This window comes from Massilia norwichensis (assembly GCF_024753245.1).
Lineage (GTDB): Bacteria > Pseudomonadota > Gammaproteobacteria > Burkholderiales > Burkholderiaceae_D > Telluria > Telluria norwichensis.
In genome coordinates, this window is record NZ_JANUGX010000005.1 from 55,478 (window position 1) to 111,727 (window position 56,250).

The 56,250-nt window shown below is 64.9% G+C and carries 55 protein-coding genes (2 of these 55 only partly in view); 19 read left to right on the forward strand and 36 right to left on the reverse strand.

Translation table 11 applies throughout. From position 1 onward, the window contains the following. The 10 genes from NX782_RS06090 to rpsP all read right to left on the reverse strand — a co-directional run. Positions 1 to 710, reverse strand: partial view of an SDR family oxidoreductase gene (locus tag NX782_RS06090; protein ID WP_258844533.1) — the 5' portion only. Its footprint begins 82 nt before the window's first position; the window shows 710 of its 792 coding nt (coding positions 1-710); its start codon is at positions 708 to 710; its stop codon lies beyond the left edge, outside the window. 150 nt (positions 711 to 860) lie between these two features. Continuing rightward, the gene (locus NX782_RS06095) at positions 861 to 3,608 is read right to left on the reverse strand and encodes a M16 family metallopeptidase (RefSeq protein WP_258844534.1); all 2,748 of its coding nucleotides are present in this window, start codon (positions 3,606 to 3,608) and stop codon (positions 861 to 863) included. A gap of 161 nt (positions 3,609 to 3,769) precedes the next feature. Further along, the gene (locus NX782_RS06100) at positions 3,770 to 4,219 is read right to left on the reverse strand and encodes a CBS domain-containing protein (RefSeq protein ID WP_258844535.1); all 450 of its coding nucleotides are present in this window, start codon (positions 4,217 to 4,219) and stop codon (positions 3,770 to 3,772) included. A gap of 79 nt (positions 4,220 to 4,298) precedes the next feature. Beyond that, entirely contained in the window at positions 4,299 to 4,649 is a 351-nt protein-coding gene (locus NX782_RS06105; RefSeq protein WP_258844536.1) for a DUF3579 domain-containing protein, read from the reverse strand. A gap of 229 nt (positions 4,650 to 4,878) precedes the next feature. After that, positions 4,879 to 5,838 (reverse strand): CobD/CbiB family protein, encoded by a 960-nt coding sequence (locus tag NX782_RS06110; protein ID WP_258844537.1) that lies wholly within the window; start codon positions 5,836 to 5,838, stop codon positions 4,879 to 4,881. Positions 5,839 to 5,913: 75 nt separating this feature from the next. After that, entirely contained in the window at positions 5,914 to 6,579 is a 666-nt protein-coding gene (locus tag NX782_RS06115; RefSeq protein ID WP_258844538.1) for a CoA pyrophosphatase, read from the reverse strand. A gap of 62 nt (positions 6,580 to 6,641) precedes the next feature. Next, positions 6,642 to 7,022, reverse strand: coding sequence for a 50S ribosomal protein L19 (gene rplS / locus NX782_RS06120; protein WP_258844539.1), 381 nt, complete (start codon positions 7,020 to 7,022; stop codon positions 6,642 to 6,644). A gap of 111 nt (positions 7,023 to 7,133) precedes the next feature. After that, complete coding sequence (gene trmD / locus NX782_RS06125; protein WP_258844540.1) at positions 7,134 to 7,895, reverse strand: tRNA (guanosine(37)-N1)-methyltransferase TrmD; 762 nt, start codon at positions 7,893 to 7,895, stop codon at positions 7,134 to 7,136. A gap of 4 nt (positions 7,896 to 7,899) precedes the next feature. Then, positions 7,900 to 8,445 carry a ribosome maturation factor RimM gene (gene rimM / locus NX782_RS06130; protein WP_258844541.1) on the reverse strand — a complete coding sequence of 182 codons (546 nt, stop codon included), beginning with the start codon at positions 8,443 to 8,445 and terminating at the stop codon, positions 7,900 to 7,902. A gap of 27 nt (positions 8,446 to 8,472) precedes the next feature. After that, positions 8,473 to 8,721, reverse strand: coding sequence for a 30S ribosomal protein S16 (gene rpsP / locus NX782_RS06135; protein ID WP_258844542.1), 249 nt, complete (start codon positions 8,719 to 8,721; stop codon positions 8,473 to 8,475). A gap of 273 nt (positions 8,722 to 8,994) precedes the next feature. Between rpsP and NX782_RS06140 the strand changes: the two genes are divergently transcribed. Then, entirely contained in the window at positions 8,995 to 9,408 is a 414-nt protein-coding gene (locus NX782_RS06140) for a TM2 domain-containing protein (protein ID WP_258844543.1), read from the forward strand. A 17-nt stretch (positions 9,409 to 9,425) separates the two neighbouring features. Here the strand turns inward: NX782_RS06140 and NX782_RS06145 are convergent, their stop codons facing one another. From NX782_RS06145 to NX782_RS06205, 13 genes are all read right to left on the reverse strand, one after another. Beyond that, positions 9,426 to 10,094 (reverse strand): hypothetical protein, encoded by a 669-nt coding sequence (locus NX782_RS06145; protein WP_258844544.1) that lies wholly within the window; start codon positions 10,092 to 10,094, stop codon positions 9,426 to 9,428. Positions 10,095 to 10,344: 250 nt separating this feature from the next. After that, positions 10,345 to 10,725 carry a DUF4337 domain-containing protein gene (locus NX782_RS06150; RefSeq protein ID WP_258844545.1) on the reverse strand — a complete coding sequence of 127 codons (381 nt, stop codon included), beginning with the start codon at positions 10,723 to 10,725 and terminating at the stop codon, positions 10,345 to 10,347. Positions 10,726 to 10,912: 187 nt separating this feature from the next. Further along, the gene (locus NX782_RS06155; protein WP_258844546.1) at positions 10,913 to 12,715 is read right to left on the reverse strand and encodes an acyl-CoA dehydrogenase; all 1,803 of its coding nucleotides are present in this window, start codon (positions 12,713 to 12,715) and stop codon (positions 10,913 to 10,915) included. Between the two features lie 142 nt (positions 12,716 to 12,857). After that, positions 12,858 to 13,790 carry an electron transfer flavoprotein subunit alpha/FixB family protein gene (locus tag NX782_RS06160; protein WP_258844547.1) on the reverse strand — a complete coding sequence of 311 codons (933 nt, stop codon included), beginning with the start codon at positions 13,788 to 13,790 and terminating at the stop codon, positions 12,858 to 12,860. Positions 13,791 to 13,822: 32 nt separating this feature from the next. After that, positions 13,823 to 14,572 (reverse strand): electron transfer flavoprotein subunit beta/FixA family protein, encoded by a 750-nt coding sequence (locus NX782_RS06165; RefSeq protein ID WP_258844548.1) that lies wholly within the window; start codon positions 14,570 to 14,572, stop codon positions 13,823 to 13,825. A 198-nt stretch (positions 14,573 to 14,770) separates the two neighbouring features. Then, complete coding sequence (locus NX782_RS06170) at positions 14,771 to 14,998, reverse strand: sulfurtransferase TusA family protein (protein ID WP_036238555.1); 228 nt, start codon at positions 14,996 to 14,998, stop codon at positions 14,771 to 14,773. A gap of 189 nt (positions 14,999 to 15,187) precedes the next feature. Further along, positions 15,188 to 16,612 carry an MFS transporter gene (locus tag NX782_RS06175; RefSeq protein ID WP_258844549.1) on the reverse strand — a complete coding sequence of 475 codons (1,425 nt, stop codon included), beginning with the start codon at positions 16,610 to 16,612 and terminating at the stop codon, positions 15,188 to 15,190. Positions 16,613 to 16,752: 140 nt separating this feature from the next. Then, on the reverse strand, positions 16,753 to 19,362 hold the full coding sequence (gene alaS, locus NX782_RS06180) for an alanine--tRNA ligase (protein WP_258844550.1): 2,610 nt from the start codon (positions 19,360 to 19,362) through the stop codon (positions 16,753 to 16,755). A gap of 192 nt (positions 19,363 to 19,554) precedes the next feature. Then, positions 19,555 to 21,231 (reverse strand): flagellinolysin, encoded by a 1,677-nt coding sequence (locus tag NX782_RS06185; RefSeq protein ID WP_258844551.1) that lies wholly within the window; start codon positions 21,229 to 21,231, stop codon positions 19,555 to 19,557. Between the two features lie 74 nt (positions 21,232 to 21,305). Beyond that, a complete protein-coding gene (gene ugpQ / locus NX782_RS06190) occupies positions 21,306 to 22,070 on the reverse strand; it encodes a glycerophosphodiester phosphodiesterase (RefSeq protein WP_258844552.1) in 765 nt (254 codons plus the stop codon). A gap of 16 nt (positions 22,071 to 22,086) precedes the next feature. After that, on the reverse strand, positions 22,087 to 22,422 hold the full coding sequence (locus tag NX782_RS06195; RefSeq protein ID WP_258844553.1) for a DUF1294 domain-containing protein: 336 nt from the start codon (positions 22,420 to 22,422) through the stop codon (positions 22,087 to 22,089). 55 nt (positions 22,423 to 22,477) lie between these two features. After that, positions 22,478 to 23,113, reverse strand: coding sequence for a class I SAM-dependent rRNA methyltransferase (locus tag NX782_RS06200; protein WP_258844554.1), 636 nt, complete (start codon positions 23,111 to 23,113; stop codon positions 22,478 to 22,480). A gap of 37 nt (positions 23,114 to 23,150) precedes the next feature. After that, a complete protein-coding gene (locus tag NX782_RS06205) occupies positions 23,151 to 24,116 on the reverse strand; it encodes an alpha/beta fold hydrolase (protein WP_258844555.1) in 966 nt (321 codons plus the stop codon). 168 nt (positions 24,117 to 24,284) lie between these two features. On the opposite strand from NX782_RS06205, the gene NX782_RS06210 reads away from it, so the two are divergent. Genes NX782_RS06210 through NX782_RS06220 form a run of 3 tightly spaced genes read left to right on the forward strand, consistent with a single transcriptional unit; the run spans position 24,285 to position 26,482 of the window. After that, entirely contained in the window at positions 24,285 to 24,800 is a 516-nt protein-coding gene (locus NX782_RS06210; RefSeq protein WP_258844556.1) for a hypothetical protein, read from the forward strand. Between the two features lie 36 nt (positions 24,801 to 24,836). After that, positions 24,837 to 25,298: a DUF3597 domain-containing protein gene (locus NX782_RS06215; RefSeq protein ID WP_258844557.1), complete on the forward strand. Its 462-nt coding sequence runs from the start codon at positions 24,837 to 24,839 to the stop codon at positions 25,296 to 25,298. A gap of 47 nt (positions 25,299 to 25,345) precedes the next feature. Then, positions 25,346 to 26,482 carry a sensor histidine kinase gene (locus NX782_RS06220; RefSeq protein WP_258844558.1) on the forward strand — a complete coding sequence of 379 codons (1,137 nt, stop codon included), beginning with the start codon at positions 25,346 to 25,348 and terminating at the stop codon, positions 26,480 to 26,482. Here NX782_RS06220 and NX782_RS06225 read toward each other — a convergent pair. Next, complete coding sequence (locus tag NX782_RS06225) at positions 26,466 to 27,515, reverse strand: serine endopeptidase (protein ID WP_258844559.1); 1,050 nt, start codon at positions 27,513 to 27,515, stop codon at positions 26,466 to 26,468. The two genes, NX782_RS06220 and NX782_RS06225, sit on opposite strands and share 17 nt — an antisense overlap. Positions 27,516 to 27,635: 120 nt before the next feature. Further along, positions 27,636 to 28,664, reverse strand: coding sequence for a tryptophan--tRNA ligase (trpS, locus tag NX782_RS06230; RefSeq protein WP_258844560.1), 1,029 nt, complete (start codon positions 28,662 to 28,664; stop codon positions 27,636 to 27,638). Positions 28,665 to 28,950: 286 nt separating this feature from the next. Between trpS and NX782_RS06235 the strand changes: the two genes are divergently transcribed. The 3 genes from NX782_RS06235 (at position 28,951) to NX782_RS06245 (ending at position 34,424) form a co-directional block, all read left to right on the forward strand. Beyond that, complete coding sequence (locus tag NX782_RS06235; RefSeq protein ID WP_258844561.1) at positions 28,951 to 31,275, forward strand: family 1 glycosylhydrolase; 2,325 nt, start codon at positions 28,951 to 28,953, stop codon at positions 31,273 to 31,275. Between the two features lie 88 nt (positions 31,276 to 31,363). Then, positions 31,364 to 33,133: a cation:proton antiporter domain-containing protein gene (locus tag NX782_RS06240; RefSeq protein WP_258844562.1), complete on the forward strand. Its 1,770-nt coding sequence runs from the start codon at positions 31,364 to 31,366 to the stop codon at positions 33,131 to 33,133. 34 nt (positions 33,134 to 33,167) lie between these two features. Then, positions 33,168 to 34,424 carry a CaiB/BaiF CoA transferase family protein gene (locus NX782_RS06245; protein WP_258844563.1) on the forward strand — a complete coding sequence of 419 codons (1,257 nt, stop codon included), beginning with the start codon at positions 33,168 to 33,170 and terminating at the stop codon, positions 34,422 to 34,424. Here NX782_RS06245 and NX782_RS06250 read toward each other — a convergent pair. Both NX782_RS06250 and NX782_RS06255 read right to left on the reverse strand, forming a co-directional pair. Next, on the reverse strand, positions 34,421 to 34,744 hold the full coding sequence (locus NX782_RS06250; protein WP_258844564.1) for a hypothetical protein: 324 nt from the start codon (positions 34,742 to 34,744) through the stop codon (positions 34,421 to 34,423). The genes NX782_RS06245 and NX782_RS06250 overlap by 4 nt on opposite strands. Positions 34,745 to 34,899: 155 nt before the next feature. Continuing rightward, the gene (locus NX782_RS06255) at positions 34,900 to 35,127 is read right to left on the reverse strand and encodes a hypothetical protein (RefSeq protein ID WP_258844565.1); all 228 of its coding nucleotides are present in this window, start codon (positions 35,125 to 35,127) and stop codon (positions 34,900 to 34,902) included. A 247-nt stretch (positions 35,128 to 35,374) separates the two neighbouring features. Between NX782_RS06255 and NX782_RS06260 the strand changes: the two genes are divergently transcribed. Beyond that, a complete protein-coding gene (locus tag NX782_RS06260; RefSeq protein ID WP_258844566.1) occupies positions 35,375 to 36,907 on the forward strand; it encodes a right-handed parallel beta-helix repeat-containing protein in 1,533 nt (510 codons plus the stop codon). On the opposite strand, the gene NX782_RS06265 is transcribed toward NX782_RS06260, so the two are convergent. The 5 genes from NX782_RS06265 to NX782_RS06285 form a co-directional block, all read right to left on the reverse strand. Further along, positions 36,904 to 38,118 (reverse strand): MFS transporter, encoded by a 1,215-nt coding sequence (locus tag NX782_RS06265; RefSeq protein ID WP_258844567.1) that lies wholly within the window; start codon positions 38,116 to 38,118, stop codon positions 36,904 to 36,906. The two genes, NX782_RS06260 and NX782_RS06265, sit on opposite strands and share 4 nt — an antisense overlap. Before the next feature lie 116 nt (positions 38,119 to 38,234). Beyond that, positions 38,235 to 39,119 carry a hypothetical protein gene (locus tag NX782_RS06270; protein WP_258844568.1) on the reverse strand — a complete coding sequence of 295 codons (885 nt, stop codon included), beginning with the start codon at positions 39,117 to 39,119 and terminating at the stop codon, positions 38,235 to 38,237. Between the two features lie 17 nt (positions 39,120 to 39,136). Further along, positions 39,137 to 39,922, reverse strand: a complete 786-nt coding sequence (locus tag NX782_RS06275; RefSeq protein ID WP_258844569.1) for a hypothetical protein — start codon at positions 39,920 to 39,922, stop codon at positions 39,137 to 39,139. Then, positions 39,919 to 40,443 carry a hypothetical protein gene (locus NX782_RS06280; protein WP_258844570.1) on the reverse strand — a complete coding sequence of 175 codons (525 nt, stop codon included), beginning with the start codon at positions 40,441 to 40,443 and terminating at the stop codon, positions 39,919 to 39,921. Before NX782_RS06280 ends, NX782_RS06275 begins: the two co-directional genes overlap by 4 nt. A 27-nt stretch (positions 40,444 to 40,470) precedes the next feature. Next, positions 40,471 to 40,761 carry a DnaJ domain-containing protein gene (locus NX782_RS06285; protein ID WP_258844571.1) on the reverse strand — a complete coding sequence of 97 codons (291 nt, stop codon included), beginning with the start codon at positions 40,759 to 40,761 and terminating at the stop codon, positions 40,471 to 40,473. A gap of 200 nt (positions 40,762 to 40,961) precedes the next feature. Here NX782_RS06285 and NX782_RS06290 point away from each other — a divergent pair, with 200 nt between their 5' ends. The 3 genes from NX782_RS06290 (at position 40,962) to NX782_RS06300 (ending at position 45,714) form a co-directional block, all read left to right on the forward strand. Beyond that, a complete protein-coding gene (locus NX782_RS06290) occupies positions 40,962 to 42,722 on the forward strand; it encodes a glutamine--tRNA ligase/YqeY domain fusion protein (protein WP_258844572.1) in 1,761 nt (586 codons plus the stop codon). Between the two features lie 197 nt (positions 42,723 to 42,919). Beyond that, a complete protein-coding gene (locus tag NX782_RS06295; RefSeq protein WP_258844573.1) occupies positions 42,920 to 44,782 on the forward strand; it encodes a sensor histidine kinase in 1,863 nt (620 codons plus the stop codon). Between the two features lie 251 nt (positions 44,783 to 45,033). After that, complete coding sequence (locus tag NX782_RS06300; protein WP_258844574.1) at positions 45,034 to 45,714, forward strand: glycine-rich domain-containing protein; 681 nt, start codon at positions 45,034 to 45,036, stop codon at positions 45,712 to 45,714. A gap of 52 nt (positions 45,715 to 45,766) precedes the next feature. Here the strand turns inward: NX782_RS06300 and NX782_RS06305 are convergent, their stop codons facing one another. Together NX782_RS06305 and NX782_RS06310 are read right to left on the reverse strand one after the other, a co-directional pair. Further along, positions 45,767 to 46,024: a hypothetical protein gene (locus tag NX782_RS06305; protein WP_258844575.1), complete on the reverse strand. Its 258-nt coding sequence runs from the start codon at positions 46,022 to 46,024 to the stop codon at positions 45,767 to 45,769. Between the two features lie 120 nt (positions 46,025 to 46,144). After that, a complete protein-coding gene (locus tag NX782_RS06310; protein WP_258844576.1) occupies positions 46,145 to 47,041 on the reverse strand; it encodes an NAD-dependent epimerase/dehydratase family protein in 897 nt (298 codons plus the stop codon). 11 nt (positions 47,042 to 47,052) lie between these two features. Here NX782_RS06310 and NX782_RS06315 point away from each other — a divergent pair, with 11 nt between their 5' ends. The 5 genes from NX782_RS06315 (at position 47,053) to NX782_RS06335 (ending at position 51,408) form a co-directional block, all read left to right on the forward strand. Then, positions 47,053 to 48,081, forward strand: coding sequence for a CDP-6-deoxy-delta-3,4-glucoseen reductase (locus NX782_RS06315; RefSeq protein ID WP_258844577.1), 1,029 nt, complete (start codon positions 47,053 to 47,055; stop codon positions 48,079 to 48,081). A 42-nt stretch (positions 48,082 to 48,123) separates the two neighbouring features. After that, positions 48,124 to 48,861 carry a class I SAM-dependent methyltransferase gene (locus tag NX782_RS06320; RefSeq protein WP_258844578.1) on the forward strand — a complete coding sequence of 246 codons (738 nt, stop codon included), beginning with the start codon at positions 48,124 to 48,126 and terminating at the stop codon, positions 48,859 to 48,861. A 114-nt stretch (positions 48,862 to 48,975) separates the two neighbouring features. After that, a complete protein-coding gene (locus tag NX782_RS06325; protein ID WP_258844579.1) occupies positions 48,976 to 50,238 on the forward strand; it encodes an MFS transporter in 1,263 nt (420 codons plus the stop codon). After that, positions 50,238 to 50,948, forward strand: a complete 711-nt coding sequence (locus tag NX782_RS06330; RefSeq protein WP_258844580.1) for a DUF1345 domain-containing protein — start codon at positions 50,238 to 50,240, stop codon at positions 50,946 to 50,948. Before NX782_RS06325 ends, NX782_RS06330 begins: the two co-directional genes overlap by 1 nt. Before the next feature lie 76 nt (positions 50,949 to 51,024). Continuing rightward, positions 51,025 to 51,408: an HPF/RaiA family ribosome-associated protein gene (locus NX782_RS06335; protein WP_258844581.1), complete on the forward strand. Its 384-nt coding sequence runs from the start codon at positions 51,025 to 51,027 to the stop codon at positions 51,406 to 51,408. Between the two features lie 13 nt (positions 51,409 to 51,421). On the opposite strand, the gene NX782_RS06340 is transcribed toward NX782_RS06335, so the two are convergent. Beyond that, on the reverse strand, positions 51,422 to 52,225 hold the full coding sequence (locus NX782_RS06340) for a helical backbone metal receptor (RefSeq protein WP_258844582.1): 804 nt from the start codon (positions 52,223 to 52,225) through the stop codon (positions 51,422 to 51,424). A gap of 105 nt (positions 52,226 to 52,330) precedes the next feature. On the opposite strand from NX782_RS06340, the gene NX782_RS06345 reads away from it, so the two are divergent. Then, positions 52,331 to 53,290 (forward strand): GGDEF domain-containing protein, encoded by a 960-nt coding sequence (locus NX782_RS06345; protein ID WP_258844583.1) that lies wholly within the window; start codon positions 52,331 to 52,333, stop codon positions 53,288 to 53,290. Positions 53,291 to 53,389: 99 nt separating this feature from the next. After that, complete coding sequence (sbcB, locus tag NX782_RS06350) at positions 53,390 to 54,838, forward strand: exodeoxyribonuclease I (protein ID WP_258844584.1); 1,449 nt, start codon at positions 53,390 to 53,392, stop codon at positions 54,836 to 54,838. A gap of 37 nt (positions 54,839 to 54,875) precedes the next feature. Here sbcB and pyrF read toward each other — a convergent pair whose 3' ends face one another. Beyond that, positions 54,876 to 55,697 (reverse strand): orotidine-5'-phosphate decarboxylase, encoded by an 822-nt coding sequence (gene pyrF / locus NX782_RS06355; RefSeq protein WP_258844585.1) that lies wholly within the window; start codon positions 55,695 to 55,697, stop codon positions 54,876 to 54,878. 120 nt (positions 55,698 to 55,817) lie between these two features. Between pyrF and NX782_RS06360 the strand changes: the two genes are divergently transcribed. After that, on the forward strand, positions 55,818 to 56,250 hold the 5' portion of the coding sequence (locus NX782_RS06360; RefSeq protein WP_258844586.1) for a LemA family protein. 194 nt of this gene lie beyond the right edge of the window; the window shows 433 of its 627 coding nt (coding positions 1-433); it begins with the start codon at positions 55,818 to 55,820; its stop codon lies beyond the right edge, outside the window.

Sequence of the window (56,250 nt, forward strand, 5' to 3'; positions counted from 1 at the left end):
GCGCTGGCAACTTCCGCCGGCTCGGCGATGCGCCCCATCGGGTGCGCAGCCTTCAGTTTCTTGTCGCGGCCCGGCTCGCGCTCGAGCATGCGCGCCAGCATCGGCGTCTTCACCGCGCCCGGGCACAGGCTGTTCACCCGGATGCCGGACTTGGCATACTCCACCGCCGCGGTCTTGGTCAGGCCGATCACCGCATGCTTGGAAGCCGCGTAGATGGCGCGGTTCGGCACCGCCACCAGGCCGCCTGCGTCGGCCACGTTGCAGATCGTGCCGCCGCCTTCCTGCTTCAGCATCTGGCGCAGCTGGCTCTTCATGCACAGCCAGACGCCCTTGACGTTGACGTTGACGATGCGGTCGAACTGCTCGTCGTCGCCCTCGGCCAGCGGCTGCGACTCCTCCTCGGTGCCGGCGCCGTTGACGGCGACGTCGATGCGGCCGTAATGGGCCACCGCCTTATCGATCAGCGCCTCGACCTCGCTGGCCACCGTTACATTTGTTTTAACGAACAGCGCCTTGCCGCCGGCTTCCACGATCAGTGCCGCGGTCATGTGGCCGCCGTCGACGGACATATCGGCGACGACGACGCAGGCGCCTGCGCGCCCGAATGCCAATGCCATCGCGCGGCCGATGCCGCTGGCGGCGCCCGTTACCAGCACAACCTTGCCGGCATAAGAAATCCCGCTCGGCGGCTGTTTGGTCATGCCCTTCATGATGCTTCCTTTACAATATCCCGACGCAACGTTTGCTGCCTGTTAGAAATACTTCTCACAGGCAAGATCATAGCGCCCAAGCGGGTATTGACCAAGTATCTCAGCCATTTTCGAGATATTGAACAGCTGAGTGTTGCATTCATGCGCCTTTCAATGGGCGGGCTTGGCCTTGGACTGGTCGCCCGCCATCACCACCGACAATTTGGCCGGGTCGATCGCCTTGCGGAAGGCCGCGTTCAATTGCGGCAGCGTGACCGCCATCATGCGTTTCTCGAAATCGGCCGACCATTCGTAGGTCTGGTCGCGGTACAGGTAGGAAGTCCAGCCGGCGGCCAGGGTACCGTCGTCGGCGCGGTTCTGGATCCTCTGTTGCATGAGACCGGATTTGGCGCCCGCCAGTTCCGCCGCCGTGAAGCCGTCCTTGAGCGCGCGCGCCAATTCCTCGCGCACGGCGACGTCGACCTTGGCCAAATTCTGCGGCGCGGCGATGGCGCTGACCGCGAACATGCCGGCACGGTCGCGCTCGCCTGCCGCCAGCTGGGTGCCGCCGCCGTAGGACAGGCCCTCCTTCTGGCGGATGCGGTCGAGCAGGCGCGATTTCAGCCCGCCTCCGCCGCCGAAGATATAGTCGGCCAGCATCAGGGCCGGGTAGTCGGGATCGTCGACGTTCAGGTCGAGATTCATACGCGCGGCGTAGAACCCGTTCTCTTTGTCGGGCGTGTTCAACATTTGATGTATGGGCGCGATCTCCGCATGCTTGCGCAGCACCGGCGCCACATGCATCGGCGCCTTCCACTGCCCGAACAATTGGTCGACCAGAGGCACGATCTCCTTCGCATCGAAATCGCCGACGATGGCCAGCTCGGCCGGATTGGTGCCGTAGAAATCGCGGTGGAAGGCTTTCACCTGGTCCAGGGTCGCCGATTTCAGGTCGGCGATGTCTTCGTCGAGCGTGGTTTCGTGGCGGATGTCGCCTTTCGGGTAGATATCGAAATGCTCGTTCAGCGCGCGCGAAGCGACGTTCGGCGGTTCGCCGCGGCTGGCTTCCAGCGCCACCAGCGACTGCTGGCGCAGCTGCTCGAATTCGGACGCCGGGAAGCTTGGCTCCTTCAGTACGTGGGCGGCCAGCTTCAGGGCGGCCGCCAGGTTCTCGCGCGTGGTCTGGAAGTGGGTAATGCCGCCGGCCACCTTCAGCTTTTCGAAGGCGTCGGCCAGCTGCACGCGGTCGTACTGCGTGGTGCCGCGCGTTAGCATGGCGGCGGTCAGGCCCGGCACCGCGCCCTTGCCGAACAGGTTCTGCTCGTCGCCGAAGTGCTGGCGCAGATCGACCGTGACGGTCTGGCCGCGGTTCTTCTTCGGCAGCAGGGCCAGCTTGACGCCGCCCGCCGTGGTGAGCGTGGTGCGCTTCATGATGTTGGCCTGGGACGGCTCGAAATCTTCGGCGCTCAGGTTCGAGGCTTGCGGCTTGAAGTCCTTCAGCAGGCTTTCCACGCTCGGCGCCGGCGGGATCACGGCACGCTGCGGCGCGTCGTCCGGCAGGAAGGTGCCGGTGACGCGGTTGTCGCGCTTGAAGTAGCGCCCTGATGCCTCTGCCACTTGCGCGGCGCTGATGCTTTCGATCTTATTGCGGCCGACGAAGAACAGGCGCCAGTCGCCCAGCGCAATCGTCTCGGACAGCGCCACGCCGACTTGCGCGGGATCGTTCAGGCTGCGCTCGATGCTGTTCAGGTAGGCGCGCTTGGTGCGCTCCATTTCCTCGGCGGTGGGCGGATGTTTGCTGAAATCCTCGACCGCTTCGGTCAGGGCCGCGCGGACCGGCTCGATCGGCTCGCCCTTCTTGACCACCGCGCCGAAGAATTGCAGGCCGGGCGCGTAACCGGTCTGGCCGAAAGCGAACACCTGACTCGCCTTGCCGCTGTCCACCAGCAGCTTGTGCAGGCGGCCGGTCGGCACGTCGCCGAGGATGCTGGAGGAGAAGCTCAGGATGTCGCTGTCGTCGTGCAGGCCGGACGGCACCTTGTAGCCGACCGCGACGATCTGCACGTCGCCCTGGCGCCGTACGGTAAAGCTGCGCTCGCCGTCCTGGGTCGGCTCGACGGTCCAGAACTCGGGCAGCGTACGCTTCGGCTTCGGGATCGCGCCGAACAGCCGGCTGATCGAGCGCAGCGTCTGGTTCGGGTCGAACTTGCCGGCCACCAGCAGCACGGCGTTATCCGGCTGGTAATAGGTGTGGTAGAAGTCCTGCAGATTCTTGATCTTGACGTTCTCGATGTCGCTCTTGTTGCCGATGGTCGAGCGGCCATACGCGTGCCAGTCGTAGGCCACGCTCTGCATGCGCTTCATCAGCACGGAACCCGGCGAATTCTCGCCGTTCTCGTATTCGTTGCGCACGACCGTCATCTCGGAATCGAGGTCCTTCTGGGCGATGAAGGAATGGGTCATGCGGTCGGCTTCCATCTCCAGCGCCCACTGCAGGTTTTCGGGCGAGGCCTGGAACACCTCGTAGTAATTGGTGCGGTCCAGCGAGGTGGTGCCGTTGAACTGCATGCCGCGGTCGGAGAACTGGGTGGTGATGTCGCGGTGCTTGGGCGAGCCCTTGAACATCAGGTGCTCGAGCAGGTGCGCCATGCCGGTTTCGCCGTAGTTCTCGTGGCGCGAGCCGACCAGGTAAGTGACGTTGACGGTCACCGTCGGGCGCGAAGAATCCGGGAACAGCAGCACTTTCAGGCCGTTCGGCAGGCGGTATTCGGTGATGCCCTCGACCGATGGGCCCTGCACTACGCCCTTCGGCAGCGCATCCGGCGCCTTCTGGGCCCAGGCCGGGCCGATGCAACCGAGGCCCAGGCCGGTGACGATCATGGTTGCGGCCGCGCCGCGCTGCAGGAAGCTCGTGCTCATGTCACCCCGTGTGTGTTGTCAGGCCGCGCAGGTATTGCGCAGCGGCACAGCATGGTAACAGAGCGGGGCTTAGGCCTGGCTTACCGGGGTTCAAGGTTCAGCTGGGCTGCCTGTCGGTTAGTTGCAGTTTGCACGAGGTCGACGCGGCCGGCTCCCGGCGCCTACTGCCGCGCCCGCCTTTCATGCTGCTGCTGGTAGGGACTGATGCGCGACAGCTCTTCCATCTCTTCGGCCAGGAAGGTCAGCAGATCGTCGGCGCTGACGATGCCGGCCAGCGCCCCGCTGTCGGAGACGACCGGCACGCGCCGGATGCCGCGCAGGCGCATGCGTTCGATGGTGGCGTAGACGTCGTCGTTCTCCCCTGCCGTGAGCAGGTCGTCGGTCATGATGTCGCCGACCTGCAGGCCGAGCGGATCGAGGCCGAGCGCGATCACTGAGACCACGATGTCGCGGTCGGTGACGATGCCGACGGGGATGCGCTCGCCGTCCGGCTCCTCGACCACGACGAGGTCGCCGACATGGTGCTTGCGCATGAGGAAGGCCGCGCCCTGCACGGTTTCATCGCGCGAGCAGCAGACGGTTTCAAGGGTGCTGAGTTTGCCGACTTCCATGGCTGCCTCCATCGTCAGAGTTCACGCTAACTCTGAAAGATAGGACAGCTTTGAGAAAAGTCAAAGCTGCGATAGAGGATTAGACAGCAGGCTTTTGCTCGCCCGGCGGGGGAACGTAACAGGCCTCGACCATTTGCAGATCATTGTCCTTGGCGAAATTAACGACGAAGTGGTAAGCCAGCGGCTCGACGCTCTTGAGGGCATTGTTCACGACCACGGCCTTGACGCCGTTCACGACGGTCGGGTGAACATAGGGGGAAAACTGCAGGTGGGCGTTGCGGCCGCCGCTGCCTGGCGGCCGGAAGCATGACATGACGCCGCACAGACGCTCGGCCCAGTCACTCGGACGGAATTGCCTGCCCTTACTTGTCACGCCGAGAATGATGAACTCGTCGGCGCGTTCTTTCCCGTTTTGCGGTAACTCGGCCATAGTGCGATGCGCTTACTGAAACGTGAAGCGTAGATGAGAACAACCCCGGTATTATATCTTATAGAAGACCTGCGGACGAGCCTTTAGCGCGCGTTCGACAAACGTCCATGGCGGCGTTGGATGGTCTCGCCGTACTAGCGTACTGTCTTCGTGGTCCGCCACTGCGGCCATCCGCCTTGCCCTGAACGTTTGTCGAACGCGCTTAGGAACCGTCTTTATCCGGGGAATATCACCCAAGCAATACCGCACCGGAAAGCAGGAGCAGGAGCAGCATCCATAATAACAGTGCGCGCCAGACCAGGCCGACGGTGCTCTGGAGTGCGCGCACATTCGGCTCCTCGCCCGGCAGCACGTCGGCTTCGCTGTCCGAGAGGTCGACGGTGGCGGCGTCTGCCGTCACGATGCGCGGCGCGGTCTCGATCGGCGAGCCGAGGCGCACGCCCATGGCGCCGCCGCCGGCGGCCAGGATGATGCCGCGGGCTTCGTCGGACCAGCGGTTGGCGAAGTTGCGCCAGGCGTAGATGGCATCCTCGAAATTGCCGACCACGGCAAAGGCGATCGCGGTCAGGCGCACCGGAATCCAGTCGATCCAGTAAAAGGCGCGCGCGGCGAACTGGCCGAAGGCTTCGTTGCGCATGTGGTCCGGTTCGTTCCAGGCGCGCGCCAGGTACTCCGACACGCGGTACATCACGGCGCAGGCCGGGCCCAGCGGCATCAGGAACCAGAAGAACACGCCAAACACGTTGCGGTGCGTGGTGATCAGCGATTTTTCGACGGCCAGGCGCGCGATCTCGGTGCTGTCCATGCCGACCGTGTCGGTTTTCGTCCACTCGGCCAGCAGCGCGCGTGCGCCGGCTTCGTCGCCGGCGTGCAGAGCGAACTGGATCGAGGTGAAGTAATGGCTGTAGTGGCGGAAGCCCAGGGTCAGGTAGACGATCAGGACATTCCAGGCGAAGGCCGCGAACACCCAGCCGTAGTACATCAGCACCCAGTAGATGACGGCGGTCGGCAGCATCAGGCTGCCCATCATCAGGAACCAGCCCAGCCGGCCATGCTTCACCTGGCCCGCATTGAACCAGGCTTCGATGCGCATGGCGAAGCGCTTGATCTCGGCATAGATCTGGTTATCCGCGCGCAGGGGCTTCAACTGCTCGATGAGCAGTGCGCACAGGATGGAAAAAAATGTCATGTTTTGCGGAGCCTCATGTTGTTGCTTTACTTCATTTGCCCGCTACGATAGCGCAGAGGGCCGTTTGAGGCAACGTCAGGCTCTCAACAGGTGGAACAGGTTGCGCAGCATGCCGGCGGTGGCGCCCCAGATGAAGAAGCGCTCGTAAGGCATGGCGTAGAAGTTGCGCCGCCCTGCCCCTTCCGGCAGCTCGAAGGACAGACGCTGGTGGTTGGCGCCATCCATCAGGAAGGCCAGCGGGACTTCGAAGATCTCGGCGACCTCGTTCGATTCGGCGATGAGTTCGAAGGGCGGCGTGACCAGGCCGACCACCGGCGTGACCAGGTAGCTCGATGCGGTGATGTGATCGGGCAGCACGCCGACGATCTCGACGTGGCGGCGACGCAAGCCGATCTCTTCTTCGGTTTCGCGCAGCGCGGTCTCGATGGCCGAGGAATCCAGCTCTTCTGCGCTGCCGCCGGGGAAGCTGATCTGGCCGGCGTGATTGTTCAGGTGGGCGGTGCGCTGGGTCAGCAGGACGGTCAAGCCTTCCGGGCGCTGGACGATGGGGATCAGCACGGCGGCGCGGCGCAGCTTGGGGAAGCGCTCACGCAGGTCTTCCGGCAGCTCGGGCTCCCAGGCGGCCGGGCGTGCCAGGCGTGTGCGCAGCCAGTCGGCGCGCAGGCGTTCCGGTGCCAGCGCGGCTTCGCCGGCGATCGCATCGATGGGAAGACGCTGAGGATCGAGATGCTGTTTTGCCAAAATAGGCTCCGGAAAAAGAAAAAGGCATCCGTTCGGATGCCTTTTCCATGCTACTGACGCAATTACTGAGCGGCAGCGGCGGTCTTGCGGGTCGGCAGTTTCTCTTTGATACGTGCCGATTTGCCCGAACGCTCACGCAGGTAGTACAGCTTCGCACGGCGCACGTCACCACGACGCTTCACTTCGATCGAAGCGATCAGCGGCGAGTACAGCTGGAAGGTACGCTCGACGCCTTCGCCCGACGAGATCTTACGAACGATGAAGTTCGAGTTCAGGCCGCGGTTACGACGCGAGATGACCACGCCTTCGTATGCCTGGGCGCGCTTGCGGTTGCCTTCGACGACGTTGACGCTGACGACAACGGTGTCGCCCGGTGCGAAATCAGGGATGTTGCGGCCGAGGCGCGCAATCTCTTCTTGCTCGAGTTGCTGGATCAGATCCATTGTATGACTCCTGTAACCATCTTGCCGGCGCTGTACTTGTTTGCCCGGTAGAGGATGGGATTGAAACATGCGGGTTGTTACGCCCGCCTTTGCGCCGACATGGCGCAAATACTATTCGGCAGGGCTGTTCCGCCCCGCCAGGAACTTTTCGTCGGCCTTGCTCAGCTGACCGGCGCTGCGCGCCTTGTCCAGCAGATCGGGCCGTTTCTTCGCAGTCGCTTCGAGCTGCTGCTGTCGGCGCCACTTCATGATCTCTGCATGGTTGCCGCCCATCAGAACGGGCGGCACGGCCACGCCTTCGTACACTTCCGGCCGCGTGTAGTGCGGCGAATCCAGCAGGCCGTTGACGAAACTGTCTTCGACCGCCGAGGCGCCGTCGCCCAGCGCACCCGGGATATGCCGAACCACGGCATCCATCAGCGCCATCGCCGGCAGTTCGCCGCCGGACAGCACGAAGTCGCCGAGGGAAATCTCCTCGTCGACGCAGCGGTCCAGCAAGCGCTGGTCGACCGCTTCGTAGCGGCCGCACAGAATCACCAAACCGGGCTCGTCCTTCAGCGCCATCACGCGCTCGTGCGTCAACTGCTTGCCCTGCGGCGACATGAACACCACACGCGGGGCCGGCAGGCCAAGGTCGATCTGGCGCTGCTTTGCTGCATTGATCGTTGCTTCGAGCGGCCTGGCCAGCATCACCATGCCGGGGCCGCCGCCGTAGGGGCGATCGTCCACGGTGCGGTGGCGATCCTGCGTGAAATCGCGTGGATTCCAGAGCGACAGGTTCCACAGGCCCTGCTCGTGCGCGCGCCGGGTAACACCCGACTGCGTCAGCGCAGCGAACATCTCGGGGAACAGGCTCACGACGTCGAACTGCATCGTGTTAATAATCCAGGCCCCAATCCAGGGTAATCAGCTTTGCCTTCAGGTCGACAGTCTTGACGAACTGGTCCACGAAAGGCACCAGGCGTTCCTCGAGTTTGACCTCGGGCGCGTTTGCGTCGGGAACGGGCACGATGCGCAGAATCGACTGCGGACCGTTGCTCATCATGTCGGCGACCTTGCCGAGGGCTTCGCCCTGCAGGTTCACGGCATCCAGTCCGATCAGGTCGGACCAGTAGTATTCATCTTCCGGCAGCGCCGGAAATTCCGCCCGCGACACCTGCACCGTTGCACCCTTGAGTGCTTCGGCCTCGTTGCGGTCGGTGACATCAACCAGAGTGGCGGTAACATCGCCGCTATGGTACTTCGCGCTGCGCACCTGGACGGGACGCAGCGCCGGCTTGTCGAGCCACCAGGTTTTCACGTTCAGCAGCGCATCGGCGTCCGTCGAGTACGGCGAGACGCGGATACCGCCCCGGATCCCGTAGGCGCCGGCGATATGCCCGACCTGAACCAGGTCGTCAGGAATTGCTGTTGAATCGGTCAAACCAGTAAACCTTGATGCTGAAGCAGCTTAAGCAGCGACTTTCTGACCAGCGACCAGGCGAGCAACGGTCGGCGACAGTTGTGCGCCCACGCCTTGCCAGTAAGCCAGACGGTCAGCGGTGATGTTCAGGCCAACTTCCTTGCCCGATGCCATCGGGTTGTAGAAGCCGATACGCTCGATGAAACGGCCATCGCGACGGTTGCGCGAGTCGGTTGCAACGATGTTGTAGAACGGGCGCTTCTTGGCACCACCACGAGCTAAACGAATAACGACCATAATATTTCCAAAAAATTGTGCTGGACGGAGAAAGCCGACGATTATAGCGCGCCGCGCCGTGCCTCAGCAAGCATTTGTCAAAAAACCAAAAACCCGGCGCGCAGACCGGCCGAATCCAGCATTATCGCTTATTTTTTCCAACAGCGCCACAGCCAAGGGCTTTCCCGACCTTGGGAAGACGGCTGAAAACCACGAAAAATGCTGCTGCGGCCGGCGTTTTGGACGATACTTCAACTTTTCCTTTTCGCAACAGCCAGCCGAGCTCAGTCGTCGATGTCGAACCACAAGAACAAAACCCTCGCCACCGCCCTCGCCTTCCTCCTTGGCGGCTTCGGTGTCCATCGTTTCTACCTGCGCGGCGGCGTCGACCGGCTCGGCCTGCTGCACCTCTGCAGCTTGCCGCTGGCCGGCATGGTCTACGGCCTGGGGCAGGCGCCGAATCCTTTCTGGACCCTGCTGCCCGTCTTCCTCTCCTACATCGTCGGCTTCATCGAGGCGCTGGTCATCGGCGTGACCCCCGACGAGAAATGGGACGCGAAGTTCAATGCATCGTCCGGCCGCCAGTCGCACTCGAACTGGGTGCTCGCGGTACTGCTGGTGCTGACCATGCTGGTCGGCGCGACGGCGGCGATCGCCCTGCTGTCGCGCCTGTTCGACCTGTTATATACGGGCGGTGCCTACGGCTGAGCGCCGCCGCGTCCGGCTCACAGGCCCGGCGTCCACTTGTAATTCGGCAACACGGTCGGCGGGTTCGGTCCGGTCAGGATCACGATCTCGCGGTAGGCCGTGAGTTCCAGCGCCATCGGGTCGCCGGTGTAGCGCGTCAGCTTGCCGTTCTCGACCAGGTAGTAGCGGAAAGGCCCGCTCAAGCCAGCGACATTGGTACTGGTGAAGGGCTGGCGCCATAGCGAGAAGTACTGGCTCAGCATGAATTTCTTGCGCACATCGGTCTCGATGTGCACGACGCCCGAGCCGTCATGGGTGTGCAGCTCGTAGGTGCAGCCGCTGCGGCCTATGTTGTCCGGCATCGCCAGGCGGGTGCCGTTGCGGTAGATCGAGACCAGCGTGTGGATGTGGTAGTGCACGGTTTGCGCGCAGCCGACGCCGTCGATCGCTTGCCCGGTGCCGGTCCAGGTCGGCCAGTTCTGGGTGCTGGCGGCAGCCGCGGCATTCAGGTCGGTCGGCGTCTCCGCCAGGGTGACGGTGATGTCGGTGGGCGGCGCCGGATCGGTTGGCGTGGTCGGCGGGGTTGTCGGCGGGGTTGTCGGTGGCGTTGTCGGCGCCGTCGGGTCGGTGCTCGGCCCGGACGAGGCATCGTCGCCGCCACCACCACAGGCACCCAGGGCGGACAGTGCCGCCAGGGTGATCGTCATCTGCAAAATCCTTCGGGGCTGCATGGAAAACATGGGTCGCTCCTCCTCGGTTGAATGCGGATGAGCTGATTCTATGCAGCCTGGGTCAAGCCAAAGTTTAAGGAAATTCAAGTGTTACGGAATGCGTGCATAGCGGTCTGCACGGCGCAACAATTCGCGGACTAATGGGCGCGATACGGCGCAAAGCAGGCGGGCGCCGGAACAGCGTCGGCGCCCGTAACGCGGCCAGCGACAGGCCGCCGCGGCAGGATCAGCCGTGGCCCCTGTCGTGGCCCTTATCGTCATCCTTGCCGATCTTCTTGCTGGCATCGACGATGTCGTCGAGCAGGTGGTCCAGCTTGCGCACCGCGACACCCAGGCGCTCCAGCGCATCCTTCAGGAAGCCCTTGTATTCGTCGCGTTCCTTGCGGTACTTGCCCGCGGCCGCCTTCCACTCGTCGCGTTCCTTCTTGTACTCGTCGCGTTCCTGGCGGTACTCGTCACGCTCCTTCTTGTACTCGTCACGCTCCTTTTTGACCTTCCAGCACTTGTCGTGCTCGTGGCACTTGTCGCCATCGTGGTCGTGGTCGTGACCATGGTCGTGGTCGCGGTCGTCTTCATATGCCTCGGTACCTATGATGCTTCTCCTCATCGAGCCGACTCAGATTGGTTGGGGGCCGTGTGGCTCATGCGCGGCTTGTGTCCAAGTTAGTTCCGCATGGATGAGTCTGCTTTGCGCCAGACCAGATCTTTATGCACATGGCATAGAGGAAACGATTCGAGAAGGTAATAAAAAAGCGGCCCGCAGGCCGCTTTCACAAGGCGATGAAGACTGCCGCTCAGAACTGCTCGACGTCCAGGGCCAGCACGCCGGCACTGCCTTCGACGATCGCATGGCGCAGGCCGGAGGCAGCAGACAGCACGTGGTCCGCGAAGAAGCGGGCGGTACCGATCTTGGCGCGGTAGAAGGCTGCGTCGCCCTCACCCGCATCCAGTTTCTGCTGCGCGACCAGGGCTGCGCGCGCCATCTGCCAGCCACCCAGCACGATGCCGGCCAGCTTCAGGTAGAGCACGCTGCCGGCGAACACCGCACGCGGATCCGATTTGGTGTTGGCGACCACGAACTCGACCACCTGCTCCAGCGCGGCGCTGCCGGCTGCCAGCTGCGAACGCAGCGCGGCAAAGTCGGCGCCCTGCGCGGCGCCCTGCTTCTCGGCCAGCGCAGCTTCCGTCGCGCGGACCTGGGCGATGATGGATTTGGCCACCGCGCCGCCGTCACGGACGGTCTTGCGGCCGACCAGGTCGTTGGCCTGGATCGCGGTCGTGCCTTCGTAGATGGTCAGGATCTTGGCGTCGCGGTAGTGCTGGGCCGCGCCGGTCTCTTCGATGAAGCCCATGCCGCCGTGCACCTGCACGCCGTCGCGTGCGACGTTCTCGGACATCTCGGTCGACCAGCCCTTGATGACCGGCACCAGGTATTCGTAGACCGCCAGGTTGGCCTTGCGGGTCGCCTCGTCCGGGTGGTTGTGGGCCAGGTCGCTGTAGGCCGCGCCGACGTAGGCCAGCGCACGCGCGGCCTCGGTCTGCGAACGCATCGACATCAGCATGCGGCGCACGTCCGGGTGGTTGATGATGGCGACCGGGCCGCTCGATCCTTCGACGGCGCGCGACTGGATGCGGTCCTTGGCGAAGGCCACGGCTTGCTGGTAAGCGTGTTCGGCCAGGCCGACGCCCTGCATGCCGACGCCGAAGCGGGCCGCGTTCATCATGATGAACATGTATTCCAGGCCGCGGTTTTCCTCGCCGACCAGGGTGCCGATGGCGCCGCCGTTGTCGCCGAACTGCAGCACCGCGGTCGGGCTGGCCTTGATGCCCAGCTTGTGTTCGATCGAGACGCAGTGCACGTCGTTGCGCTCGCCCAGCGAACCGTCTTCATTCACCATGAACTTCGGCACGATGAACAGCGAGATCCCCTTCACGCCCGGCGGCGCGTCCGGCGTGCGCGCCAGGACCAGGTGGATGATGTTCTCGGCCATGTCGTGCTCGCCGTAGGTGATGAAGATCTTGGTGCCGTAGATCTTGAAGGTACCGTCGCCCTGCGGCACGGCGCGGGTGCGCACGGCAGCCAGGTCCGAACCGGCCTGCGGCTCGGTCAGGTTCATGGTGCCGGTCCACTTGCCGTTGATGAGCGGCTCGATGAAGCGTGCCTTCTGCTCGTCGGTGCCGGCGGTCAGCAGCGCCTCGATGGCGCCGTCGGTCAGCAGCGCGACCAGTGCGAACGCCAGGTTGGCGCCGTGCAGCATCTCCATGCACGGGGTGGCGACCAGCTTCGGCAGACCCTGGCCGCCAAACTCCGCCGGGTGCTGCACGCCCTGCCAGCCTGCCTCGGCAAAGGCGCTGAAGGCTTCGCGGAAGCCCTTGGAGGTGGTGACGCTGCCGTCCTTCCAGAAGCTCGGCTCCTTGTCGCCCGCGTGGTTCAGGGGTGCGACGACTTCGCCGCAGAATTTCGCGTTCTCTTCCAGCACCGCTTCGACGGTATCCGGGGTCGCGTCCTCGCAGCCCGGCAGCTGGTTGATCTCGGCCAGGTTGGCCAGTTCGTTCACGACGAACAGCATGTCTTTCAGAGGGGCTTGGTAGCTCACCTTGGTCTCCTTGTAAAAAAACCGTCATTCCCGCGCAGGCGGGAATCCATACTGAGTAACCGGAGTCGCAAACGCTGGCGTTCCTCTACCTGTGCATGGATTCCCGCTTTCGCGGGAATGACGGTCTATTTGATTTGCTTGTTTAGCCCAGTTCCTTGACCAGCGCCGGCACGACCTCGAACAGGTCGCCGACGATGCCGTAGTCGGCCACCGAGAAGATCGGCGCTTCCGGATCCTTGTTGATGGCGACGATGGTCTTCGAGTCCTTCATACCAGCCAGGTGCTGGATCGCGCCCGAGATGCCGACCGCGATGTACAGGGTCGGCGCGACGATCTTGCCGGTCTGGCCAACCTGCCAGTCGTTCGGCACGTAGCCGGCGTCGACCGCCGCGCGCGAGGCGCCCATGGCGGCGCCCAGCTTGTCGGCCAGCGGTTCCAGCAGCTTGAAGTTCTCGCCCGAGCCCATGCCGCGGCCGCCGGAGACGACGATCTTGGCGCCGGTCAGTTCCGGACGATCCGACTTGGCCAGTTCGCGGCCGACGAAGGAGGACTTGCCCGAATCGGCAACTGCCGAGACGGTTTCGACCGCAGCCGAACCGCCTTCGCTGGCAGCAGCGTCGAAGCCGGTGCCGCGCACGGTGATGACCTTCACGCTGTCGCTCGACTGCACGGTGGCGATGGCGTTACCGGCGTAGATCGGACGCTCGAAGGTGTCCGGCGAATCGACCTTGGTGATTTCCGAGATCTGGGCCACGTCCAGCTTGGCGGCCACGCGCGGCAGCACGTTCTTGCCGAAGGCCGAAGCCGGGGCCAGGATGTGCGAGTACGAACCGGCGACAGCCAGGATCTGCTCGGCGACGTTTTCGGCCAGGCCATCGGCGAAATGCGGCGCATCGGCGACCAGCACTTTCGAGACGCCGGCGATCTTCGCGGCGGCTTCCGCGACGGCGCCGCAACCGGAACCGGCGACCAGCACGTGGACATCGCCGCCGCATTGGGCAGCGGCGGTGACGGTGTTCAGGGTGACGCCTTTCAGCGAGGCGTTGTCGTGTTCTGCAATGACGAGTGCGACCATGATGTTCCTTAGTTAAGCTGTACTGAGCTTGATTAGATGACTTTGGCTTCGGTGCGCAGTTTCTGCACCAGGGTCGCCACGTCCGGGACCTTGATACCGGCCGAACGCTTCGGCGGCTCGGACACTTTCAGCGTCTTCAGGCGCGGGGTCACGTCGACACCCAGGTCTTCCGGCTTGACGGTCTCGAGCGGCTTCTTCTTGGCCTTCATGATGTTCGGCAGCGTCACGTAGCGCGGCTCGTTCAGGCGCAGGTCGGTGGCGACGATGGCCGGCAGGCTCAGCGCCACGGTTTCCAGGCCGCCGTCGACTTCGCGGGTCACGGTGACCTTGCCGTCTTCCAGCACGACCTTCGAGGCGAAGGTCGCCTGCGGCCAGCCCAGCAGCGAAGCCAGCATCTGGCCAGTCTGGTTCGAATCGTCGTCGATCGCCTGCTTGCCCAGGATGATCAGTTGCGGCTGCTCCTTGTCGGCCAGCGACTTCAGCACCTTGGCCACGCCCAGCGGCTCGATCTCGGCACCGGTCTCGACCAGGATGCCGCGGTCGGCGCCGATCGCCATCGCGGTACGCAGGGTTTCCTGGGCCTGGGTCACGCCGCAGGTGACAGCCACGATTTCGGTAACCTTGCCGCCTTCTTTCAGGCGGGTCGCCTCTTCGACAGCGATCTCATCGAACGGGTTCATCGACATTTTGACGTTGGCGATATCGACGCCGCTGCCGTCGGACTTGACGCGAACCTTGACGTTGTAGTCGACCACGCGTTTGACGGGTACCAGGACTTTCATAGTGGGCCTTTGAAAAATGGAATGAGTGACAGACTAAAAATGATCCGAATTATAAGAGCAAAACTGCTTCAACACAGAATTAAAGCACGATCGTGCGTTTTTTGCTTAGAAGGAAACCACTAATTCTGCGTCGCGCTTGATTTGTCGTATGGAGAAATGCGGGGCTGCTGCTTCCTGCCCCACCGGATCGATGCTTCGTTACTTGCGACGAAGCCAGAAGGTGAATTCGCCGTTGATGTGGGTATGCGCCAGCAGTGCGTTGCCGGTCTGCTTGGCGAACGCCTGGAAGTCGCGCACCGAACCGGTATCGGTGGCGACGATGCGCAGCACTTCGCCGCTCGCCAGTTCGGCCAGGGCCTTCTTGGCCTTGAGGATCGGCAGCGGGCAGTTCAAGCCACGCGCGTCGAGGTCCTTCTGGACTTCGATGGTGCCGGTATCGAGTATGGTTTCGCTCATCATTTGCCTGCGGTCTGGTAGGGGCAGATGCCCCGATAGTACTCCAATTACGGGATTATGACGCGCCGCACCAAAATATGATATGCGTGTTGCGTTGCGACAACGTTAAGACAGTTGACAAAATAGACAAACGGCCGGGATTTCCAGCCATTCGCGATGTCATCCCTGCCCTTCCCCATTGCCGCGCCTGACCCAGATGAAGGCGCACACGGCGGCCGCCGCGGCGGTCGCAGCGCAGACGACCATCGCCACGTGGAAGGGCGCCAGCAAAGCGCGACCCTGTACGGTCAGCAACACGCCCAGCAAGGCCGTGGCGATCAGGCCACCGCCGCGCGCCACCGCGCTGTTGAAACCGGACGCGATGCCGGTGTGGCCGCCATCCACCGAGGACAGCACGGCCGTCGTCAGCGGCGCCGCCACGCAGGCCATGCCGAGCGAGATCACCACCATGCAGGGCAGCACCGTCGTCATATAGGACCCGGCACCGATGCGGGTTCCGAGCAGGAATCCGCAAGCGACGATCAGCGCGCCGATCGACAGCGGCAGGCGCGAGCCGTGACGGCCGGCGAACTTCCCCATCAGCGGCGAACCGATTGCCAGGACGATCGGAAACGGCAGCAGTGCGGCGCCGGCCTCCTTGGCCGAATAATGCAGTGCCTGGATCATCACGTAAGGCACCAGCAGCATCAAGGCGCCGAGCGCGCCGTACAGCAGGAAGGTCATCAGGTTCAGGCCCGAGAAACTGCTCGATCCGAACAGTTTCAAGGGCAGCATGGCGCGTTCGCCCGCGCGATACTCGATCCACAGGAATACCAGCAGGATCAGCACGCCCGCCGCGAGGGCAATGCCGCTCGCCGTCGTCAGCTGCTTTTCCGCGGACGCATTGGCCAGGCCCCAGGTCAGGCAGCCGAGGCCGAGGCTGGCCAGCACGGCGCCGAGCGGGTCCAGCTCGACCGGCTTGCCGCTCGTCTTCACGTGGACGAAACGCCAGCCCATGAGGACCGCCAGCGCTGCCACCGGCAGATTGATATAGAAGATCGCGCGCCAACCGACCGTGTCGATCAGCCAGCCGCCCAGCAGCGGCCCGAGCGCACCCGCCGCCGCGCCGGCCGCGGCCCAGATGCCGATCGCCCGTCCGCGCGCCTGGCCTTCGAAGGTGGCGCCGAGGATCGCGAGGCTGTTCGGCAGCAGCAGGGCCGCGCCGACGCCCTGCAGGACCCGGCCGCCGACCAGCATCCACAGGTTGAGGGCAAACGCGCACAGCAGCGAAGCCAGGCCGAAGATCGCGATGCCGGCCAGCAGGATGCGCTTGCGGCCATAGCGGTCGCCGGTGGCGCCACCCAGCAGCAGCAGGGAACTGAGCGGCAGCAGGTAGCCGTTGACGACCCAGGACAGGTCGGCGCCGGTGCCGGCGAGATTCCTGCCGATCGCCGACAGGCCGACATTGACCACCGAGCCGTCGATGAAGGCCAGGCTGCTCGAGAGGATGGAGGTGGCCAGCACCAGGTTCGGATGGGCCGTGCGCGCCGTGGCGGGCTTGCCTTCGGCGAGGGTGCGGTCGCAATGGGGTGGCAGGCTGCTCATGCGCCTCCTCTATATGGACGTCGTCCCCGCGCAGGCGGGGACCCAAGTTTGTGAGCATTTTGTTTGCTCACGCAGTACTTGGGTCCCCGCCAAGGCGGCCGGCGAGGTCGGGGACGACGGTGATACAGCTGACTTAGTGCTTAAACGCGCTCGCCAACCCAGGCAGCCACGCCGGCCAGCGCCTGCGGCAGCGCGGCAGCATCGGTGCCGCCGGCCTGGGCCATGTCCGGACGGCCGCCGCCCTTGCCGCCCACCTGCTGGGCGACGAAGTTGACCAGCTCGCCGGCCTTGACCTTGCCGGTGGCGTCCTTGGTGACGCCGGCGATCAGGCTGACCTTGCCGTCGGCCACCGACGCCAGCACGATCGCGGCGGTCTTCAGCTTGTCCTTCAGCTTGTCCATGGTTTCGCGCAGGGCGGCAACGTCGGCACCTTCCATGGTCGCGGCCAGCACCTTGACCCCGCCCACTTCGACCGCCTGGCCGGCCAGCTCGTCGCCCTGGCCCGCGGCCAGCTTCGACTTCAGCGCGTTGACTTCCTTCTCCAGCGCCTTGACCTGGTCCTGCACCTGGGCGATGCGCGACGGCAGCTCGTCCGGGCCGGTCTTCAGTGCCGAAGCGGCTTCCTGCAGCTTGCGGTTGGTCGCCTGCACCCAGGCCAGCGCGCCCTCGCCCGTCACCGCCTCGACGCGGCGGATGCCGGCTGCAACGCCGCCTTCCGAGACGATCTTGAACAGGCCGATGTCGCCGGTGCGGGTGACGTGCACGCCGCCGCACAGTTCCTTCGAGGAGCCGATGTCCAGCACGCGCACGGTGTCGCCGTACTTTTCGCCGAACAGGGCCATCGCGCCATGCTTGATGGCGTCGTCCATCGACATGTGCTGCGCTTTGGTCGGGTGGTTCTGCAGGATCTCGGCGTTGACGATCTGCTCGACGCGCGCGATTTCTTCGGCGGTCAGCGGGGCGTTGTGGGCGAAGTCGAAACGGGTCTTGTCCGGATCGACCAGCGAGCCTTTCTGCTGCACGTGGCCGCCCAGCACCTCGCGCAGGGCCTTGTGCATCAGGTGGGTGGCCGAGTGGTTGCGGATGGTGCGTGCGCGCTTGGCTTCGTCGACCTGCGCATCGACCGTGTCGCCCACCTTCAGGGAACCCGACTGCAGGGTGCCGTGGTGGCCGAACACGTCGGCCTGGATCTTCAGCGTGTCTTCGACTTCGAACAGGCCGCCCGCGGTCTTGATGACGCCCTTGTCGCCGACCTGGCCGCCGGATTCGGCGTAGAACGGGGTGGTGTCCAGCACCACGATGCCGTCCTGGCCGGCCTTCAGCTCGTCGACCTTCACGCCGTCGGCGTACAGCGCCAGCACGTGGGTGTTGTGCACCAGCGATTCATAGCCGACGAACTTGTTCTTCTCGCCTGCGTACTCGACGTTGGCAGCCATCTTGAACTTGCCGGCGGCACGCGCGGTTTTCTTCTGCTGCTCCATGGCGGCGGCGAAGCCTTCCTCGTCCAGCGACAGACCGCGCTCGCGGCAGATGTCCGCGGTCAGGTCCAGCGGGAAACCGTAGGTGTCGTACAGGGTGAAGGCGGTGGCGCCGTCCAGCGTGTCCTTGGTCTTGGCCAGCTGGGCTTCCAGGATCTTCATGCCGTTTTCCAGGGTCTCGCCGAAACGCTCTTCCTCGGCCTTCAGCACCTGCATCACGCGCGCCTTGGCTTCGCGCAGTTCCGGATAGGCGCCGCCCATCTCGATGTCGAGGTCTTCGACCAGCTTGTAGAAGAACGGCTTGGTCTGGCCCAGCTTGTGGCCGTGGCGCAGCGCGCGGCGGATGATGCGGCGCAGGACGTAGCCGTGGCCTTCGCTGCTCGGGATGATGCCGTCGACGATCAGGAAGCTGGCAGCGCGGATGTGGTCCGCGATCACGCGCAGCGACTTCGACTCGAGGTCGGTGGTGCCGGTTTCGCGCGCGGCGGCCTTGATCAGCGCCTGGAACAGGTCGATCTCGTAGTTCGAGTGCACGTGCTGCAGCACCGCAGCCAGGCGCTCCAGGCCCATGCCGGTGTCGATCGACGGCTTCGGCAGCGGGGTCAGCACGCCGGCTTCGTCCCGGTTGAACTGCATGAACACCAGGTTCCAGATCTCGATGAAGCGGTCGCCGTCTTCTTCCGGCGAGCCCGGCGGACCGCCCCAGATGTCGGCGCCGTGATCGTAGAAGATCTCGGTGCACGGGCCGCAAGGACCGGTGTCGGCCATCTGCCAGAAGTTGTCCGATGCGTAGCGCGCGCCCTTGTTGTCGCCGATGCGGATGATGCGCTCTTTCGGCACGCCGATTTCGTTGGCCCAGATGTCGTAGGCTTCGTCGTCTTCGAAGTAGACGGTGATGGTCAGCTTCTCGGCCGGCAGGTTGTAAACCTTGGTCAGCAGTTCCCAGGCGAAGTTGATGGCGTCGCGCTTGAAGTAGTCGCCGAAGCTGAAGTTACCCAGCATCTCGAAGAAGGTGTGGTGGCGCGCGGTGTAGCCGACGTTTTCCAGGTCGTTGTGCTTGCCGCCGGCGCGCACGCAGCGCTGCACGGTGGTGGCGCGCTTGTACGGGCGCGTATCCAGGCCCAGGAACACGTCCTTGAACTGCACCATGCCGCTGTTGGTCAACAACATCGTCGGGTCGTTGCCCGGCACGAGCGGGCTCGAGCGGACAATGGTGTGACCTTTGGACTCGAAGAATTTGAGGAACTTTTCGCGTATTTCGGTGGATTTCATGTCGTAGGGGCGTGTGAGGGCAGCATGCTATATAAAAAAATGATTATAGCGTGCTGTTGGAAGGAATTGCGGGCGGTGATTGGAGTTGTTGCACCAATTGCAACGGCGGCGAATCCGTCATTCCCGCGCAGGCGGGAATCCAGGTCCGTTGCAATTCGCGAAACTTGGGTCCCCGCCTGCGCGGGGACGACGCTATCTGAGCAGCGCCAGCACCGCGTTCGGCTGCCCATTCGCCTGCGTCAGCATGGCCGATGCCGCCTGCTGCAGGATCTGCGCGCGCGTCAGCCTGGCCGTGGTGCTGGCGTAGTCGACGTCCTGGATCCGGCTTTGCGAAGCCGCCAGGTTGACCGAAGAGGTCTGGGTGTTGGCCGCCGCCATGTCCAGGCGGTTGCTGGCCGCGCCCACCACGACGCGCTGCTTGTCGACGAATTCGAGCGCCTGGTCGATGTGCAGCAGCGCCACCGCCGAGCGGCTCATGTCCAGGTCCGCCAGCCCCAGGGCGTGCGCGTTCATGGCCGAGAATTCCAGGTCGATCAGGTCGTCGCGGCTGGTGCCCGCCCCGACCTGGATCTGCATCCGGTTGACGCCGGTATTGCCGCCTATTTCGGGCACGATCAGGTTGAAATGCGACAGCGGCTTGTCGGCCGGATTCGGGCCGACATCGGGCACCACATCCTTGGCATTGCGCGACGGGCCGGCGTCGGCGTCCAGGCCGCCGATCGCCCCGGTATCGGCGTTCGTGAGATTCATCCTGGTGTTGATGAAGACCTCGCCATTGTCCTGGAAATCGTCCATGAAGGCGGCCGCATTGGCGATGGCGTAGTTCGTGACCGCGTCCAGGGCCGTGTCCAGGGTCGCACTCTGGTGCTGGTTCAGGTAGCTCATCAGGCCCTTGACGCCGCCGTCGACGCCGAGCCCCTTGAGCTTGTCGTGCAGGTAGCGCGAGGCGGCGTAGGCGCCTTCATAACTGGGATCGGCAGCCGCCGCGCCGGTGACGACGGCCGCCACGCCGCTGCCGGCGATCGCATTTGCCAGGCGCTCGTCGGAACCCTGGATCAGCTCGGCCATGCCTTCCTTGAACCACTTCGGCAGCGAAGCCATGTTCATCGAACGGTCCATGACGGCGTGCACCATCTCGTGTGCGATGGTGCGGTCGTTGTACAGGAAGGCCGCGCCGCCGTCGGCGCTGTCGCCGGTGCCGAAATCCGCCATGTCGAGGTTCAGGCTCAGGTCCGTCACCTTGCCGTTGCCCTCGACGGTCCCCGATACCGAGGCCAGCACGTTCCACTGGCCGTCGTCGACGCCGCCCAGATTGAGCTTCAGGTCGGCGCCGTCGCCTTCGATGCCGTAATACTTCTTGACCATGGCTTCCGCGGACGCCAGCCAGCCGGTCTTGAGGCCGTCGATCACCTTGCGCTTCTTGTCGTCGCCGCCGATGCTGGCGGTGTCCTGCGAGAACAGGGTCTGGCCGTTGAACGCGGTGTCCTTACCGACCTGGGTGATCTGTACCAGCAACTGGTTCGCTTCCGTCTGCAGGGCGCCGCGATCGCTCGCCGACAGCGCGTCGTTGCCGGCCTGGACCGCCAGTTCGCGCAGGCGCTGCAGGCTGTCGCCGATATTCGCCATGGCGCTGTCCGCCACCTGCAGCATCGAGGTGCCGTCATTGATATTGCGCATGGCCTGGCTCATGCCGCGCAGCTGGGACGACATGCGCGCCGACACCGCCTGCCCGGCCGGATCGTCGGCGGCATCGCCGATGCGCGCGCCCGAACTCAGCTTCGAGATCAGGCGGGTGGCGTCGGCCGAGTGCTCGGCAAGCTGGCGCTGCGCATGCAGCGACAAGGTATCGTTTTTGATCGACAGGGTCATGGTCGTCGTGGGCCGATTGGGCAGTAATCTGTCCTTAACGACCCGCGGTCACGATTCTGAAGGGCACTTGCCAATTATTTAATGCGGGTGAGGAAATCCGGCGGGATCAAATCGATGCGGTCCGTGCAGAAGGCATCCACGCCCCAGTCCAGCAGTTCGCGGGCGCGCGCCGGCTCATCGACGGTGTAGCAGAACAGGCCGAAGCCGGCCGCCTTCACGCCGCGCGCCTGCTGCGGCGTCAGGTGGCGGTGGTTGGTGTGGATGGCGACCGCCCCGACTTCGCGCGCGCGGCGCTCCCAATCCGGCGGCAGTTCGCTCATCAGGCAGGCGCGCGGCAGCTGCGGCGCCACCTCGCGCGCCGCCATCAGGGCGTCAATGCTGAACGAGGACAGCAGCGGCACGCGCTCCATTTGCCCGGCTGCCAATTCGTCGGCGAACATGGCGGCGGCGATGCGCGCGACCACCCCGCCGGTCTCGATCTCATAGCCCGGCGCCGGCTTGAGCTCGATGTTCATCCACACGCCGTGAGCCTTGCAGAATTGAGCGAACTCGACGAACAGCGGCACCGGCTCGCCCTCGTGTGCGCGGCCGAACCAGCCGCCGGCGTCCATCGCAGCCAGCTCCAGCGCATCGTAGTCGTACACATGGCCGGAACCGGGCACGGTGCGGCCCAGGAAGGGATCGTGCATCACGACCGGCACACCGTCGCGCGCCAGCATGACGTCGAATTCGATGGCGCGAAAGCCGGCCTGCATGCCGCACCGCAGACCGGCCATGGTGTTTTCGGGCGCCAGGGTGCCGCCGCCGCGGTGGGCCAGGATCTTCGGGTAGCGCCACATGCGGGATCTCCTTGTTTTACGCGAAGCGCGCCAGCCACAGGAAGGCGCCGACGTTCACCGCGATCGTGCACCAGAACATCTGGCGGAAGGGCTGCTTGACGGTCTTGTGGCGCAGCCACTGCTGGGCCAGCACGGCGCCCGGCCAGCCGCCGATCAGGCCCAGCATCAGCAGCGTGCTTTCCGGCGTGCGCCGCTCGCCTTTGCGCGCCGCCGATTTGTCGAGGGCGTAGGCGATGAAGCAGGCCACGCTCATTGCCAGGTAGGCGGCGCCGACGAGAGGCGTCAGGTGCCACGCGAACGTGGCGGCGGCATACAGAAGGGCGAACAGGAAGATCGGCAGGTAGCGAAGCATGGCGAAAGCTTACGCCCTGCCGCCTGCCGTGTCCATTCGGCAACGGTGCCCCGGCTCAGCGCGGATAGACGAAGCCGGTACGGATATCGGTCGGCAGCAGCCGGTTCCCGTCGCGCACCATCAGGCGCTGCGGCGGCTCCTCACCCGCCAGCCCACGCCAGATCACGGGCAGCCCCTCCCCTTTGCGCATCAACTCGTCGCTGCGTTCGAAGACGTTGGGGCAGCCGGTCGCCGCCAGCAGCGCCTGCACGATGGTCACCCGCCACAAGTCGACGCCGGCGGCATTGAACTGGCACACCAGGTAACCGGCGGTGCCGCCATAACTGTGCACCAGCAGACCCGGCAGGCCGTCCTTTTCGCCATCGATCACCAGCGCCAGGGCTTGCGGATCGGCCTTGCGCACATCGATGGCGCGGCGCGCGACCGCGGCTTGCACGCGGCGCTTGATCATCGCATGGTCGACCGGCTCGTCCTCGCGCAGGGTCCAGACCCGGGCCGCGATCTGCGATTTGGCGTTATACGCGGCGCGGGCCAGGAACTGGCGCGCGGAGGACTGCACCAGCGCCGTGGTACCGGGCTTGTTGCGCTCCTGGGGCCGGCCCTCGACCTTGTCGATGGCGGAGAGGTAGATCCAGGGGTCGCCGGACAGGATGCTTTTTTCCTTGCCCTGTTTGATGGTGATGATGAGCATATGCAGGCTTCGTTTTCAGGAGCCGCATGATACATCCTTAATCGCGCAAAAACGCCACCACATCCTGCGTAAACCGCTGCGGCGCATCCAGATAAGGGAAGTGCCCTGCACCCGCGTACTCGACCAGCCTCGCCTTCGGCAGCGCCCTGGCCAGCGCGCGCTGGGCCGGGAGGCCGATCGCATAATCTTCTTCGCCGGCCAGCACCAGCACCGGCATCGTCACGCGCTCGAAGCGGGTAAAGCGGTAGGACAGGAAGCCGCCGTTCCATAGTGCGCCGCCCAGTTCGCCGGTATTGCGCAGGCCGCTCTTCGCATCGACGGCGCGCTGCTCCTCGACCTTCTTCATGTCCGGGAACATGGTCTCGTCGTTGACGCGCTCGCGGATCTCGTCGGGCACCGAGTTGAAGGCGAAGAAGCAGTCGTCCGGGGTCTCCTTGCGCTCCACGGCGGCGGCGCGGGCCTTTGCCAGCTCGGCCGGATAGCGCCGGGTCAGGAAGTCGACGCGCGCTGCGCAAGCGTCCGGAATGCTCGAGGCCGCGCTGACCAGCACCACTTTCGACACGTGCTGCGGATAGGCCGCGGCGTACTCCAGCGCCAGGGCGCCGCCGAAGGAGTGGCCCATCAGCGCCAGCTTCGGTACGCCCAGCTGCTTGCGCAGCGCTTCGATGTCCTCGACCATGGCCGGCATGGTGTAGACGCCGGTCCAGGGACGTTCGGAACGCCCGCTGCCGCGCTGGTCCAGGTAGATCATCCGCAGCTTGCCCTCCAGCGCCTTGCCGCCCTGGGCCTCGAAGCTGTAGCTGTTGTAGCCGGGACCGCCATGCAGGAACAGCAGCGGCGTGCCTGACGCTTGCCCGGCGACCTTGTACCAGAGGCGCACGTCGTTGACCACCGTCTGGTGCTCGCCAGACTGCATCGCACTGTTCAAGGAAGCCGCCGCCCGGGCGGATGGGAGGCAGGCCAGCGCTGCCAGGATGGCAAGCAAAGTCGTCGCGAAACGCATCGTCGTCAGTTCTCGTTGTTGTAATTACGCAATTATGAAACAGGAAGGGCGGCGGCGAAAGTGGCCTGCCTGTCCGACCTGTCCGCACTGTCCGTTAATGAACGTACGGAGTAATTTCGCCGGAGCGCCTACTCTCGTCCTTCGACTGTCCCAACACAGGAGTAGATCATGGGCTTTGATTTAGGCAACATGCTGCAGCAATACCTCGGCGGCGCTGCCAATGCCAACCCCGCACAGGCCGAAAACGATTTCGACCACGTGTCACAGAACGTGCCGCGCGAAGACGTGGCGCGCGGCGTCACCCAGGCCTTGCGCTCGGACCAGACGCCGCCCTTCCCGCAAATGGTCGGCAATATGTTCGGCAACAGCAATCCGGACCAGCGCGCCGGCATGCTCAACCAGCTGCTGGCCAGCGTCGGACCCGCGCTGCTGTCCGGCGGCGCCGGCGGCATCCTCGGCAACCTGCTGGGCGGCGGCCAGAACCGCGTGACGCCGGAACAGGCCAGCCAGATTTCGCCCGATCAGGTGACGCAGATCGCGGCCCAGGCCGAGCAGCACAATCCGGGCATCGTTGACCAGATGGGCGACTTCTATGCCCAGCATCCGACCCTGGTCAAGACCCTGGGCGGCGCCGCGCTGGCGATCGCGCTCGGCCACCTGGCGCAGGGCATGCAACGCCGCTAAACGGCGGCAACCATCCACCAACACAAGGAGAACGATATGGGTATTCTCGGCGACATCTTCCACAAGATCTTCCCTGGCCGTCATCCGGCCAACAACCAGGCGCCGGCAGGCGGCGCTCCCGCCGCCCCGCAAGCAGCGCCGCAGGCTGCACCTGCACCGGCGCAGCAGGCCCCGGCGCCTACCGCAGGCACGACCGGCACTGCTGGCGCCGCCGCCGCTCCCGCCGCTACCCTCAACCAGCAGGTGGACGTCGAAGAAGTCCTGACCAACATGCAAAAGCAGTCCGGCCAGCAGCTGAACTGGCGCACCTCGATCGTCGACCTGCTGAAGCTGCTGAACCTGGACAGCAGCCTGCAGGCGCGCAAGGAACTGGCGGCCGAGCTGCATTACACCGGCGACACCAACGATTCGGCCAGCATGAACATCTGGCTGCACAAGCAGGTGATGACCAAGCTGGCGCAGAATGGCGGCAAGGTGCCGGCCGACCTGCAGGGCTGATCCACACGACCATGGCCGCTTCGCCCGCGGAGCGGCCCGCTTCCACGATGATGCTTTCGACCAACCAACAGTCCAGCACGATGAAGCTGTCCGAGCAATCCAGGAAGCTGCTGGCCATCCGCGACGACGTTTTTGCCGAATGGGAAAAACGTGTCCGCAGCCTGATTCCGGGCGCGGACGAGGTCAGCCATCCGGTGCTGCTGGACACCCTGCCTCTGTTCTACGGAAACATCGCGGAAGCGCTCAGCCCCGGCTACGACCGGGAAAACGCCGCCACCGATTCGAGCGCCGCCGCCGGCCATGGCGGCGAACGCGCCCGCACCACCGACTACCAGGCGGTCGAAATCGTCCACGAATACCAGTTGCTGCGCGATACCCTGCTGGACGTCGCGCAAGACCACGGCATCCGCTTCGAGCGCGAGGAATTGCAGATCATCGATTCTTCCTTCGACCAGGCGATCCGCGATGCCATCGAAGAATTCACGGCCCTGCAGCGCTCCTTCCGCCAGCGCGTCGCCGCCTCGCTCACGCACGACATGCGCAGCCCGCTGTCGGTGATCATCTCGGGTGCGGAACTGCTGCTGGCGACGAATCCCGGCAAGGGCGAGAAGATCGCCCGCAAGATCCTGGACAACGGCCTGCGCCTGGAGCGCATGTTCCAGGAACAGCTCGACGCCCTCAGCCAGACCACGGCCCAGGCCGCACCGCTGGCGATGGACCAGGTCGACGCGCTGACGCTGGCGCGCAAGGTCGCCGAGCACGTCAACGACACCACCCCGGCGCACTGCGAGGTCAGCGGCGAGTCCGTGAGCGGCTGGTGGAACGAGAGCGCCCTGCGGCGCGCCCTCGAGAACCTGGCTCTGAACGCGGCCAAGTACAGCGACGGCAAGCTGATCAGCCTGAACGTGGCCCAGACCCACGGCCGCCTGATCCTGTCGGTCCACAACTGCGGCAACCCGATTCCCGACGAGCGCCGCAAGGACATCTTCGAATACCTGAACCGCGGCGAACAGTCCGACAAGACCGGCTGGGGCATCGGCCTGCCCTTCGTGCAGGACGTGGCCAAGCGCCACGGCGGCACGATCGTGCTCGACAGTTCGGAACAGGCCGGCACGACCTTTACGCTCGACATTCCTGTCGATGGGCGGGCATTCAACGGCCCCGACCTCAGTCAGCCAGGCTGAGCTTGGCCGGAGTGCCGCATGAGAAGCAGAAGCGCGTAAAGGCGTTCTTGCGGGTGCGGCAGGCGGTGCAACGGTCGAACAGGCCGATCCCGCAGTGCGGACAGTGCGCCAGGGTCTTGTCCTTGAAATTGGTGGGCCGCTCGCAGGACGGGCACAAGCCCTTGCCTATCCTGTCCATCGCGAGGTCGTAGCGCATGGTCGTGCGGCGCTCCTGTTCGGGCAGGGCTTCGGCAGCCTTCTGGCGCTCCAGCCAGGCCTGCAGCCAGCGAATCGCATAGCGCCCGACGACGATCGTCAGGAAGATGCCGACGCCATAGCGTACATAACCGCCATAGCTCGGCAGGTAAGGCACCAGTTCGACGAAAAAGGCAAACAGCGCAAAGAAGATGAAGCCCCATGTGAAGGGCCAATAGGTGCCGTTGCGCTTGTTTCTGAACAGCCAGGCGGCCAGGCCCAGCAGCGGCACCGTTACCCCGATGCGCAGCAGGAAGACCGTGCGCGCCTGGCGTTCGGCTTGCTCCCTGGCCAGCGTGCGGGCAGGTTCGAGCAGGTTTTCATAAGCGGAATCGGCCCGTTTCTCCGCCTGTGCGGCGTCGAGCAGCACCTGTTGCTGTGCCTGCACCGCCTCCAGGGCTTCGTGCTCGGCCGCGACCAGTTTGTCCAGCTCGCGGGTACGTCCGATCAGTTCGGCATCCTGGTCCGGCCTGGCGGTGGTATGACGGGTCGCGAGCCAATTGTCGAATGCCTGGCGCGCGCTGCGCGTCTTTGCCGCGGCAACCTCATGCTGGTGCTGCGCCTGTTCCAGCGCCTGGCCGGCGGACTCGCGCGTCCGGCCGGCCTGGGCAATGGCCGCCTGCAGCGGCGCTGCCTTGGCCGGATCGACGAGGCTCTCGGCCGATGGCGCCGGCTCGAAATAAGCCAGGTTGTCGATCACCTGGCTGCCCAGTCCAATGAGGAATGCGGCAAACACGAAAGCGACCAGCCATAAAGCCCGCCGCATCCAGGTTTCGGTCAAGCGCAAGCCTTTGTTCATCGAAGCCCCCGTCATGTGGAAAGCCGCAGCTTGCCATCGACGGAATCACGGAGCCATCGGAAAGCGCAAACTACCTAGTTTGCGCTACCGCAGGTTTCGTGTCGCGCTACCCTACGAACATTAGAAGTAGGACAGACCCAGCGCCTTGCGCACCTCATCCATGGTCTGCGCCGCGACTTCGCGCGCCTTGAAGGTGCCTTCCTTCAGGATCTGCAGGACCTGGCCCTTGTCCTTGGCCAGCTCTTCGCGGCGCGCGCGGATCGGCGCCAGCATGTCCTGCAGGATGCCTTCCAGGCGCTTCTTGACCACGGAGTCGCCGAGGCCGCCGCGGGTGTAGTGGGCCTTCATCTCGGCCAGGCCTTCCTTGTCGGTGTCGAAGGCGTCCAGGTAGATGAAGGCGACGTTGCCTTCCAGGTGGCCCGGGTCCGACACCTTCAGGTGCAGCGGGTCGGTGTAGACCTGCTTGACGGCGGCGCGGATCTCGTCGGCGCTGGCGCCCAGGTTGATGGTGTTGCCCAGCGACTTGCTCATCTTGGCGCGGCCGTCGATGCCCGGCAGGCGGCCGACTTCCGGCACGATCGCCTTGCACTCGACCAGGATGTCCTTCTCGCCGCCGTAGGTGCGGTTGAACTTGCGCACGATCTCGTTGCACTGCTCGATCATCGGGATCTGGTCTTCGCCGACCGGCACGATGCCGGCCTTGAAGGCGGTGATGTCGGCGGCCTGGCTGGCCGGGTAGGTCAGGAAGCCGGCCGGGATGTCGCGCTCGAAGCCGCGCATGACGATCTCCGCCTTCACGGTCGGATTGCGCTCGAGACGCGCAACGGTCACCAGGTTCAGGTAATAAAAGGTCAACTCCGCCAGTTCCGGGATCTGCGACTGGATCAGGATGGTCGACTTGGTCGGGTCGATCCCTACGGCAAGGTAATCGAGCGCCACCTCGACCACGTTCCGGTGTACCTTACCTATGTCATCCATGTTGTCCGTGAGCGCCTGGGCGTCCGCGAGCATGATGAATTGGCGATATTGATCCTGGTAAGTGACGCGATTGCGCAGGCTGCCGACGAAGTGGCCGAGGTGCAGCGGCCCGGTAGGACGGTCGCCGGTCAGGATGACAGGTGCGGTAGTGTTAGGGGTTTGCAGGCTCATCGGGCTTCCTTTTTATCCTTGCCCCGATCCTGCCGCGCCAATGAAAACGCCACCTTGAATCGGGGCGGCGTTTAGTGATTCACATTCAACTCTCCGGCCGCGCGCTGCTAGCAGCGCCACCAGGAAACGAGGATGGAATGTGTATGCGAAAAATTCATGGATGGCATGGTTGCAGGTTGCCGCATCGCTGTCAACCGCGAACGCGTGCCGGCGATCCCAGACATATGGACTGGCGGGGACCGCCATGACTTTTTTGTTGCTATAAGATTAACTACATTGGTGAATTATGGATTCCACGAAGAGCACGAACAGCCACGACAACCACCCGCTCGAACTCTGGGGCGGCCTCGAATGCACCGTCAATCGCGTCCGCGATGACTATTTCCACCAGCTCGACCGCAACGGCCACGCCACCCGTCCGGCCGACATCGAACGCTTCGCCTCGCTCGGTATCCGGGCGATCCGCTATCCGGTCATCTGGGAGCGCACCGCCCCGGACGGCATCGACAAGGCCGACTGGTCCTGGCCCGACGAGCGCCTGGGCGCGCTGCGCGAAGCCGGCGTCACCCCGATCGCCGGCCTATGCCACCACGGCAGCGGCCCGCGCCACACCAGCCTGGTCGACCCGGCCTTCGCCGAACAGCTGGCAGAATACGCCGGCGCGGTGGCCGCGCGCTATCCCTGGATCGAGTACTACACCCCGGTCAACGAACCCTGCACCACGGCCCGCTTCGCCGGCCTGTACGGCGTCTGGTACCCGCACGGCCGCGACGACCGCACCTTCATCGAAGCCCTGCTGATCCAATGCCGCGCGGTGGTGCTGGCCATGCGCGCGATCCGCGCCGTCAACCCGAACGCCAAGCTGGTGCAGACCGACGACCTCGGTAAAACCTACAGCACGCCGGAACTGGCCAAGGTGGCCGAGTTCTACAACGAGCGGCGCTGGCTGGCCTGGGACCTGCTGTGCGGCATGGTCGGCCCCGAGCACGCGCTGTGGGGCTACCTGACCAACACCGGCATCCCGGAAGCGGACTTCCTGTGGTTCCGCGAGAACCCCTGCCCGCCCGATCTGATCGGTGTCAATTATTACGTCACCAGCGAGCGCTGGCTCGATCACCGCCCGGAACGCTATCCGCAGCACCACCGCGGCGTGGCCGACGGCATCCCCTGCGCCGACATCGAAGCCTCGCGCGCACTGGCGACGCCAACCGCCGGCATCGCGCCGCTGCTGTCCGAAGTCTGGGACCGCTACCGCATCCCGCTGGCCATCACCGAAGCCCACATCGACGCCAACCGCGAAGATCAATTGCGCTGGCTGCTGGAGATCTGGGAAGCGGCCAAGGAATCGCGTGACAACGGCGTCGACCTGCGCGCCGTGACCGTGTGGTCGCTGCTCGGTTCCTTCGACTGGAACAGCCTGGTGACCCAGAACCGCGGCTATTACGAACCCGGTCCCTTCGACGTGCGCTCGCCCGAGCCGCGCCCGACCGCGCTGGCGCGCATGATGCGCGAACTGTCGTCGGGTAGCCCGCTCTCGCACCCGGTGCTGCGCGGCCAGGGCTGGTGGCGCCGTCCGGGCCGCTTCCTGTGCCCGCCGGTGGCGACCCCAGCCGCCCTGACCTCGATCACCGCCGACGGCCATACCCTGGTCGGCACCGCCAGCCGTCCGATCCTGATCACTGGCGCCAGCGGCACCCTGGGCCGCGCTTTTGCCCACCTCTGCCGCAAGCGCAACCTGGCCTTCCGCCTGCTGTCGCGCCACGACATGGACATCACCGATGTCGACTCGGTCGAGCGCGCACTGGCCGAGCACCAGCCCTGGGCGGTCATCAACACCGCCGGCTATGTGCGCGTGGACGATGCGGAAAACGATGTCGAACGCTGCATGCGCGAGAACGCAATCGGCCCGGCGGTCCTGGCCGCCGCCTGCGCGCGCCACGGCATCCAGCTGACCACCTTCTCCAGCGACCTGGTGTTCGACGGCGCACGCGATACGCCCTATGTCGAGAGCAGCGCAGTCGCGCCGCTGAACGTCTACGGCCGCAGCAAGGCGGAAGCCGAGCAGCGCGTGCTGGACAAGCATCCGGGCGCACTGGTGGTGCGCACCTCGGCCTTCTTCGGCCCCTGGGACAAGCACAATTTCGTGACCCTGGCCCTGGGCGCGCTGGAGCGCGGCGAAGCCTTCACGGCGGCCAGCGACATGCGGGTCTCGCCGACCTATGTGCCGGACCTGGTGCACGTCTGCCTCGACCTCACCATCGACGGCGAATCGGGCATCTGGCACCTGGCCAACGCCGGCAGCGTGACCTGGGCCGAGCTGGCCTTGAAGGCGGCGCAGGCAGCGGGCGTCGATGCCAGCCGCCTGGAAGCCAAGCCCGCGGCCGAGTGCGGCTTCAGCGCGGCCCGTCCGGCCTACACGGCGATGAGCAGCGAGCGCGGCATCCTGCTGCCGTCCCTGGACAATGCCCTGGCCCGCTATCTCGAACTGCGCAACCAGGCCGATCCGGAGATGGAAGAGCTGATCAAGGCCATGGAGACGCGCCAGCCGCTGGCCGGCGAGCAGCGGCAGATGGAGGAAACGCCGCCGGAAGCCTTCCAGGCACGGCTCTGAGCGACGAATGCGCAGGCGGCGCCCTCCGCCTGCGCAGGGCCAGCGGGATACAATAAGCCGGATTGTCATCCATGAAAGGCCTTGACCCGTGCAAGAGCAACACGCCTTCCCCTTCCTGCGCGAAATCCTGCTGTTCCTCAGCCTCGCCGGCATCCTGATCCCCCTGCTGCAGCGCCTGCGTATCAACCAGGTGCTGGGCTTCCTCGCGGCCGGCACCCTGTTCGGTCCCTTCGGCCTGGGCCGCCTGGCGCAGGATGTGCCGGTGCTGGCATGGCTCACCTTCCCGAACAATGAAGACGTCGCCATGCTGGCCGAACTCGGAGTGCTGTTCCTGATGTTCATGATCGGCCTCGAGCTGTCGGCGGCGCGCCTGTGGGCCATGCGGCGCTGGGTGTTCGGCGCCGGTTCGGCGCAGGTGGTCCTGTGCGCGCTGCTGATCGGCGGCGCGGTCTGGCTGCTGCTGGGGCAAACGATGGAGGCGTCGCTGGTGCTGGGCCTGGTGCTGTCGCTGTCGTCGACCGCGGTGGTGATGCAGTTGCTGAGCGAACGCCAGACCACCGGCACGCCGCTCGGCCAGGCCGCCTTCGCGGTGCTGATGCTGCAGGATCTGGCGGTGGTGCCGATCCTGATCCTGATCGGGGCGCTGGGCGGCGGCCATGGCAGCGGCGGCAGCGACAACGTCGCCGTCATCGCCGTGCTGGCGATGGCCAAGGCGGCGCTGGCGATCGCCCTCATCTACCTGGTCGGCGGACGTGTCGTCCATCCGCTGTTCCGCGCCTTTGCACGCCACCGCCAGCCGGACGTGTTCATGGCGCTGATCCTGCTGTCGACCTTCGGCATCGCCAGCCTGTCGCAGATGGCCGGGCTGTCGATGGCGCTGGGCGCCCTGATCGCCGGCCTGCTGCTGGCCGAGACCGAGTTCAAGCACGAAGTCGAGCTGATGGTCGAACCCTTCAAGGGCCTGCTCATGGGCCTGTTCTTCATGACGGTCGGCATGGGCATGGACCCGCTGCAGATCGTGCACGCGCCGCTGTGGCTGGCCTGTGCGGTCGCGCTGCTGGTGCTGCTGAAAGCGGCCGTGATCGCGCCGGTGATGCGCCTCGGCGGCCTGTCCTGGGGCCGCGCTTTTGAAGCCGCCCTGCTGCTGGGCCAGGGCGGCGAATTCGCCTTCATCGTGATCGGCTATGCGATCAGCGCCAGACTGCTGGACCCGGGCCTGGGCGGACGCGTGATGCTGGCGGTCGGCCTGTCGCTGTTCCTGACGCCGCTGCTGGCGCGGATCGGCCGCGGCATCGGCGAGCGCGCCGACAACGCCGCGCGCGACCAGGAGATGCAGCAGGCCCAGGGCGAGCTCGGCGACGCGCGCGGCCGCGTGGTGATCGCCGGCTTCGGCCGCGTCGGCCAGCAACTCGCCAAGCTGCTGGCGAGCCAGGGCATCCCCTACGTCGCCTTCGAGAACGATGCCAAGCTGGTGTCGCAGCTGCATGCGAAGGGCGTGCCGGTCTATTTCGGCAACGCCTCGCGCCCCGAACTGCTGCGCCGCGTGCACGCCGACGAAGCGCCGGCCATCGTGCTGACCATGGACCATCCGGCCTCGGCGATGCAGGCGGTGCGCGGCATCCGGCGCGAATTCCCGAACGCGCGCCTGTTCGCGCGTTCGCGCGACGAGAAGCATGCGCGCGCCCTGAAACTGGCCGGCGCCAGCGTGGTGGTGCCGGAGACGCTGGAAGCCAGCCTGCAGCTGTCGGCCTTCGTGCTGGAAGCGATGGGACTGGACGAACGCGTCGTCGACGGCATCGTCGACCGCGAACGCGACCAGTTCGTGCAGGCGCTGACGGCGCCGGGCGGAACCGTATAATTCGGCCAACGACAACACATCCATTGGGGACGACATGGCATCCGAGACCAACAAGCTGCCCGGCGCGCGCGCCGGCGCCCTGAGTCACATCCGCGTACTCGACCTCTCGCGCGTGCTGGCCGGCCCCTGGTGCTCGCAGAACCTGGCCGACCTCGGCGCCGACGTGATCAAGATCGAGCGCCCCGACAGCGGCGACGACACCCGCGCCTGGGGTCCGCCCTATGCGCCGGATGCCGAAGGCAGAGCAACGAGCGAAGCCGCTTATTACCTGTCGGCGAACCGCGGCAAGCGCTCGGTGACGGTCGACATGGCCAGCCCCGACGGCCAGGCCCTGCTGCGCGAACTGGCGAAGCACTGCGACGTCGTGCTGGAGAACTTCAAGGTCGGCCAGCTCAAGCGCTATGGCCTCGACTACGAATCGCTGAAGGAAATCAAGCCCGACATCGTCTACTGCTCGATCACCGGCTTCGGCCAGGACGGCCCGTATGCGCACCGCGCCGGCTACGACTTCCTGATCCAGGGCATGGGCGGCTTGATGTCGGTGACGGGCGAGCGCGACGATTTGCCCGGCGGCGGCCCGCAGAAAGTGGGTGTGGCCCTGACCGACCTGATGACCGGCATGTACGCGACCGTCGCCGTGCTGGCGGCGCTGACCCACCGCGACCGCAGCGGCGAAGGCCAGTACATCGACATGTCCCTGCTCGACACCCAGGTCGCGATGCTGGCCAACGTCGGCAGCAATTACCTGAACAGCGGCAAGCGCCCCGCGCGCTGGGGCAATGCCCACGCCAACATCGTGCCCTACCAGACCTTCGCCTGCGCGGACGGGCACATCATCGTCGCTGCCGGCAACGACGGCCAGTACCGCAAGTTCGTGGAAGCCGGCGGCCGGCCCGAGCTGGCCGAGGACGAACGCTTCGCCACCAACCCGCTGCGCGTGAAACACCGCGACGTGCTGGTGCCGCTGCTGGCCGAGATGGTGCGCGGACAGACCCGCGACGCGTGGATTGCGCTGCTGGAAGAGAAAGGCGTGCCCTGCGGTCCGATCAACAACCTGGACGAGGTTTTCGCCAACGAACAGGTGCAGGCGCGCGGCATCGAGATCGCCCTGCCCCATCCGACCGCGGGCGAAGTCAAACTGGTGCGCAGCCCGATGCGGATGTCGGCGACGCCTGCCACCAGCGACAAGGCGCCGCCGCTGCTCGGCCAGCATACCGACGAGGTGCTGGCCGAGATCCTCGGCAAGAGCGGCGGGGAGATTGCCGCTCTGCGGGAGAAAAAAGTCGTTTAGTGCAGCTGGTGCTTGAGTTGCGAGAGCTCGGCGTGGACCTTGGTCACCGCCGTCTCCAGCTGCGGCGACATCGTCGCTGCCGAACGGCTCAGGCGCTTGGCTTCATCGCCCATCGACTCGAGGTTGTCGACACACTCGACCATGCGCTGCTGATCCTGCGACTGCATCACCTGCGATGCCTGCTGGGATTCCTGGGCCATTTTCTGGATGCAGTTCTTCAGGTCGTCCGGGGCATCGCCCGAACGGCAAGCCTGCTCCGCTTCCTGGATGGTTTGCTGGATGTGGGTAAAACGCTGCTGGATTTCGTTTGCTTGCAACATGTCGTACTCCTTACAGTGGTTGAACACAGGAGCTGCATGGTAGTCCCGTTGACGGAGCGGCGGCGCACGAACGGGACGGTTGAGCTAGCTTAAATTACCGAATTTGAGCACTCATCAGTAATATCTCGCTGTTTTTAAACGGATATTTACCGAATTTAGGGCGTGTCGCGATGCGCCTGCCCGCCCCTGCCGTCCGCCTTGTCTTCGGGATCGGCGTGCTCGCCCGCACCCCAGGTTTTCGGATCGACCGGGGCCTGCGGAACCAGTTTGTTGTCGATGGCGTGGCCGGCGGTGGTCGTGGGCCGGGACACGTCGGCGGCTTGCTGGACGGTGTCGCCGGTGACGCCGTGGGACTGCTTTTCATGGTCGCGATGGTCGGTCATGGGAGGCTCCTTCAGTGGATGTGATCGATGAAACCGATGGTAGTCCGACGCGTGGCGCAGTGAATAGGAAGGCTTGTGGAGCGTCTGTAGGACTTATTCCCTTCCGCCTGACGACGCCGCCAATTTATATACAAAGAGTCGTTGTCACCATGTGACCGCCAGGCGTAGCATCGTTCAAGCGGCCTGAGCGCTCGCGAAAACCAATCACCTTGTTCATACGCATCCAGAGTTCATTGGAGGACTCGTCATGCCCAAAAGAAGAGACTTTCTTCGGATCGCCTCCGGTGTGAGCGTTGCAGCATGCACCGAGACAGTGTTCCCACGCTTTACGAGGGCCCAAAGCACCGGCGGGCTGAATGTGCATTACATCGATCCAAGCGTCGCCGGTCCGGGTGACGGCACGCTTGCGAATCCTTTTCGCTCGTGGACCAGCGTTGCCTGGATGCCTGGGCATACCTACCTGCAAAAACGGGGCACGACGTATTCCGGTGTGTTCCAGGTGTCTGCCAACGGCACCGAATCCCAACCCATCGTCATCGGGGCCTATTACCGCCCCGACGGCAGCGACGACACGGCAAAACCCAAGCCCATCATCGTCTTGCCGGGCGCACCCGTGACGCCGGCGAATGGGGCGTCGATCGCCGTTCCCGGCCAGACGCGCGACTTCATCACCTACCGCAATCTGGACATCCGCAATCGCGCGCTGCCGGAAGGGAGCGACGTGGCGATCATCTGGCTGGGCAATCACTGCGTTTTCGAAAACAACAACGTGAGCTCGAATTGTTCCGGCGTGTACATGTTCGCGAAAAGCCACGTGACCGTTTCCGGCTGCGTGCTCGATGTCATCAGTAACGGCCCGACTTATGGCAATCAAGGGATTCTGGTTGCCGCCAAAACGAGCGCCGACGACATCCGCCTGCTCAATAACACTGTCTACCACCGCGGCGGCGGCACCCGCGAATCGCATGGCATCCGCTGTGAAACCTACGACAGTACCGCCTTTTTGACACACCTTGTCATTCGCGGAAACCGCGTTTCTCCACCGCCCGGGGTGACTTACAACCCCAACCGCAACGCAAAGGGCATCTACCTGGTGCAAGGCGACGCCGCCACGCTGGACAGGAACACCGTGACCGGCATGCTGGTCGGCATCTTCATCAACAGCGGCGACCGCAGCTATGTGGGGAACAATAACTGCAGCAACAACATGAATTTCGGCATCCACATCAGCGGCCCCGCCAAGTCCTACATCATCGAGGGAAACGTCTGCAATACGAATGGCGGGGACTTCGGGCCGAACTGGTACGGACGGGGTATCGAGCTGTCCTCGGCGGCTGGCGCGAATGCCGTCTCGGGGCACACGATCCGCTACAACACCTGTCGCTTCAACCGCAATTATGGCGGCCCGATGGACAATGGTTCGGAAGGCGTCGGCATCGGCGTGGATGACGGAACCAGCAAGTGTTATATCTATGGCAATATCGTCTCGAACAACGAGGGCAACGGCATCCAGGTGTACGGCGGTGCCGATCCGGCCAGGTGGCCGGATACAGGGGGGCATTCGATCACCCTCAACCTGATGGACTCGAACTGCAGCTTTTCCGTCATGAACCGGCGCAGCGGCGGGACCACGCCGAGCTCATTCCAGGCCCACGTCGCGCTGGTGTACGTGTACGGCAGCCGTACCGTCGTCACCAGGAACCGCTTTTCGGGACGCACCCGCATGGGGGTGTACACTGACGGTACGGACGCGAACTACTCTACCGCGGGCAATTTCTAGGCCCCCTCAGGCGCTGCCGGCTGCAGCGGCGCCAACCCACGCAAGCGCAGCGCCACCGCCATCGCCACCAGCAGCACCGCCCCCAGCATGCTCACCACCCCGGCCCAGCCGGCCCAGGCCCAGACGATGCCGGACACCCAGCCCACCACGCTCGAACCCAGGTAGTAGAAGAACAGGTAGATGGCCGAGGCCAGCGCCTGCGGCGGCTGCGCGCGCCTGCCCACCCAGCTGCTGCACACCGAGTGCGAAGCGAAGAAGCCGAAGGTGAACAGGCCCATGCCGGCGACGATCAGCAGCACCATGTCCGCCAGCGTCAGGAGTAAACCGCCCAGCATCACCAGCATCACCATCCACAGCACGTTGCGGCGGCCCAGGCGGTCGGCCAGCTTGCCGGCCCAGACCGAGCTGAAGATACCCAGCAGGTACAGGATCGACAGCGCCCCGACCGCGCTCTGGCGCAGGCCGAAGGGCGGCGCCAGCAGGCGGTAGCCGATGTAGTTGTACATGCTCACAAATACGCCCATCAGCAGGAAGGACAGCGAGAACAGCCAGGGCAGCCCGGCATCGCGCACGTGCCTGGCGGTACCGGTGAACAGCGCGCGCCAGCCGCCCTGCCCGCCCCGGAAATTGGTTGATGCCGGCAGGCTGCGGTTGAATTCCCAGGCCGCGTACAGCCCCGCCACGCCCATCACGCCGACGGCGATGCGCCAGTCGTAGAAGTCGCTGATGATGGAGGCCAGCACCCGCCCGGTCATGCCGCCGAAGGCGCTGCCGCCGATGTACAGGCCCATCGAGTGGCCCAGCGAGGGGCCGGCGATCTCTTCGCTCAGGTAGGCCATGGCCAGCGCCGGCATCCCGCCCAGCAGCAGGCCGAGCAGCGCGCGCAGCAGGAGCAGCTGGCCGTAGCCCTGGGCGAAGGCGGCCAGCAGGGTCAGCACGCCGCCGCAGAACATGGAGCCGGCCATCAGCGGCTTCCTGCCGTAGCGCTCGGACAGCACGCTGGAGGCGAGCAGCGAGACCGCCAGCGTGCCGGTGGCCACGGACAGGGCCAGGCTGCTCTGCGCGGGGGTCAACTGGAAATCGTGGGCCAGCAGCGGCATCAGCGGCTGCACGCAATACAGGAGGGCGAAGGTGGAGAAACCGCCGAAGACCATGGCGCGGTTGATGCGGCGGAATTCGGGGCTGCCTGCGGTGATGGGGACGTGGGACATGGCCAGTATGATAGCCCCAAAGCAGACAGGAGCTGTCCATACGATGGCCGTGGGCTCGGGGAGCCCACCCTACCGTAGGCCGTAGGGTGGGCTCCCCGAGCCCACGCATGCACCGTTTACGGATACTCGGCGTCCAGCTCCGAACCCGCAAAGTTCTCCAGCTCGACGAACAGCTGCTTCATCGGCGTGGCGCCGGCGATGTCGCGCAGGATGTCGCTGTTGCGGTAGATGGCGATACGGTTGGCGATGATGCCGTGGTGCGGCGCCGGGATGTTCTCCAGCAGCGTGGCCCAGCCGCTGTCGAAGTCGGGCTTGTTCTTGCGCACCGCCTTGACGAAGCGCTCGAACTCCTTGTGGTTGGTGCGCGCGACGATGCGCCCGTCCCCTTCGATGCCGAACACGATCGCCAGCGCGATCACGCCCTCGGCGTTCAGGTCGGGGTCCTGCACCGCGCCTTCGTAATGATGGCGGCGCAGCCACTGGGCCGCGCGCACGATCGCCTGCACGTCCTGGCGCTGCTTGAGCTGGCCCAGGTAGCGTTCGTAGCCCGACCAGGTCTCGCCCGGATCGGCGGTGCAGATGTCGACGAACAGTTCCTTCAGGCGGCGCTGGGCGTACACCGGGTCGGTGTCGTATTCGCCGACCAGCGTGTCTTCCGGCAGCGCGGCCAGTTCGCGGATCAGGCGGAAGCCCTGCTGGAACACGAGTTCCGCGCCTTCCGAGATCAGGATCCCGGCCGCGGCCTTGTCGCCGACCTCATCGTCGGTTTCGTCTTCGAGCAGGTATTCCAGGCCCAGCGACATGCCGCCCACGGTCAGCAGCTGTGCACGCTGGATGCCTTCGGCGGTGCGGTCGTTGGTGAACTTTTCGGCCACCATCGCGGTGATCCCCGCCAGCTCGTCGGCCAGGCCGGCGGCTTCCTCGGGGGTCGCGCTGTCGGCCAGGTGCCGGATCGCGCGGATCAGGCGCGGCAGCTTCTCGATGACGATTGCCGGGAGCATGGATGCAGGTGCCCCGTTCACGAGAAGATGTCCGTGCCCATGCTGCGGCGGGTGCTGCGCTTCGGCGTGCTGCGCACCGACGGCACCTGTTTGCGCAGGCGGTACAGCAGTTCGCGCGTGGTCCGGTGCGGGAACTCTTCCGCTTCGTCCTCGTCTTCCGGCAGCTCGACGTCGGCCAGGTCGGCGGTGTTGCGGAACTCGGGGAAGAGTTCCAGCAGCGAGCGCTGCCAGCCATCCTCGCTGGCGCGCGCCAGGTCGACCGCCAGCGGCACGATGTCGCTGTCGGAGGTGGTGACGATGTTCGGCTGCGGTCCGCGGCTGTTGATCTCGCCGGCCACTTCGAGGATTTCCTTCGGCGCCAGCGACCAGACGATGGCGAAGGCGGTCGCGCCCCAGTCGGAGCTCGAGGCTTCGGCCAGCAGCTCGTGGCGGCGGTCTTCGTCGTCGGTCGCGTAGACCACGCCGTGCATGTGGTTGAACAGGTTCTCGGCGATGCGCTCGGGATCGTCCTCGATCATGTCGTCGGGCCAGGTGGCGGCCATGTAGGCCAGGCTCTCGGCCCAGGCCTTGGGCGGCACCAGCAGGGTCGCGACCGAGGTCTTGGCGCCGTCGAAGCCGGCCAGGTGCAGGGCCGTGACCTGCGGCGGCAGGGTCGACAGCACCTCGGCCACGGCATAGTCGCCGTGCTCGTCGGCGGCCTTGGACAGGGCCTCCTCGGCGTGCTGCAGGGAGCCGGCCAGCACCAGCTCATTGACCTGGCGGGTCAATGCCGGCAGGTTCGATTTGGTGTCGTCGTCGCTCATTCGCGCTCACCTCCACGGTCGTCGAACAGCTCGGTGAAGCCGTCGTCGGCGATGCCGGTGCCGTTTTCGTCCAGCTCGTCGTCGTCGCCTTCATCGTCGCGCGCCAGCTGGTCGAGCGACTGGTCGTCGTCTTCCCAGCGGGCCTGGTTCTTGTACAGGAAAGCGGTGACGATGGCCTGGCGCGCCAGCTCCGGATGGTTCTCGCAGATGGCGGCGTACATGGCCTTGCCTTCGTCGTCGCCGTCGCAGTTCGCCATCGCGAACACACGCTGCGGATCGTCGCCTTCGTAGTCCATCGCTTCGCGCACCAGGCCTTTCGGGTCCGTGAAGCGGATGCGGTCGACCAGCGCGAAGGCCATCATGTTGACGTCGTCCAGGCCGTCGCCGTTGGCGTACTCCGACACCAGGGCCTGCACCATCATGTCGTAGTTCTTGCGGTTCGGCGGATCGCCCAGGGTGCCTTCGATCTGGCCTTCCAGTTCGCGCGACTGGAAAGCGAATTCCGGATGTACTTTTTTCATGGTTGCTTCAATCTTAATGAGGTAAATTCACGCCGGCAGGTTGACGCCATTGAGCGCAAAGACCGAGCGCCACAGTTCGAAGGCCTCGCCTTCGGCATCGAGGACGATACGGTGGTTGACGCTCTGGTTGTATTCGGCGCGCTTGGCCGGGTCGGACAGGACCTCGTAGGCCTTGGTGACGGCCTTGAAGCGCGCCTCCGCACCCGGCGCCTGGTTGCGGTCCGGGTGGTAGCGCATCGCAAGCGAGCGGTAGACTTTCTTGATCTCGTCGTCCGTCGCATTCGGCGCGACGCCGAGGATCGCGTATAAATTTTCCACTTGGAACTCTCCGGCTGGTGCCCGAAAAACAATAATCCGAGATTATCCTATAGAAAGCGCTATCGTGACAGGCAGGCCAGAGGCTTGTTGTCCGAGACAATATCCCCAAGTATGCCCAGAGGCCCCCTCGGCAAACCGTGCGCTTGACCACATAGCTACGGTAAAATGCCTGTCATCTAACCCATCCAGACACGTTTTCAATGAGCATTGATAAGAACTCCGCAGCCGCGGCAGCGCCTGCGCCGTCCTCGAATTTTGTGCGTGCGATCGTCGAGTCCGACCTTGCGGCGGGCACCCACAAGCGCGAAGGCCTGCCTTCGGTGATCACCCGCTTCCCGCCGGAGCCGAACGGCTACCTGCACGTGGGCCACGCCAAATCGATCTGCCTGAACTTCGGCCTGGCACGCGATTACCAGGGCCGCTGCAACCTGCGTTTCGACGACACCAATCCGGAAAAGGAAGACCAGGAATACGTCGACACCATCATGGATAGCGTCAAGTGGTTGGGCTTTTCGTGGGAGCAAGGCGGCCAGGAGCACCTGCACTACGCCAGCGACTACTTCGACCAGCTGTACGAGATGGCCGAGTACCTGATCGAGAAGGGCTACGCCTACGTCGACAGCCAGAGCGCCGAAGACATGTCGCGCAACCGCGGCAATTTCAGCACGCCGGGCACCAACTCGCCCTTCCGCAACCGTCCGGTCGAGGAATCGCTGCAGATCTTCCGTGACATGAAGGCCGGCAAGTACAAGGACGGCGAGCACATCCTGCGCGCCAAGATGAGCGAAGACGCGATGTCCTCGCCGATCATGACCAACCGCGACCCGGCCCTGTACCGCATCCGCCACGCGCATCACCACCGCACCGGCGACAAGTGGTGCATCTACCCGATGTACGACTACACGCACCCGATTTCGGACGCGCTGGAGAACATCACCCACTCGCTGTGCACGCTCGAGTTCCAGGACCACCGCCCGTTCTACGACTGGCTGGTCGACACCCTGGCCGACGGCGGCTTCTTCCAGCGTCCGGTGCCGCGCCAGTACGAATTCTCGCGCCTGAACCTGACCTATGTGGTGATGTCCAAGCGCAAGCTGCGCGCCCTGGTCGACGAGAAAATCGTCACCGGCTGGGACGACCCGCGCATGCCGACCATCGTCGGCCTGCGCCGCCGCGGCTACACGCCGGAATCGCTGCAGCTGTTCGCCGAGCGCATCGGCGTGTCCAAGGCCGACGGCTGGATCGACATGAGCACGCTGAAAGGCGCGCTGCGCGACGACCTCGACCCGAAGGCCCCGCGCGCGATCGCCGTGCTGCGCCCGCTGAAGCTGATCGTCGATAACTTCCCGGAAGGCGAGCTTGTGGAGTGCAGCGCCCCGGCCCACCCGCATCACCCGGAAATGGGCCAGCGCTCCTTCCCGTTCACGAAGGAACTGTGGATCGAGCAGGAAGACTTCATGGAAGTGCCGACCAAGGGCTACCACCGCTTCACCCCGCCGACCGCCGACAAGCCGGGCGCGCGCGTGCGCCTGAAGTACGGCTTCGTGGTCGAGTGCACCGGCTACGACAAGGACGAGAACGGCAACGTCACCGCGGTCCACGTGAACTATTTCGAGGATTCGAAATCGGGCACGCCGGGCGCCGACAACTACAAGGTCAAGGGCAACATCACCTGGGTCAGCGCTTCGCACGCACTGGAAGCCGAGGTGCGCCTCTACGACCGCCTGTTCAGCGACCCGAACCCGGACGCCGGCGGCAAGGACTTCCGGGAAGTGCTGAATCCGAACGCGCTGGAAACCGTGACCGCCTACCTGGAACCGGGCCTCAGGAACGCCGAGCCGGAGCAGCGCTTCCAGTTCGAACGCCATGGCTACTTCGTGGCCGACCGCGTGGACTCGCAGCCGGGCAAGCCGGTGTTCAACCGCGTGACGACGCTGAAGGACAGCTGGGGCGCCAAGTAATACGGCCCAGCCTTTCGATCGAATCCCGCCCCGGTGCTGCCGCGGCGGGATTTTTTTATCCACTATCGCCTTCCGAAGTCACCTGACGGTTTTGCTAGGTTTGATCGCCAATAACATTTCGTAGGATTGATCCTACCCCGCGACAAAGCCTCCTGCGGTAGGAGTTGATGCAGCACTTTTCATAAGGAGTCGCGCAGATGTTCAGACATCACCGTCGCTTCCACGTGCCTGGATTCAGGTTGCCTGCACTGGTGGTGGGACTATGCATTTCCATTGCCGGCGGCATGCTCTGTTATGTTGTTGCCATCAACCGACTCGATGCCGATGCCCAAGAAACCTTCACCAACACTGTAGGCAGCGTGCAGTTCACGCTGACCGGGCGCATCAAGAGTTATGCGGACGTGTTACGCAGCACTGCCAGCCTGTTCCAGGCACAGCCTGCGCTGACCCGTGAACAGTTTCATCGCTATGTACAAGGGCTCGATTTCCAAAAGCAGTTTCCCGGCATTGAGTCGATCAACTTCGCCCATTTTGTGAAAGAAGCGGAGAGGCCTGCTTTCGAAAAAATGATGCAGGCGCAATTGGCCGGACTGCCGGGCGCGCCGCAACGTTTCGAAATTAAGCAAGGCGGATCTCGTCCGGATTACCTTGCCGTCACCTATATCGAGCCGCATACCGTGTGGATGCAGCGTCTGGGCGCCGATCTCCAGGCGCGCGAATCGGTCCTTGCCACCCTCAACAGATCGCGCGATACAGGTGATGTGGCTACCTCGGGCACCCCCTTGCCCTTTTCGCGCAAGGTGATTACCGGTATCGGTATGCGCCTGCCGGTCTACCGCGTCGATATGCCGCTCGACACGGTGGAACAGCGCCGCGCAGCCTACTTCGGCTCGGTCGGTATCGGCTTCAGCATGGAACGCCTGTTACAGGGTGTTCTCGAATCGCAGCCAATCCCCAATATGCGGCTGGTTTTGTCGACGGTTGGCAGCCACGATCCCGCCGGACCGAAGCAGGTCGTACTTTACGATAGCGCAGGGCAAAAAGGCAGGTCCGACAAGAAGACCGACCCTGATAACGAGCTCAGCATGACAGTGCCGATCCAGTTCAGCAACCATGCCTGGCAGGCGCGTTTCAGCGTCGACAAGGGCGCCGTGCGCAGCGTCGGCGACGACTGGCTACCGATGCTGGCCATGGCGACCGGTTTCTTCAGCTGCGCGCTCCTGTTCTCGATTTACCACACCCTGGCTTCTTCGCGGCGCCGCGCCCTGGAAATGGCGCGCGAGATGACGCAGGAACTGCGCGCCAGCGAAGCCAAGCTGAAGCACTCGAACGAAACCCTGCGCCGGCTCGCAGCGCATGCCGAGAACATCAAGGAAAGCGAGCGCAAGCGCATCGCACGCGAGATCCACGACGATCTGGGGCAAAACCTGCTTGCCCTGCGCATCGAAGCCGAGATGCTGAGACTACGGACTGGAGAACGCCATCCTCACCTGCACGAACGGGCCTGTCGAACGCTGGCCCAAATCGATACGACCATCAAAAGCGTGCGGCAGATCATCAATGACCTGCGACCACACGTGCTCGACCTCGGCCTGAACGCTGCCGTTGCCTGGCAGATCACGGATTTCAGGCGCCGCACAGGTATTGCTTGCGAGCTGTTCGAGCACGAAGGCGAAATCGCACTCAGCGATGGCTGCGCAACGGCCCTGTTCAGGATCCTGCAGGAGTCACTGACGAATATCTCCCGCCACGCGCACGCCAGCAGCGTCGAGATCCACCTGGAAGTCCAACGGGACAAGATCGCGATGACAATCAGCGACGATGGCGTCGGTCTGCCCGCCACTGCTGAGCGCAAGCCTGGTTCTTTTGGTCTGATTGGCATCGAAGAGCGCGTCAAGATCCTGGGCGGCACGGTGTCGATCACCAGCAGTCCAGGTACCGGTACGACAGTCGCTGTGACCGTCCCGCTGCTGGAGCACGGCGACATGGTCTATGTGCCGCGCTCCGATGCGCCACGCCCTTCGCGTAGGCAGGAAGGCAAGGTCGGCATTCTGACCTGAGCAGCCGCACGAAAGCTCATGTGTCGGAAAGTTGAGCTCACATTCGGGATACTCTGAACGTAAATTGACCAAAGTCAATTTCTATCCAAACCTATCGGCAAGAATGACTATTACTGCTCCCAATCAATACGATAACGGGGCATTAATCAAGACGCATCTAGCGAAAAGGAGGTAGACACCAGTCAGCATTAATAGCTTCCGTCTCGAATAACCATAATCGAAATGCAAGCCAAAAACTAAGGGGTTAGTCCATGATCACGAATGACGATTTCAAGACCATTTCCGAATTGGATTTGGACCCGATCAAGGTTAAGTTGATGCACAAGGAGTCCGGCGAAGGCTGGACCCTGGAAAAGGCAAACGCCGTCGCCTTCGAATATCGTCGGTTCCTGTACCTGATGAAGAAGTTCCCAACCGAACAAACCGCACCACTGGTCGACGTGGACACCTTCTGGCACTACCACATACTGGACACCATGAAGTACGAAGTCGACTGCCAGGCTGTGTTTGGCTACTTCCTCCACCACTTCCCCTATATCGGCCTGCGCGGCGAGGACGACGAAGCCGCCCACCAACGCATTGGTGCCCGCATGAAGGAACTGTACGAGGAAACCTTCGGCGAGTCATACGTCCGTGCCGAGGCGCTTACCGCATGGTCGGCTGTTGCCATCAAGACCGGGCAGTCGCAGCTGGCCGGTACGACTGCCTGGTCGGCTGTTGCCATCAAGACTGCGCAGCCGGCGCTGGCGGGCACGACTGCCTGGTCAGCGGTTGCCATCAAGACTGCGCAGCCGCTGATGGCGGGCATGACCGCATGGTCGGCCGTCGCCAACAAGCAGGACTGGCTGGGCGCCGCCACTTCCGCCGATACCAAAGCCGCCGAGCTCACCCGCTTCTACAGCGAGCGCCCGACGCTGGAAACGGTTGCGTAAGGCCTCTGGCGCATTCCGCGCCGCTTCAAGCCCGCCCCAGTGGCGGGCTTTTTCATGCGTGATTCAGGTCGGATCGCACCATTAGCGCCCGCAGCTCGCGGATGCTGAAATCCGATACCTCATGCATGCGCAGCAGGATAGTGGCGCCGATCGGCAAGGTGTTATGGCGGATCTTGCTGATCACCGGCGGGGCGACTTCGAGCACGCGCGACAGCGCCGCGTCGTTTTTCAGCTTGAGTTTGTTGATGATGGCGTCGAGAACCCGGTTGGGGTCGTAGACGGCACCCTCCGGTATCCTTCTGATGGGCATGGTCTTCCTTCGAAATGACAGTCCGTGGGATATTCTTCACTTCCTTCAGGGGGTCGTGAAAAATAAGCTGGTTTTGGGATATTTGTAATATTTATATTGCTGTTGAGCAGCAAGCCCAAATCATACACGGGCGTCTTGTCTTTTGGCTAAAAGATCCTCCACCCGCGGATAGCGCAGGCGCGCCCGCAGCTCTTCCTTGATGCGGCGGTTGTCGAGCCGGCGCGACTCCGACATGAAGGACAGCAGCATCGGCGACACCGCTTGCGCCAGCGCCGCGCGCGGCAGACGCGGCGCGCGCGGCAGACCGTAGGCGTCGGCCACCAGGTCGAAGTACTCGCCCATTTTGAGGTGGGTGTCGTCGCTGGCGTTGTAGGCGCGCCCGGGGCGGGCACGGAACAGCGCCAGCAGAGCGAGCCGGGCCAGGTCGTCGGCGTGGATGTGGTTGGTGTAGACGTCGTCCTGCGGCGCCAGCGCCGGCGTGCCCTGGCGCAGGCGCTCGAGCGGCAACCGTTCTGCTGCATAGATGCCCGGCGCGCGCAGGATGCTGAGCTTCCCTTTCGCAGCGACGGCCCAGGCGCGCAGCACCTGCTCGGCGTCGACGCGGCGCAGCGCGCGGGCGTTGCGCGCGGCGCGCGGCGCGGTCTCGTCGATCAGCGCGCCCCCGCGGTCGCCATAGACACCCGAGGTGCTGATATAAACGACATGGCCCCCCTCGGGTAGAATGGCGGTCAAATTTCGCGTGCGCAAATCCAGCGCGCCCTGCCGCGGCGGCGGTGCGAGGTGCACGACCCGCGGCGCGAGCCCTGCCAGGCGTGCCAGGCTCGCCGGCCGGTCGAGGTCGGCCACGATCGGCACCGCGCCCGCGGCCCGCAATTCGGCGCAGCGTGCCGGCTGGCTGGTGACGGCGAACACGCGAAAGCGCTCCACGACCGACGGCAGCAAGCGCATGCCGACATCGCCGCAGCCCACGATCAGCAGGCGCGGCTTATTGAACCTGACATTATTTTGAGTATTCATTCGAGGATTGTATGACGTTCCAGATCACTGTCCAGCCCAGCGGCCACCACTACGAATGCGAGCAGGACGAAACCGTGCTCGCAGCGGCGATCCGCTCCGGCATCGGACTGCCCTACGGCTGCAAGAACGGCGCCTGCGGCTCCTGCAAGGGCAAGGTCGTCGAAGGCACGATCCACCACAAGCCGCACCAGGCGCGCGCCCTGTCCGAGCAGGAAAAGCTGCAAGGCTTTGCGCTGATGTGCTGCGCCGTGCCCGAGGGCGACGTGGTCATCGAAGCGCGTGAAGTCGGCGGCAGCACCGAGTACCCGGTGCGCAAGATGCCGACCCGCGTGACCGGCATCCGCCGCGCCGCGCCCGACGTCGCCATCCTCAGCCTGCAGCTGCCGGCCAACGAAGCCCTGGCCTACCGCGCCGGCCAGTACGTCGAGTTCCTGCTGAAGGACGGCAAGCGCCGCGCCTATTCGATCGCCAACGCGCCTTCGTTCAGCGGTCCGCTGGAACTGCACATCCGGCACCTGCCGGGCGGCCTGTTCACCGACCACGTGTTCTCGACCATGAAGGAGCGCGACATCCTGCGTTTCGAGGGTCCGCTCGGCACCTTCTTCCTGCGCGAAGAATCGAACAAGCCGATCGTGCTGCTGGCTTCGGGCACCGGCTTCGCGCCGGTCAAGGCGCTGGTCGAACACATGATCCACCTGAAGTCGGAACGTCCTGTCCACCTGTACTGGGGCGGCCGCCGCCCGCAAGACCTGTACATGCACGAACTGTGCGAACAATGGGCGCGCGAGCTGCCGCACTTCCGCTATGTGCCGGTGATCTCGGACGCGCTGCCGGAAGACGCGTGGACCGGCCGCAGCGGCTACGTGCACGCCGCCGTGATGCAGGACATCCCGGATCTGTCGGGCTACCAGGTGTATGCTTGCGGCGCGCCCATCATGGTCGACTCGGCTCGCAACGATTACGTGGCGCAATGCGGCCTGCCGGCGGAAGAGTTTTATGCCGACGCGTTCACGACGGAGGCCGACCTGGCGCAGTCCTGATTTTCGTCCACCCATCGTGCAGTTCCTATAAGGGGTTCCACCATGCGTACTTCGCTTCGTTCCGCCCTGCTGTTTTCCGCCAGCCTGCTGGCCGTCCTGCCTGGTGTCTCCGCCATCGCCGCCGACCAGCCGGCAGGCGGCAGCTACCAGGCGGCGATTGCCAGCCCGATCCGCACTGACGACGACCGCAAGGCCGACGCCAAGCGCAAGCCGGCCGAGTTCCTGGCCTTTGCCGGGGTCAAGCCCGGCATGAAGGCGCTCGACATCGCCGCGGGCGGCGGCGCCACCGCGGCCCTGCTGACGGCGGCGGTGGGCCAGAAGGGCGAAGTCTGGGCGCAGAATGCGAAGCCGAACCCGAAACTGCAGGAACGCGTGGGCAATGCGACCCTGCCGAACCTGCACGCGATCGTGGCGGACTTCAACGACCCGGTCCCGAAAGGCACGCCGCCGCTCGACCTCGTCACCATCAACATGTCTTACCACGACATCGCCAACACCCCGGCCGACCGTGCGGCGATGAACAAGCGCCTGTACGAGGCCCTGAAACCGGGCGGCGTGCTGGTCATCGTCGACAACGCGGCCAGGAAAGGGGCCGGTCTGTCGGCCACCAAGACCCTGCACCGCATCGACGAAGAGACCGTGGTCGAGGAAGTCACCAGGGCCGGCTTCAAGCTCGATGCGCGCAGCGACTACCTGCACGTGGCGTCGGATCCGCGCGAGCAGCCTTTCTTCAAGATGAATGCGCCGGATGACAAGTTTGCCCTTCGATTCAAAAAATAACACCACCGTCGTTCCCGCGGAGGCGGGGACCCAAGTCGTGTGCGCTGACGAAACGCACGCAAACTTGGGTCCCCGCCTGCGCGGGGACGACGTCGATTCTGCTCACGTCATCTCATGTCCCTGATTTCCCCCACGGGCGGCCTCGCCGTCCTGCGCAACCGTAACCTCTCCTTCTACCTGTCCGCCCGTTTCCTGGGCACCCTGGCCGTGCAGATGCAGAGTGTCGCGGTCGGCTGGCAGGTGTACCAGATTACGCAAAGCCTGTTCGACCTCGGCCTGATCGGCCTGGCGCAGTTCGCGCCCTTCCTGGCCCTGATCCTGTGGGCCGGCCATGTCGCCGATACCCACAACCGCCGCACCATCATCCTGCTGTGCATGTGCACCCAGCTGCTGTGCAGCCTGCTGCTGGTGGGCTTCACCCTGTCCGGCAGCCATGTCGTGTGGCCGGTGTTCGCGATCCTGGTGCTGTACGGCAGTGCGCGCGCCTTCATGATGCCGGCCTCGCAGGCGGTGCTGAAGAACCTGGTGCCGAACGAAGCCTTCTCGCAGGCGGTGGCGCTCAGCTCCTCGACCTTCCACGTGGCGGTGATCGCCGGCCCGGTGCTGGGCGGCCTGCTGTACGTGTTCGGGCCGAACGTGGTGTACACGGTGTCCAGCGTGCTGCTGGCGCTGTCGGTGCTGCTGATGGCCGCTACCCGCAGCGCGCCGCAGGCGATGAACAAGGCGCCGGTCAGCTGGCATACGCTGCTCGAAGGCCTGCGCTTCGTGCGCTCGCGCCCGATCGTGCTGGGTGCGATCTCGCTCGACCTGTTCGCGGTACTGTTCGGCGGCGCCACCGCCCTGCTGCCGGCCTATGCGCACGATGTGCTGGCCGCCGGTCCGACCGGCCTCGGCTTGCTGCGCACCGCGCCCGGCGCCGGCGCCGCGCTGTGCTCGATCCTGCTGGCCTTCTACCCGATCCGCCGCAAGGTCGGCGCCTGGATGTTCGGCGGGGTGGCCCTGTTCGGCGCGGCCACCGTGACCATGGGCCTGACCAGTACCTTCGCCGTGGCCCTGATCGCCCTGTTCCTGCTGGGCGCCGGCGACATGGTCAGCGTCTACGTGCGCCACCTGCTGGTGCAGTACGAAACGCCGGACGAGATCCGCGGCCGCGTCAGCGCCGTCAACTCGGTCTTCATCGGCGCTTCGAATGAACTGGGCGAGTTCGAATCGGGTCTGACCGCCAGCTGGTTCGGCCTGGTGCGCGCGATCCTGCTCGGCGGTGCCGCCACCCTGGTGGTGACCGGCACCTGGATGAAGCTGTTCCCGGTGCTCTCGACCATGGACCGCTTCCCGCACCATGAGGCGGAAGAAGCCGCAAAGACGAAGGCGGGATAATGGACAAGGCGGAGCACAGGCGCGACAGGGAAAAGGGGCGGCGCCTGCTGCACCGCTTCGTTCGTTCGCGTCCGCACCTGACGCTGGCGATCGCCTTCGGCACCGTGGTCGGCCTGGCCTGGCCGGATTCGCATCCCTGGCTGCGGCGCGCGCTGATCGGCTGGAATGCCGGGGTCTGGGTCTACCTGATCGGCATGGCCTGGATGATGGCCCGGGCCGACCATCGCAAGGTCCGCGACATCGCCGGCCGGCAGGACGAGAGCGCGGGCCTGGTGCTGTTCACCCTGGTCGTCGGTGCGATCCTGAGCCTGTACGCCATCGTCTCCGAACTGACCCGCATGGACCACGTGCCGGCCGACCAGATCGCGCTGCGCTATGCCTTCACGGCGCTGACCGTGATCGGCTCCTGGCTGCTGGTCGGCGTCCTGTTCTGCTTCCACTACGCCCACCTGTACTACCGCGCGCCACGCGACCACGCGCCGCTACGCTTCCCGGAGGAAGAGCCGGACGGCGGCGCCATCGAGCCGGATTACTGGGACTTCCTGTACTTCTCCTTCACCATCGCGGTGGCGGTCCAGACCTCGGACGTGACGGTCACGTCGCGCAGCATGCGCAAGCTCGTGCTCGGCCATTCGGTGCTGGCCTTCTTCTTCAATCTGCTCATTCTCGGGCTGTCGATCAATATCGCGGCAGGCTTCGTGAACTCATGAGCGCGCCAAGCGGAACGCGGTCAATGCGCGGGACGGTGTAAGATCGTTTCAACAGTGTCAACTATTGGAGCGATTTATGGAAATCAACGTTAATACCGACAACACCATCGACCGCCACCAGGGCCTCGACGAACGCGTGCGCGAAGCTGTCGAATCGAGTGTCGGCCGCTTCGAGCAGGTGCGCCGCGTGGACGTCCACCTGAGCAACCAGAACGGCCAGAAGCACGAAGACGGCGACCAGTACTGCATGATGGAAGCGCGCGTGGCCGGCTACGACGCGGTGGTCGTGCATGCCCACGCCGCCGACCTGCATCAGTCGATCGCGGGCGCCGCAAGCAAACTCAAGCGCGCACTGGACAGCGCCCTGGGCCGCCTCAACGACAAGAACAAGCGCGCCGCCGTCCCGCTGGACGCCGATGTGCCGATCGAGTCTTATAAGGGCCTGACCGACAACCAGTAAGCGGCCTGCCGCTTCAGCCTTCCACCGCCCCTCTCAGCTTGCGTAAATAGCGCAAGCCTTCGAGGGCGCGGCTTCCGTACCAGGACATCATCTCGCCGTCGACCAGGATCACGGGAATGCCGATCTGCTTCTCCAGCGCATCCGCGTGCGCTTCCGTGAACCGGTAGGGCTCGGTCGACAGCAGCACCGCATCCAGTCCATCCACCAGCGCTTGCGACCACTCGAAGCGCGGATAGCGTTCGCCCTTCCCAAGCCGGGGCACCTGCCAGCCCAGTTCGGCGAGCATGCTGGCGATATAGGTGTCGCTGGACACCGCCATCCACGGGTCCTGCCAGATGCAGTACAGCACCGTGCGCGCCGGCCCCGCCGGCTCGCTCTTCAGGGCCGCATATTCTGCCTCGAAGGCCGCGCACCAGCGTTCGGCGGCTTGCTCTCTACCGAAGATCCCGCCCATCAGGCGCGCCAGGCCGAGGTTGTCGCGCGGCGTGTTCGGGTGCGTGACCACGATGTGGGGCACGAATTCGCCAAGGCGGTCGACGGTCGGCTTTTCGTTTTCGTCGATGTTGACCACCACGTGGGTCGGCGCCAGCTTGCGGATCTTCTCGATGTTGACGTCCTTGGTGCCGCCGACCTTGGGAATGGCGGCGACGACATCGTGCGGATGGATGCAGAAGCCGGTGCGCCCGACCAGCTGGCTGGCCAGTCCCAGCTCGCACAACAGTTCGGTAATCGAGGGCACCAGGCAGACGATGCGGGCGCCGGGTGCCGGTTCGTGCTGCCGGCCCAGGGCGTCGATGAGGGCATTCGATGGATTCATCCCGCTATTGAAACATTGTTGTTTATCCGACGCCAAGTATCGATTGAAGTTGCGATGCGGTATGATTTCGAGCTTGTCAATATTCCCCATCGACCGGAGGCTCCATTGAAGATCATCGGCGCCTTCGGCGCGTCCCGCTACGCCATCCGCGACCTGGAGCTGTTCCGCGATGCCGACACCCCGGCCGTGGCGGCGCTGCTGGCCGCGTGTCCGGTGGTGCGGGTCGCGCAAGGCGAACCGGTCGAAGACGGCCTGCGTGCGCGCCTCTATGTCGTGCTGTCCGGCTCGCTCGGCGTGCAGCCGGCCACGGCCACCGGCGAAGGCGAGGTCCAGCGCGTCCTGCCCGGCGAGAGCGTGGGCGAGCAATCGGTGCTCGACGATGCTGCCAACCTCGACGCCATCACCGCGCTGAGCGACAGCGAACTGCTGGTGATCGAGCCGGCCCTGGTCTGGCGCCTGATCGACGAGGCCAACGGCGTCGCCCGCAACCTGCTGCGCCTGCTGTCCTTCCGCATCCGCGCCGCCAACGCCCTGCTGCGGCGGCGCCAGAAGCTGGGCGAGTTCTACCGCCAGCTGTCGATGAACGACAGCCTGACCGGCCTCTACAACCGGGCCTGGCTGAACGACATGCTGCCCAAGCTGGTTGCACGCGCACGCATGGACGGCACCCCGCTGTCGCTGGTGATGATCGACCTCGACCACTTCAAGCGCTTCAACGACACCCACGGCCACATGGCCGGCGATACCGCGCTGGCGACCGCCGCCGCCGTGATCCGCAGCGCCCTGCGTCCGTCCGACTTTGCGGTGCGCTATGGCGGGGAGGAACTGATGGCGATCCTGCCGAACACCAACCGCCTGCTGGCCGTGATGGTGGCCGAGCGCCTGTGCGGGCGCATGCGCGAAGCGGTCGTGTTCGACGACATGCGCATCGCCCTGCCCCACATCACGGGGTCCTTCGGCGTGGCCAGCCTGGGCGCGGAGCAGGACGAGCGCGGCCTGGTCGAAGCGGCCGATGCGGCGCTGTACCGCGCCAAGGAGGCCGGACGGGACCGCATCTGCACCTGATGGTTCCGCTTTGACGCTTGCGGCTGGATTGGAGATGGGCTGGACGGCAAGTTAGAATGACCCGTCGCAACTAATGAGCAACCCCGGAGCAGCCACCCCGTGAGCAACCACACCTTCCTCTGGCACGACTACGAAACCTTCGGCGCGGTGCCGCGGCGCGATCGCCCGGCCCAGTTCGCCGCGATCCGCACCGACGCCGAGCTGAACGAGATCGGCGAGCCGGTCATGATCTACTGCCAGCCGGCGCCCGACTACCTGCCCGATCCGCAGGCCTGCCTGATCACCGGCATCACGCCCCAGCACTGCCTGGAGCACGGCGTGCCGGAGCACGAGTTCGCCAAGCGCGTGTGCGAAGCCTTCAGCGAGCCGGGAACGGTCGGGGTCGGCTACAACACGATCCGCTTCGACGACGAAGTCACGCGCTTCCTGTTCTGGCGCAACATGATCGACCCGTATGCGCGCGAGTGGCAGAACGGCTGCGGCCGCTGGGACCTGCTGGACGTGGTGCGCATGACCTATGCGCTGCGCCCGGACGGCATCAACTGGCCGATGAAGGCGGATGGCAAGCCCAGCTTCCGCCTGGAAGACCTGACGCGCGCCAACGGCCTGGTGCACGAGGCCGCGCACGATGCGCTGTCCGACGTGCGCGCCACCATCGCGATGGCGCGCCTGATCCGCTCGAAGCAGCCGAAGCTGTTCGACTTCTGCCTGGAACTGCGCCGCAAGGACAGGGTCGCCAGCGAGATGGGCCTGCACCTGGAACGCAGCCAGCGCAAGCCCTTCCTGCACGTGTCCGGCATGTTCCCGGCCGAGCGCGGCTGCCTGGGCCTGGTGTGGCCGCTCGCCACGCACCCGACCAACAAGAACGAGGTGCTGGTCTGGGATTGCCGCCACGACCCGTCGGAGCTCTTCGCACTGAGCGTGGAAACGATCCGCGAACGCCTGTTCACGCGGGCCGCCGAGATGCCGGAAGGCGTCTCCCGCCTGCCGATCAAGAGCGTGCACCTGAACAAATCGCCGATGCTGGTCGGGAACCTCAAGACCCTGCAGCCGGCGCTGGCGGACAAATGGCAGCTCGATATCGAACAGTGCCTGGCGCATGCGCGCATCGCCGCGGAAGGCCCGGACATGGGCACGGTGTGGCAGAAGGTGTTCCAGCGCGAGGCGGCCGGGGGCGAGGTCGACGTCGACGAAGACCTGTACAACGGCTTCGTCTCGCAGGGCGACCGGCGCCAGCTCGAATCGCTGCGCGCCGAGCACCCTACCCGCCTGGTCGGCCGGGCGCCGAGCTTCGAGGACGAACGACTGGCAGAGATCCTGTTCCGCTACCGCTGCCGCAACTTCCCGCACACGCTGCACGAGCACGAGATGGAAACCTGGGAAGCGCACCGCGCGGCGCGCCTGTTCGAGGGCGCCGGCGGGGCACGCACGATCGACCAGCTGTTTGCCGAGATCGATGCGCTGTCGGAGACGGCGGATGAGCGGGCTGAGGCGATTCTGGGTGCGCTGTACGATTACGCGGAGTCGATCGCGCCGCAGCGGTATTGAATGTGAACGCGGGCTCCCCGTGCCCACGCGCGTTCGATTACCCGCGATGCGCGTTGATCGCGTCGCGCGTCTCCATCGCCACCCGGCGTGCGGCCGCGGCGAAATCCTCACCGCCCTGCGGCTGCGCGTAGATGATGGCACGCGAGGAATTGATCATCATGCCGGCACCGTTCGCGGTGCGGCCCGACTTGACGGTGGCTTCGATGTCGCCGCCCTGGGCGCCGATGCCCGGTACCAGCAGCGGCATGTCGCCCACCAGGGCGCGGACCTGGGCCAGCTCCTGCGGGAAGGTGGCGCCGACCACCAGCGCGCACTGGCCGTTCTTGTTCCACTTGTCGGCCACCAGCTGCGCCACGTGCTGGTACAGCGGGCGTCCGCCCACGTCCAGGAATTGCAGGTCCGAGCCGCCCGCGTTCGAGGTGCGGCACAGCACGATCACGCCGCGGTCCGCCCACTCCATGTAGGGCTCCACCGAATCGAAGCCCATGTAGGGGTTCACCGTGACCGCGTCCGCGCCGTAGCGGTCGAAGGCCTCGCGCGCGTACTGGCGCGCGGTGGCGCCGATGTCGCCGCGCTTGGCATCCAGGATCAGCGGGATGTGCGGATAGCGCTCTTTCAGATAGCGGCACACGGTTTCCAGCTGGTCTTCCGCGCCCAGCGCCGCGAAATAGGCGATCTGCGGCTTGAAGGAACAGGCCAGGTCGGCGGTCGCGTCGATGATGGCCTTGCAGAATTCGGCGATGCCTTCGGGATGATCGCGCAGGTGCTGCGGCAGGCGCTCGATGTCCGGATCGAGCCCCACGCACAGCAGGGAATCGTTGCTGCGCCAGGCGGCGTTCAGCTTGTCGATGAAGTTCATGGCAGGCCCCTTCTCTATCGCATTGCAAACCCGATATTGTACCGTGCCCAGGCCGGACGCCGCGACCGGGCCATTTCGGGTATATTTTTATGTATTCGACAACTTGCAGTGGACTTCATCATGACGAAACCTTCTTCGACGCCTTCCCTGTTCACGCGCTGGACCGCGATGCTGCTGTCGGCGGTGCTGGCCAGTGTTCTGCTGTCGGGCTGCGGCTACAACCAGTTCCAGGCCAAGGACGAGGCAACCAAGGCCGCCTGGGGCGAAGTGGTCAACCAGTACCAGCGCCGCGCCGATCTGATCCCGAATCTGGTCAATGTCGTGAAGGGCTATGCCAGTCACGAACGCGAAACCCTGGAAGCCGTGACCCGTGCGCGCGCCGCCGCCACCAGTTTCCAGATCACGCCCGAAGTGCTGAACAACCCGGAAGCCTTCCAGAAGTTCCAGCAGGTGCAGGGCGAGCTGTCCAGCGCGCTGTCGCGCCTGATGGCCGTGTCGGAAGCCTACCCGAACCTGAAGGCCGACACCCAGTTCCGCGACCTGCAGTCGCAGC

Coding starts and splice junctions, on each gene's coding strand:
- NX782_RS06175 (WP_258844549.1), bottom strand. CDS start 16,612: ATGAGCAGCCTGCCACCCCATTGCGACCGCACCCTCGCCGAAGGCAAG.
- NX782_RS06300 (WP_258844574.1), top strand. CDS start 45,034: ATGATCACGAATGACGATTTCAAGACCATTTCCGAATTGGATTTGGAC.
- NX782_RS06095 (WP_258844534.1), bottom strand. CDS start 3,608: ATGAGCACGAGCTTCCTGCAGCGCGGCGCGGCCGCAACCATGATCGTC.
- trmD (WP_258844540.1), bottom strand. CDS start 7,895: ATGCAGTTCGACGTCGTGAGCCTGTTCCCCGAGATGTTCGCTGCGCTG.
- NX782_RS06250 (WP_258844564.1), bottom strand. CDS start 34,744: ATGTTGCAAGCAAACGAAATCCAGCAGCGTTTTACCCACATCCAGCAA.
- pyrF (WP_258844585.1), bottom strand. CDS start 55,697: ATGAACTTCATCGACAAGCTGAACGCCGCCTGGCGCAGCAACGATTCC.
- NX782_RS06315 (WP_258844577.1), top strand. CDS start 47,053: ATGACGTTCCAGATCACTGTCCAGCCCAGCGGCCACCACTACGAATGC.
- NX782_RS06245 (WP_258844563.1), top strand. CDS start 33,168: ATGGCATCCGAGACCAACAAGCTGCCCGGCGCGCGCGCCGGCGCCCTG.
- NX782_RS06100 (WP_258844535.1), bottom strand. CDS start 4,219: ATGGAAGTCGGCAAACTCAGCACCCTTGAAACCGTCTGCTGCTCGCGC.
- NX782_RS06215 (WP_258844557.1), top strand. CDS start 24,837: ATGGGTATTCTCGGCGACATCTTCCACAAGATCTTCCCTGGCCGTCAT.
- NX782_RS06305 (WP_258844575.1), bottom strand. CDS start 46,024: ATGCCCATCAGAAGGATACCGGAGGGTGCCGTCTACGACCCCAACCGG.
- NX782_RS06210 (WP_258844556.1), top strand. CDS start 24,285: ATGGGCTTTGATTTAGGCAACATGCTGCAGCAATACCTCGGCGGCGCT.
- rplS (WP_258844539.1), bottom strand. CDS start 7,022: ATGGATCTGATCCAGCAACTCGAGCAAGAAGAGATTGCGCGCCTCGGC.
- NX782_RS06265 (WP_258844567.1), bottom strand. CDS start 38,118: ATGTCCCACGTCCCCATCACCGCAGGCAGCCCCGAATTCCGCCGCATC.
- NX782_RS06205 (WP_258844555.1), bottom strand. CDS start 24,116: ATGCGTTTCGCGACGACTTTGCTTGCCATCCTGGCAGCGCTGGCCTGC.
- rpsP (WP_258844542.1), bottom strand. CDS start 8,721: ATGGTCGTTATTCGTTTAGCTCGTGGTGGTGCCAAGAAGCGCCCGTTC.
- NX782_RS06270 (WP_258844568.1), bottom strand. CDS start 39,119: ATGCTCCCGGCAATCGTCATCGAGAAGCTGCCGCGCCTGATCCGCGCG.
- NX782_RS06260 (WP_258844566.1), top strand. CDS start 35,375: ATGCCCAAAAGAAGAGACTTTCTTCGGATCGCCTCCGGTGTGAGCGTT.
- NX782_RS06325 (WP_258844579.1), top strand. CDS start 48,976: ATGTCCCTGATTTCCCCCACGGGCGGCCTCGCCGTCCTGCGCAACCGT.
- NX782_RS06335 (WP_258844581.1), top strand. CDS start 51,025: ATGGAAATCAACGTTAATACCGACAACACCATCGACCGCCACCAGGGC.
- ugpQ (WP_258844552.1), bottom strand. CDS start 22,070: ATGTGGCGCTACCCGAAGATCCTGGCCCACCGCGGCGGCGGCACCCTG.
- NX782_RS06320 (WP_258844578.1), top strand. CDS start 48,124: ATGCGTACTTCGCTTCGTTCCGCCCTGCTGTTTTCCGCCAGCCTGCTG.
- NX782_RS06295 (WP_258844573.1), top strand. CDS start 42,920: ATGTTCAGACATCACCGTCGCTTCCACGTGCCTGGATTCAGGTTGCCT.
- NX782_RS06275 (WP_258844569.1), bottom strand. CDS start 39,922: ATGAGCGACGACGACACCAAATCGAACCTGCCGGCATTGACCCGCCAG.
- NX782_RS06140 (WP_258844543.1), top strand. CDS start 8,995: ATGTCGAACCACAAGAACAAAACCCTCGCCACCGCCCTCGCCTTCCTC.
- NX782_RS06235 (WP_258844561.1), top strand. CDS start 28,951: ATGGATTCCACGAAGAGCACGAACAGCCACGACAACCACCCGCTCGAA.
- NX782_RS06330 (WP_258844580.1), top strand. CDS start 50,238: ATGGACAAGGCGGAGCACAGGCGCGACAGGGAAAAGGGGCGGCGCCTG.
- NX782_RS06310 (WP_258844576.1), bottom strand. CDS start 47,041: ATGAATACTCAAAATAATGTCAGGTTCAATAAGCCGCGCCTGCTGATC.
- NX782_RS06150 (WP_258844545.1), bottom strand. CDS start 10,725: ATGAGGAGAAGCATCATAGGTACCGAGGCATATGAAGACGACCGCGAC.
- NX782_RS06195 (WP_258844553.1), bottom strand. CDS start 22,422: ATGCTTCGCTACCTGCCGATCTTCCTGTTCGCCCTTCTGTATGCCGCC.
- NX782_RS06340 (WP_258844582.1), bottom strand. CDS start 52,225: ATGAATCCATCGAATGCCCTCATCGACGCCCTGGGCCGGCAGCACGAA.
- NX782_RS06105 (WP_258844536.1), bottom strand. CDS start 4,649: ATGGCCGAGTTACCGCAAAACGGGAAAGAACGCGCCGACGAGTTCATC.
- NX782_RS06220 (WP_258844558.1), top strand. CDS start 25,346: ATGATGCTTTCGACCAACCAACAGTCCAGCACGATGAAGCTGTCCGAG.
- NX782_RS06225 (WP_258844559.1), bottom strand. CDS start 27,515: ATGAACAAAGGCTTGCGCTTGACCGAAACCTGGATGCGGCGGGCTTTA.
- NX782_RS06185 (WP_258844551.1), bottom strand. CDS start 21,231: ATGACCCTGTCGATCAAAAACGATACCTTGTCGCTGCATGCGCAGCGC.
- NX782_RS06290 (WP_258844572.1), top strand. CDS start 40,962: ATGAGCATTGATAAGAACTCCGCAGCCGCGGCAGCGCCTGCGCCGTCC.
- alaS (WP_258844550.1), bottom strand. CDS start 19,362: ATGAAATCCACCGAAATACGCGAAAAGTTCCTCAAATTCTTCGAGTCC.
- NX782_RS06200 (WP_258844554.1), bottom strand. CDS start 23,113: ATGCTCATCATCACCATCAAACAGGGCAAGGAAAAAAGCATCCTGTCC.
- trpS (WP_258844560.1), bottom strand. CDS start 28,664: ATGAGCCTGCAAACCCCTAACACTACCGCACCTGTCATCCTGACCGGC.
- NX782_RS06280 (WP_258844570.1), bottom strand. CDS start 40,443: ATGAAAAAAGTACATCCGGAATTCGCTTTCCAGTCGCGCGAACTGGAA.
- NX782_RS06160 (WP_258844547.1), bottom strand. CDS start 13,790: ATGGTCGCACTCGTCATTGCAGAACACGACAACGCCTCGCTGAAAGGC.
- NX782_RS06165 (WP_258844548.1), bottom strand. CDS start 14,572: ATGAAAGTCCTGGTACCCGTCAAACGCGTGGTCGACTACAACGTCAAG.
- NX782_RS06145 (WP_258844544.1), bottom strand. CDS start 10,094: ATGACGATCACCCTGGCGGCACTGTCCGCCCTGGGTGCCTGTGGTGGT.
- NX782_RS06110 (WP_258844537.1), bottom strand. CDS start 5,838: ATGACATTTTTTTCCATCCTGTGCGCACTGCTCATCGAGCAGTTGAAG.
- NX782_RS06255 (WP_258844565.1), bottom strand. CDS start 35,127: ATGACCGACCATCGCGACCATGAAAAGCAGTCCCACGGCGTCACCGGC.